We start from the raw sequence: 56,929 nt of genomic DNA on the forward strand, positions 1-56,929 counted from the left end.
CCACCACGAGCATTCCCGTCGCAATTCTCATCTTTGACCGATCGCGTGAGGCCGGCGGAGCCAACTCCGGACGAACCGATGTCCTCTTCCTCGATGCCAGCAGTGAGTTCACTGCGGTGAAATCGCAGAACCTGCTGGAAGAATCCCACATCGCCAAGATCCTTGGCGTCTACAACGGGCGTTCAGAGATCGAACGCTACTCGCATTTGGCGAGCCACGAAGAAATAGTTGGTAATGACTACAACCTGAACATCCCGAGGTACGTGGACACGTTCGAACCCGAGGAAGAAGTCGATGTCGCCGCTGTCCAGCGCGAGATCAACAAGCTTGAGACCGAACTTGTGACCGTGCGAGCACGCATGGCAGGTTATCTGAAGGAGCTGGGCCTCGATGACTGATTCGATCGGGGAAGTAATCCTCTATACGACTGATGACGGTCTGGCACATGTGCAGCTGCATGCCATAGGGGGCACTGCTTGGCTTGCCCAGCGAGAGATCGCGGAACTGTTCCAGGTTTCCCCGCAGGCCATCACCCAGCATATTGCGGCTGTCTACTCCGAGGGAGAACTCTTGGAAGCGGCAACTTGTAACGATTACTTACAAGTTCGATCTGAGGGCGGGCGCGATGTGCGCCGTTCTGTGAAGCGCTATAGCCTCGACGTGATCTTGGCTGTGGGCTTTCGTGTGCGTTCGCCACGCGGCACCCAGTTTCGCCGGTGGGCGACGACGGTACTTGCGGAGTACCTGGTCAAGGGCTTTGCTATGGATGATGCCAAGCTCAAGGGTGCCGAACAATGGAACTATTTTGATGAGTGGCTCGAGCGCATCCGGGACATTCGGGCCTCGGAGAAGCGCTTCTACCAAAAGGTACGCGATCTCTACATGACGGCGGTCGACTACGATCCCACAACGGACGAGGCCAAGTTGTTCTTCGCCAAGGTGCAGAACAAGATGCTCTGGGCCGTGACCGGAAAAACTGCCGCCGAACTTGTCAAGGATCGTAGCGACGCGGATGCACCCAACATGGGACTCACTAATTGGGAGGGATCCATTGTGCGCAAGGGCGATGTTGCGACGGGCAAGAACTACCTGTCGCAGGGCGAAGTGGATGAGCTCAACCGCGTTGTCACCATGTATCTTGACTACGCCGAGGACCAAGCCAAACGACGTCAGACCGTGACGATGGAGCAGTGGAGCGAAAAACTCGATGCGTTCTTGGAATTCAATGGACGTGAACTCCTCACGAACGCTGGAAGCGTCAGCGCTGCCGTCGCAAAGAAACTAGCTGCCGAGCGCTATGACGAGTTCGACGCCAAACGTAAGGCAACCGCTGCCATCGCGGCGGATGAAGCGGACATTGCGGAGCTCGAGCGACTGGTGTCGCCACGAAAGGACGATTGACATGAAGAGTTTTCCCGTGAATTGGTCAGTCCACGAGCTTGCCGAGCTCGTGACCATAAAATCTGGCAGCACGCCATCCAAAGCACGCCCTGACTTCTGGGGCGGAGACACACCCTGGATTACCGCCCGGGATATGAAGACGCCGCATATTTCCAGCACGACTGCATCCCTGACATCAATCGGAGCGGAGAAGGCTCGTGTCATGCCTGCGGGGACAGTGTTTGTACTTACGCGAGGGATGACTCTATTTAGAGATTTGCCTGTCGTTCGCAATACGAAACCAGCTGCCTTCAATCAAGACGTGAAAGCACTAATTAGCAACCCGAATTTAGATGCTAATTTCCTTGCTTGTACCCTTATAGCAAGGAAATCTGAGCTTTTGCAAACTGTGACCCAGGCTGGCCACGGTACGGGAAGACTTGATACAGAGAAGCTGGAAACATTTCCGCTTCCGTTGCCACCGCTCAATGAACAGCGAAAAATCGCAGCTGTCATTGCTACTTGGGACGAAGCAATTGAGCAGACAAATGCGTTAAAGGACGCCCTGTTGCGCCAGCGCGATTGGTTACGAAATACAGCGCTAACTGGAAGAAAACAGGAATCTGCATGGAAGCACGTTCCCCTGAGTGAAGTGATGACCGAACACAAGTTAAGAAGTAGCGGTACAGAGGAAGTTTTCTCAGTGTCGGTTCATAGGGGGCTTATCAATCAGGTTGAGCATCTAGGTAGATCCTTTGCCGCAGCAAAGACGTCTCATTACAACCTCGTCCAGCCAGGAGATGTTGTATATACCAAGAGTCCGACAGGCGGTTTTCCGTTCGGAATTATTAAGCAAAGCACAATTTCACATGACGTTATTGTTTCGCCGCTTTATGGCGTCTACGCCCCGGCTACCGAAGCGATTGGGGCGATTTTGAATGCTGTTTTCGAATCGCCAAGGCTGGCACGGAACTACTTGGCTCCGCTCGTTCAGAAGGGAGCAAAGAATACTATATCGATCACTAATGGCCGTTTTCTTGAAGGATTGGTGAAGCTGCCGACGGACCCGGAAATGCAAACGCGACTTGCAGAAACCTTCAAGGTATCATTCAAGGAAATCGGTATGCTCGATGTGCAGATTGAGCTCCTCCGGACTCAGAAAAGTGCGATCATGCAGAAGCTTCTTACTGGCGACATCCGAGTCGCCGTCGGCGAGGAGCCCAATGATGGCTGAGCAGGCATACGATCCGAGCGAAATCTTCCAATCCCAGATGCCTGCCCTTCAGGTATTCACGGGACTGGGGTATATTGCGCTCTCACCAACCGAAGCGCTTGCCTTGCGAGGTGGCCGCCGGCGCAATCCATTACTTGAAAGCGTGCTTGCCGAACAACTTGTTCGGCTCAACAAAATCACCTTCCGTGGCAGCGAATACCCACTTGACCCGGCAGATGCGCACGAAGCAATCCGCAAGCTCTTTCCCGAGCCCGAACAGCAGAAGGGCTTGAAAGCTAGCAACCAAGAGGTCTATGACAGTCTGGTGCTCGGCGCAACCATCGCAAAAACGATTGACGGTGACACCAAGAGCCACCAAGTGAAGTACATCGACTGGGAGATCCCGTCGAATAACGTCTTCCACGTCACCACCGAATACGTGGTTGAACGTACTGGCAGTATGAAAACCCGCCGACTGGACGTCGTTGCCTTTGTCAACGGCATCCCGTTTGTTGCCGTTGAATGCAAGCGGCCGTCCGAGGAAATCAAGAAGGCCGACCACCAGCTGATCAGGTACCAGAAGCGCGAGAACATTCCGGAGTTTTTCCATTTCGCCCAGCTCCTGATTGCCACCAACCGACGCGAGGCAACTTATGCGACGGTCGGAACTCCCTCCAAGTTCTGGAGCCCGTGGCGCGAGGAGGACGATCATGAAAAGATCGTTGCAGTAGTCGCCAACACCCCGCTGGGGCGCGGCACTGTCGAGACGCTTTTTCGTGGCACGGAAGAAGCCGAAGCGGCAACGGCCTATTTTGACGCCCAACAAGCGGGAGGCGCCCGGGCTGTCAGCGAGCAAGACAGCTTGCTCCATTCCCTGTGCCGACCCGAGCGTTTGCTCGAACTCATCCGGACCTTCACGGTGTATGACAACGGCACACGGAAAATCGCGCGGCACCAGCAGTACTTCGCGGTAAAGCGTGCCATTGAACGTGTCACATCAGGCGTCGAAGGCGAGCACCGGCCCGGGGGCGTTGTGTGGCACACCCAAGGCTCCGGCAAATCACTCACCATGGTGATGTTCGCCAAGGCCCTCGAATTCGAGCCCGGCATACGCAACCCACGGATCATCCTGGTGACCGATCGGGATGATCTTGATCTGCAGATCCGAGACACCTTTCGGGCCTGCCAGTTGGACCCGGTTCGCGCTCGAACCGGAAAGCACCTGGCAGAGCTCATCCACGCACGGGCCCCATTGGTCACCACCATTGTCAACAAGTTCGAAAACGCCTCTAAGCTGCTGTCGCAAAGCGGGGCGAGCAATGGCGCCTCCAACATCGACAAGGACCCCAACCTGTTCGTGTTGGTCGACGAGAGCCACCGAAGCCACTCAACCCATCTGGGCCAATTCGGTGCGCTGTCCAAACGGATGCACCAGGTGCTGCCGATGGCCAGCTACATCGGTTTCACCGGTACGCCGCTGCTGAAAAAGGAGAAGAACACTTTCCGGACCTTTGGTGGACCCATCCATACCTACACCATCGCGGATGCCGTGCGGGATGAAGCCGTGGTGCCGCTGCTCTATGAAGGTCGCATGGTCGAGCAGCAAATATCGGAAAACATCATTGACCGGTGGTTTGAGAAGATCTGCCAGGGGCTCACCGCTGAACAGCAAGCCGATCTGAAGCGCAAATTCTCGCGTGCCGACGTGCTCGCCGGTGCCGGGCAGGTCATCCGGGCCAAGGCCTTCGACATTTCCGAGCATTACCGCCAGTATTGGCAAGGCACAGGATTTAAGGCCCAGCTGGTTGCTTCCAACAAAGCTGCAGCCATTCGTTTCAAACAGGTACTGGACGAGATTGGCCATGTCACGAGCGAGGTCATGATTTCTGCGCCGGGCGAGAGCGAAGATGAGACCGCTGACTCCGTGGACCGTGAATCGCTCGACGTGGTTCAGAAGTTCTGGGACGCCGCCATGGAACGCTACGGCGGGGTCGCTGCCTACAACAGGGATGTCGTCAAGGCATTCAAGTCCAGTGGTGGTCCGGAAATCCTGATTGTTGTTTCCAAGCTGCTGACGGGATTCGATGCACCCCGGAACACCGTGCTGTATCTGTGCCGCTCCCTGCGTGAGCACACATTGCTGCAGGCGATAGCCCGGGTGAACCGACTTTTTGACGCCGAGGACGGCGAGGATGCAGTGGTTCGTTCCAAGGAATTCGGTTACATTATCGACTACGAGGGACTACTGGGTGAGCTCGACGCCGCACTGACCACGTATTCGTCCCTTGAAGGCTTTGAGCTTGAAGAGTTGCTGGATGCCGTCATCGACGTCCGTGAGCAGATCCGTTTGCTCCCGGAGCGCTGGAATGCGGTCTGGTCGCTGTTCCAAGGTATCCGCCATGATGACATGGAGGCACTCGAGCAGGTCCTGGCCGACAAGGCCCTCCGCGACGAATTCTATGACTGCCTGTTGGACTTCACGCGTACGTTGCACATTGCGCTCTCCAGCGACAAGGTTGAGGAAGTGATTCCAGCCGATCGCCTGGAACGCTACAAGGCCGATTGGAATCGGTTCGTGAACCTGCGTCGATCTGTCCAATGGCGCTATCTTGAAACCGTTGACCTGAGGGATTACGAACCCAAGATCAAAAGACTTCTGGACGACCATTTGCAGGCTATGCCCGCTGAGGTCTTGATACCCGAGCTGAATCTCAATGATCCTGCCTCACTACAGGCAGTCGTGGACGAGACGGGTGCGGGAGCTGCGGCGAAGGCGGATCGAATTGCCGCTGCGACCAGGAAACGCATTACCGAGCGCATGAGTGAGGATCCCGCGCTATATGCGCGTTTTGCCGCGCTGCTCCAAGAAGCTATCAATGAGTATCGCGCCCGGAGGCTCTCCGAGATTGAGTACCTCAATAGCATTCTGTCCCTGACCGAGCGCGTGGCCAGCGGCGACCGAGGCCGGGCGCTGCCCGACGCGGTAGCGCATGACGACGACGCGGCCTCGTTCTTCGAGGCAATTGCGGATCGTTTCATGGACGAGAAAGGCCAGGGCGCGGACTCGGGGGAGAACCAAGCGGCGGCCGTTGCCGTCGGCCTTGTGGATATCGTGCGTAGCCACATGATCGTTGGCTTTTGGCAAAACGAACCAGCACGGATGGGGCTGCTCAACGCCATCGATGACTACCTCTGGGATGTCGTTCCTACGATGAATGGTGCCAGTCTCTCTGCCGAGGACGAGGAAGCAATCCGTGAAAGTGTCGTCCGAATCGCCAAGGCACGGTTTCCATGAGCCATGTTGTTGAGTATGGGTCCAAAAGCATTGGCTTTGTCCTGGAGCGGCGGGAACGAACGACCCTGGAAATCACTGTCAGTCCTGACGGAACCGTCGGAGTGATCGCCCCTGTGGACTCAACCGACGCCGAAATCAATTCACGCGTGCTGAAACGGGCCAGGTGGATTCTCAAGCAACAGAGTTTCTTTGCCCAGTTTCTGCCGCGCACACCACCTCGGGTCTGGGCACCGGGGGAAACCCATCTTTATCTCGGGAGGCAGTATCGACTGCGCATCGGAGAAGCCGAAGGCCCTGCCAGGGTGCGACTGATTCGCGGGTTCATTCTTGTTGACGGAATCGACTTCTCCGATCGGACCTCCATCGAAGCATTGGTAACGACGTGGTACCGCGAGCATGCAGCGGCCCAGTTCAAAAACAGGATTGAAGTTTGCCGGGCGAAGTTTCAGGGACCCGAGTTTTTTGCCCCGGCATCAGTGCAAATCCGGCGCATGAATTCACGGTGGGGCTCGATGTCGCCAGCGGGGATGCTGAGTCTGAACCCGGAGCTGGTGAAGGCCCCCGTGGAGTGCATCGACTACGTCATCACGCATGAACTCTGCCACCTCCGCGTTCCGCACCATGGACCGGAATTCATCGAACTTCTCTGCACTGTCATGCCCGATTGGGAATCGCGGAAGCTGCGGATGGAACGCATGCTGTCGTGACTTCCAGTGAACGGGACAACTACATTCCTGGTTTTCCGATCGAAGGCACCCTTGCCGCCAGTGGGCCGCCTCACAGTTCGGTGCGGACTGCAAGGCCCTTGCGGGCCGTTCCCTGTTGGCGAACAAGGCTCACGGGAAATTCCAAGAACCGCGGAACCATACGGTTCTTTTGGTCGCAATGTTTCGTTTTGGCACTCCGAACCCCAAAGTTGAGCCATGCTCGCTCAACTTTGAATTGACATCGGTTTTGCGGTGGGTAAACTTGAGTCCAGAACGCTCAACCGATGTGAATCGCGCTGGCGTTGGAATATTTTCCCAAGGTAATGAAGGAGCATCCCCATGTCACGTGCCGTAGGTATCGACCTCGGAACCACCAACTCCGTTGTATCCGTCCTCGAAGGTGGCGAGCCCACCGTCATCGCCAACGCCGAAGGCAACCGCACCACCCCGTCGGTTGTGGCCTTCGCCAAGAGCGGCGAGGTCCTGGTTGGCGACATCGCCAAGCGCCAGGCCGTGAACAACATCGATCGCACCATCGCCTCGGTCAAGCGCCACATGGGCACCGACTGGTCGGTCGCCATCGACGACAAGAAGTACACCGCGCAGGAAATCTCCGCACGTACGCTGATGAAGCTCAAGACCGACGCCGAGTCGTACCTGGGCGAGAAGGTCACCGACGCGGTCATCACCGTTCCGGCCTACTTCAACGATGCCGAGCGCCAGGCCACCAAGGAGGCCGGCGAGATCGCGGGCCTCAACGTCCTGCGCATTGTCAACGAGCCGACCGCAGCCGCCCTGGCCTACGGCCTGGACAAGGGCAAGGAAGACGAGCTCATCCTGGTCTTCGACCTCGGCGGCGGAACCTTCGACGTCTCCCTGCTGGAAGTCGGCAAGGACGAAGACGACTTCTCCACCATCCAGGTGCGCTCCACCTCGGGCGACAACCGCCTCGGCGGCGACGACTGGGACCAGCGCGTCGTTGACTGGCTGCTGGCCCAGGCCAAGCAGAAGGGCGCAGACCTGTCCAAGGACAAGATCGCCCTGCAGCGCCTGAAGGAAGCAGCCGAGCAGGCCAAGAAGGAACTCTCCTCGGCCACCTCCACCAACATCTCCCTGCAGTACCTCTCGGTCACCGCCGACGGCCCGGTCCACCTCGACGAGCACCTCTCGCGCGCCAAGTTCCAGGAACTGACCAACGACCTGCTCGAGCGCACCCGCAAGCCGTTCAAGGACGTCATCGCCGAAGCCGGAGTGAAGGTCTCCGAGATCGCACACGTGATCCTCGTCGGCGGCTCCACCCGCATGCCCGCCGTTGTCGAACTGGTCAAGGAACTGGCCGGCAAGGACGCCAACAAGGGCGTCAACCCGGACGAGGTCGTCGCCGTTGGCGCCGCACTGCAGGCCGGCGTGCTGAAGGGCGAGCGCAAGGACGTTCTGCTCATCGACGTCACCCCGCTGTCCCTGGGCATCGAAACCAAGGGTGGTGTGATGACCAAGCTGATCGAGCGCAACACCGCGATCCCGACCAAGCGTTCGGAGACCTTCACCACCGCCGAGGACAACCAGCCGTCGGTTTCCATCCAGGTCTTCCAGGGCGAGCGCGAGTTCACCCGCGACAACAAGGCCCTGGGCACCTTCGAGCTGACCGGCATCGCGCCGGCCCCGCGCGGCATCCCGCAGGTCGAGGTCACCTTCGACATCGACGCCAACGGCATCGTGCACGTCTCGGCCAAGGACAAGGGAACCGGCGTCGAGCAGTCGATGACCATCACCGGCGGCACCGCGCTGTCCAAGGACGACATCGATCGCATGGTTCGCGAAGCCGAGGAGCACGCCTCCGAGGACAAGGCCCGCCGCGAGGCCGCCGAAGTCCGCAACGCCGCCGAGCAGGCAGCGTACTCGGTCGACAAGCTGATCAAGGACAACTCCGAAAAGCTGCCCGAAGAGGTCAAGACCGAGGTCCAGGCCGACGTCGACGCGCTGAAGGCCGCCCTTGAGAAGCAGGACAACGACGACGAGGTCAAGACCGCGTTCGAGAAGCTGCAGGCTTCGCAGACCAAACTGGGCGAGGCCATCTACTCGCAGGCACAGTCCGAGGGTGCAGCCGCCGACGCCGCCGAGGCCCCGAACGCCGAAGAGGACATCGTCGACGCCGAGGTCATCGACGAAGACGAAAAGAAGTAAGGGGCGCATCAACCATGTCAGAGGAAAACCACGACGAGGGCATCTCCAAGGACGAGGTGACTCCCGTTGACGAGGCCCACGACTCGGGCGACGCGTTGAGTCAGGCCGAGGCCATCCTCAACGAGGCCGCAGCCGACGCCGAGGCGCCGGAGGCAAGCGACAAGGAAGCCGAATTGCGCGACGACCTGTTGCGCCTGCAGGCCGAGTATGTCAACTACCGCAAGCGCGTCGAGCGCGACCGCGACGTGGCACGGGACGTCGCCGTGCAGTCGGTGTTCGTCAACCTGCTGCCGGTGCTTGACGACATCGACGCGGCCCGCGCCCACGGCGACCTGGCCGAAGGCCCCTTCGCCTCGATCGCCAACAAGCTCGACGCGGTGCTCGAGGGCCTCGGCCTGGAGCGCATCGCCGATGCCGGGGTGCTCTTCGACCCGAACATCCACGAGGCGCTGATCCAGCAGCCGCACGCGGAGATCCCGGCGGACCACGTGGCCCAGGTGCTGCGCACCGGGTTCAAGAAGGGCGAGCGCATCCTGCGCGCAGCCCAGGTGATTGTTTCCCTCGGGGAGTAAGCACCACCGGCAACGACTGCAGCAATGCACGAATTGCACCACCGTATGCGGCGGATCGCTTCGCTTCCCCTTCGGGGGAACCGGCGATCCGCCGCACACTTGGTGAAGCACCACCCACAGATTTCTGGTCCGCCGCGAATACCCGGCGGGCCGTCCACAGCGAATTTCACCACCAAAGGAGGCGCCTGATGGCAAGTCAGGACTGGGTCGAAAAGGATTTCTACGCCATTCTTGGCGTCTCCAAGGACGCCAGCGACGCGGACATCAAGAAGGCGTACCGGAAGCTTGCCCGCAAGCACCACCCGGACACCAACGCCGGGGACCCCGCGTCCGAGCGCAAGTTCAAGGACATCACCGAGGCGCACTCGGTGCTCTCGGATCCCGAGGACCGCCAGCAATACGACGCCATCCGGGCCATGGGCTCCGGGGCGCGCTTCAGCGCCGGGGGACAGGGCGGGGCACCGGGCAACGGCGGATTCGAGGACGTCTTTTCCAACCTCTTCGGCGGCGGTGGCGGCGGCGGAGGAAGCCGGCGCGGCGGCCAGGTGCCGCCGGAATTCGCCGACCTGTTTGGCAGCGGCGGCGGCTTCGGGGGCTTCGGCCAGCAGGCGCCGCGCAAGGGCGCGGACCGCACCGCAAGCACCACCATTTCCTTCGCCGGCTCCATAAAGGGAACCACCATCGGCCTGCGCGAGGCCAACGGCGAGGTCATCGACGTGCGGATTCCCGCGGGGATCAAGGACGGGCAGTCGGTTCGCGTGCGTGGCAAGGGCTCGCCCGGTTCCGCCGGCGCCGGAGACCTGATCGTCAAGGTCACCGTCGGCCCGCACCCGGTCTTCATCCGTGAAGAGAACAACATCCGCATCCACGTCCCGGTCACCTTCGACGAGGCGGCACTGGGTGGCCAGATCGAGGTGCCGACTCTGACCGGGGAAAGCGTCAAGATGAAGGTCCCCGCGGGATCGGCAACCGGCCGCACGCTGCGGCTCAAGGGCCGCGGCGTCAAGACCACCAAGGCCACCGGCGACCTGCTGGTCACCTTGGACGTGGTCGTCCCGCAAAACCTCTCCAAGGAAGCCAAGGCGGCCGTCGAGGCCTTCGCCGAGGCAACCAAGGGTGAGAACCCGCGCGAGTCCCTGGTCTCCCGCGCAAAACTCTAAACACCTCCGGGCCCCGCGCCGCTTGACCGGCGACACGGGGCCCTTGGCCCCACCGGGATATTGGCTACGGTGGATGAAACCGGATGAAAGGCAGGGATCATGGGCAATGACCGACTAAGGCCGATCTTCGTCATTTCAATTGCAGCCGAATTGGCCGACATGCACCCGCAGACGCTGCGCCAATACGACCGCCTCGGCCTGGTATCACCCTCCCGCCAGGGCGGCAAGCAACGCCGGTACTCCGAGCACGACGTTGAACTGCTCCGCGAGATCCAGCGCCTGTCCAAGGACGGGGTCTCGCTTGAAGGCATCAGGCGCATCATGGCCCTGGAAAACCAGGTCGCAGCCCTGCGCATGCGGATCGGCGAACTGAGCAACGAGGTCTTCGCCCTGCGCAGCGCCCGCCAAGCCGTGGGCCTGGGACGCGTCTTTGCCGCCGGGAGCACCGGGGACGTGGTCTCCCTGGCCCGCGGACAACGTCCGCGCGGCCGCAGCCAAGCCGTGGTGGTATGGAAACCGCGCGGCAGGTAGCCACGGGCGATGCCGGGCGAGAGCTGCGCCATGCCGGCGCGTGAGAGCTACGCCGGGCTCTCCGCCGCGGCCCGGCGTCGCTTCGAGGCGTTGTGCAAGATCCGCGGACGGCTGCGCACCACCCACCGCCAGGCCCTCGACGGGACCGCCCATGCGCTGCGCCCCGGAGCCATGGAACCGGCCATTCCCGAACGCCACCTGCTGTACCTGGATTTGTCCGGCCGCGAGCCGCTGGCCGCGGTCGCCGTGGGCGACCTGGACACCGCCACGCACGTGACCTTCCAGCTTTCCGGAACCGGGATCAGGGCGCGCAACGCGTTGTGGGGCAGCGTCCGGGAAGCCGGACAGCTCTACCTGGAACAACGAAAGGTCGGGATCGCCAAACCCGCGGTGGTCGCATGGCTGGGATACCCCGCCCCGAACCTGGCCAGCGCCCTGCTGGACAATGCCGCCCGGCGGGGCCTGGCGCGGCTCGGGCAGGACCTGGGCACCTTCGCCCGCTTGAGGCCCGACGCCCCGCACCTGGCACTCGAAGCCCACTCCTACGCCGCCACGCTTGCTGCCCAGGTTCTCGATCCGGCATCCGGGTACGCGGTGCACGCCCAGGCGCTGGCGACCATCGGCTCCGCCGGGATTCCCCGGCAGCTGTCCCGCGCCCCGGGTCGGCTGAACGTGCCGCCACACAACATCTACGAGGCCATCGCCCCTGGCGACCGATTGGCGTGGTTCGGCCGCGCGCTCTCGGGCCGCAAGCTGCTTTCGGGCCACGGGTTCAGCGTCGGTGCCATCCCGGAGCTGGGACTGCATGCGGCCACCGGGCACACCACCTCCCAGCATCTGCCGGGGAATCCGGACTCGCCCCGGGGCTACCGGGACCCCGACACGCTGTGCCTGCGCAACCTGGCGTTGATCACCACCGGGCAGCAGCCCCTGGCTTAAGCACGGCGGTCGGTGCCGGACCGAAGCCCGACACCGCCCGCCGCAACACGACCGGCTACGGCGCCTTGCGGTAGGCCAGATCGAAGATCATCCGGCCTGCCTTGAGCGCCTTGCCCTCGAAACTGGTCAGCGTGCGGCCCTCGAAGCGGGGAGCCCAGCCCCCGCGCTCGTCGATGAATTCGGGATCCTTCTCGTCCTTCTCCAGGCCCAGGCGGCGGACCTTGGTGAGGTTGCTGTCCTCGCCGGCCAGCTCGCCGGGGTGCAGGCTGGTGAAGGCGTCGGCCGCATCAAAGACCTCGCGCATTTGCTCGGCGTAGTTGGACCAGTCGGTGGCGAGGCGGACCACGCCGCCGGGGACCAGTACGCGCTCAAGCTTCTTCACGAACGAATCCTTGATCAGGCGGCGCTTGTGGTGGCGGATCTTGTGCCACGGGTCGGAGAAGAAGATCCAGACCTCGTCGGCCGAGGCCGCCGGGAGCATCGAGTCCAGGACCTCCGGTGCGTTGGCCTGGACCGCGCGCACATTGGACAGCTCGTTGTTTTCCACCCGCACCATGAGCGCTGCCAGCCCGGGGCGGTAGACCTCGACGGCCAGGAAGTCCTTGTCGCGGTGCTCGGAGGCGGCAACGGACATGGCTTCGCCCAGGCCCGAGCCGATCTCGACGATCAGCGGGGCCTTGCGGCCGTAGATGGCCTCCTGGTCGAACTGGTAGCCCTCGGCCACGGAGGTGTCGGTCTGCTCGCGCGGCGGCTCGATGATGTACTTTTGGGCGGTGCGTTCCCAGGCGTCGGCACGGCGGCCCTGCAGGCGGTTGCCACGGCGGACAAACGAGACTGGTTCGGTTCGGTAAAAGGCGAGGTCTTCGACGGCGCGGCCGCTGACCGGCATCTTGCGCTCTGGGGGAATGCTCATGGGCTTAAGGGTAGCGAACTTCACCGGGTGGCTTTGGCTCCCTTGGCACCGGAGGCTTTTGCCGGTTGCGGGGCGCGGGCGTAGCTCTCCCCGGCCTCGAGTCCCGAATCACCCATGAGCTCGGTGACGGTGACAAAGGTATAGCCCTTGGCGCGCAGGCCGGAAAGGATCTTGGGGACCGCCGCCACGGTGCTGGAATGGATATCATGCATCAACACGATAGACCCCGGTGTGGTCTGGGAAACCGCGGCGGCGACGACCTTTGCGGTGTTGCGGTGCCTCCAGTCCAGGGTGTCGACGTCCCACAGGATCACCGGGGTGCTCGCGAGCCGGTCGCTGATGGAGTTGTGTGCGCCGAAGGGAGGGCGCATCAAGGTGGCCGACTGGTCGACGGCCTTGGTGATCGCTGCATTGGTGCGGTCAATCTCACGTTGGATCTGGGCCGAGGACAGCGAAGTGAGCGAGCGGTGGTTCCACGTGTGGTTCCCGATTTCGTGGCCCTCGGCCACCATGCGGGCCAATATCTCGGGCCGCAGCTTGGCATTGGGGCCGGTGACGAAGAACGTGGAGGGCGCGTTGCCCTTGCGCAGGGTGTCGAGCAGTTTCCCGGTCTTCGGGCCCGGTCCGTCGTCGAAGGTCAAGGCCACGCACTTTGTCGCAGTGCAGTCGACGGCACGTTGCGGTGGCCGGTTGCGGCCGGCCCCTTCGGGTTCGGTGCCGGAATCGGGAGCGGATTCCGGAGTTGTCGCCGCGGCACTGCCGTCGGGTGCCTGGCTGGCCCGGTCCTGCAGCAGGCCCAGCTGGACCCGGGGGCTCGGAGACGTTGCGGCGGTGCGGGCCAGAGCCCCGAATTCTGAGAGCAACGAAGCAACATGCTCGGCATCGACCTTCACGACGATTGGGCCGGCCGAGTCGGGGCCGACGCTGTTGTCGTCGAATTCCACCAGGGCGTTTCCGTACGCGTCGAAATTCACGGAGTCCAGCCAGGCATCATCGAGGTCCATCAGGCTCCCAACGAAAACCCTGGGATCGGCGGTTGCGGCCTGGGCGATGAACTCCTTGAACTGTGCCCAGTCCTCATCGCTGCCAAACAAGTCCCTGGTTCCCAGCGCAGCGGGCGAGCCCTGGTCGAACCACTGTGTCAAGTACCGGGTCCCGGCACCAGCGCCGGTGGACTCGTAGGTGTTGACCCGGATGCCCAGGACCCGGGTGGAAACGGCCGTAAGATGGCTGCGCATGTTCAGCTCCGCCACGGGCAGTTCCCCCGTAGCCACGTCGGGAACATTCGTGGACTTGAACGCGTCGACCTGCTCCGTGACGAGTTCTGCCTGGGAGCGTGTCACCGCGGGAACGGAAGGAACCTCGAAATGCTTGGTGAAGATACGGCGGTGCTCATCGGTCGCAGTCACCGCATCCAGATCAGGGACCAAAAACAGGGGAAGGGAATCGGAGTTTCGGCCCTCTGAATTGGATGACGCGTTTGCGAACTCTTGGATCGAATCCTGCGGGGACCTGGGGGATCCTGGTGCCGGTGCGCAACCTGCCAGAAGTCCGATCGTGAGGAGTCCAGAAACAAGCAGGGAAGATTTTCGAGCAAACGCATACGGCATCCAATAATCTTGCCTGTTTGCCTCACACTTATCGAATCCTTGGGGCCGTCGGAGCGAATCGTTAGGAAGCGTTATCAAGCAATTGGGGGACGACTCAGGGTATTACCCCATGGCGCGGGACAGGATCATGGGCGAAGGTGGATGCATGCGAAACACTCTCTCCGTGGTCCTGAACGTCATTTGGCTTGTTTTCGGCGGTATCTGGCTGGCGGCGGGATACATGCTGGCCGGCATCATTTGCTGCCTGCTCATTGTCACCATCCCCTTCGGCATCGCTTCCTTCCGGATTGCCCTTTATGCGCTGTGGCCCTTTGGGCGCACGGTGGTGGACCGAGGCCGGGTAGGAACCTTTTCAACCATTGGAAATGTCATCTGGGTGCTGGTGGCCGGCATCTGGATCGCCATTGGCCATGTGCTGACCGCGATCCCGATGTTCGTGAGCATCGTGGGCATCCCGCTGGGCATCGCCAACCTCAAGATGATCCCGATTTCCCTCATGCCCCTGGGCAAGGAAATCGTTCCCAGCACCCAGTACATCCCCACGTACCGGTAGGACCGCCGACGGTGTGGATCCGGGGCAACATCAGTGGGCCGAATGAAGCCCATGAGTGAGTCGTGGAAAACTTCCGCACCCGTTTTTGTCGCTGCCCCCTTGAATCATGCCGAAGGCCTTTCTAGCCTTTGGGGGTGGGAACCAGTTCCACACAACAACCGGATGGGACAAGCACATGAAAGATCTGATCAACTGCCTGTGGTTTGACGGCCAGGGGCTGGACGCCGCCCGGTTCTACACCGGGATCTTTCCGAATTCCGGGATCGTCTCCCACCTCGACATGGACCCGCAGGGCAACCCGTCCAGCGAACCGTTGACGGTGGAATTCAACCTCAATGGCCGATCCTTCGTGGCCCTCAACGGAGGCCCGCTTTTCAAGTTCAACGAGTCGATTTCCTTCCAAATCATGTGCGAGGACCAGGCCGAGGTTGATTACTACTGGGACAAGCTCACCGCCGGCGGAGAGGAAAGCCGGTGCGGATGGCTCAAGGACCGTTTCGGGGTGTCCTGGCAGGTGGTCCCGGTGCGGATGGTGGAGCTGCTCGGCCATCCGGATCCGGAGGTTACGCGTCGGGTGACGGAGGCGTTCATGCCCATGCGGAAGTTGGACATCGCCGTGCTTGAGGCCGCCGCCCGGGGATGAAGCGGTCCACACATCCCTGATGAGAAGGTTCCCGGCGACGTCGGCGGTTCAAGGATCCGCCAGTTGTCGACCTCCGGTCGAAGGCCCGTGGCTTTTCGGAGTCCTGCCCGGCATCGTCTCGCCATGCGGCGCAGGGTTTTCGTCGTGTCGCTGGTCCTGCAGGACGTGCAGCGCCGGGGAGTGCCCCATACGTCCCGGTGGAAGCACCAGCGGTTGTTGCGGCGCGGACCTTGGTAAAAAGTCGTGGGCAACAGGAGACGGGTGGACGTTGCGTTGGTAGTGTAAGCACCAGCCGGGCGGACACGTCCACCCGCACAGCAACCACAAGGGGGACCAATGACCCAGCTCGATCCAGCCTACGCGGGGACGTGGCGATTCGATCCAGGGCACACTCGCATCGGCTTCAATGCGCGCCACGCGATGGTGACGAAGGTGCGGGGCGCCTTCAACGATGTGGAGGGAACCGTCCACATCGATGCCGAAGACATGGGCAAGTGCAGCGTGGAAATGACCGTGAAGGTCGCCAGCGTCGACACCCGCAATGCCGACCGCGACCAGCACCTGCGGACCAACGACTTCTTCGATGCACCCAAGTACCCGAACATCGTTTTCCGCTCCACGCGGATAGACCAGGTGGACGAGAACAGCTTCATCGTCAACGGCGAACTGACGATCAAGGAGACCACGCGCGAGATTGCGGTACCCCTCGAATTCACCGGCGTCGAGACCGATCCATTCGGCAACCTACGCGCCGGCTTCGAGGGCAGCCGACGTATCGACCGCCGCGAGTACGGCGTGAGTTGGAACAAGGCGCTTGATTCCGGGGGAGTCCTGGTATCAGAACGGATACTGCTTGAGTTCGAGATCTCCGCCATCAAGGATGCCAAGGGCGGGGCCGGAGCGGCCTAGAGAATTGCGAACCTCACGGCATTGGCTCGCAACCGTGCTTCACCTGTACGCCGAAGCACCGGTGACCCATGCCCGGGTCCCCGGTGTCTTGGATTTCACTGGGAATATTCCTCACCGGAACATAGTTGAGTGAAGTAGACTCAAGTTTGAGTGAATGCCCAACTACGGAAGGACGAGCGTGGACACGAAACTAACAACCAAGAGCCAGGAGGCGCTCGCCGCGTCGGGAATGAACGCCTCCACCGCGGGGAATCCCCAAGTGGAACCCGCCCACCTGCTCAAGGCGCTGGTCGACCAGCGTGAATCGGTCGCGGTCGCCCTGTTGAAGGCCGCCGGTGTCGATCCGGACCAGGTCTCGGTGCAGGCCAGCGCCGCCATCAAGGCCCTGCCAAGTTCCTCGGGAAGCAACGTGGCACAGGCGCAGTATTCCCGCGGCATCCTGCAGGTCATCACCGCCGCCCAGCAGGCCGCTGCGTCCATGGGGGACAGCTTTGTCTCCACCGAGCACCTGTTGCTTGGGCTCAGTGAGGACACCGGGGCCGCCGGCAAGGCGCTGCGTGAAAGCGGGGCCACCCGCCAAGCCCTGGACAGTGCGCTGCCCGGCATCAGGGGCGACCGCAAGGTCAACAACCCCGACCCGGAAAACACTTTCCAGGCCCTGGAAAAATTCGGCACCGACATGACGGCCATCGCCCGTTCGGGCAAGCTCGACCCGGTGATCGGGCGCGACGCCGAGATCCGCCGTGTCGTCCAGGTGCTCTCCCGGCGCACCAAGAACAACCCGGTGCTCATCGGGGAACCCGGTGTGGGCAAGACCGCAGTGGTCGAGGGCCTGGCCCAGCGCATGGTCGCCGGGGACGTTCCCGAGTCCCTGCGCGGCAAGACACTGATCGCCCTGGACCTGGGCTCGATGATCGCCGGGGCCAAGTACCGCGGCGAGTTCGAAGAGCGGCTCAAGGCCGTCTTGGAGGAAATCAAGTCCTCCAACGGGCAGATCGTCACCTTCATCGATGAGATCCACACCGTCGTGGGCGCAGGAGCCTCCGAGGGAGCAATGGATGCGGGCAACATGCTCAAGCCCATGCTGGCCCGCGGCGAGCTTCGCCTGATCGGTGCCACGACGCTCGATGAATACCGCCAGAACATCGAGAAGGACCCGGCTCTCGAACGCCGCTTCGCCCAGGTCTACGTGGGGGAGCCGAGCGTGGATGACACCATCGCGATCCTGCGCGGGCTCAAGCAGCGCTACGAGGCCCACCACAAGGTTACGATCGCCGACTCCGCGCTGGTCGCGGCAGCCACGCTGTCCAACCGCTACATCGCCGGACGCCAGCTCCCGGACAAGGCCATCGACCTGGTAGACGAGGCCGCCAGCCGGCTGCGCATGGAAATCGACTCCGCACCGGAGGAAATCGATGCGCTGCGCCGTTCGGTGGACCGGCTGACCATGGAGGAGCTTGCCCTCGCCGGGGAGACCGACCCGGCCTCCCGCGAACGCCTCGGGGCGCTGCGCGCCGACATGGCCGACAGGAAGGAGGAGCTCGATGCGCTGAACGCCCGTTGGGAGGCCGAGAAGGCCGGACTGAACCGGGTCGGAGACCTGAAGGTCAGGCTGGACGAGGCGCGCTCGAGTGCCGAGAAGCTGCAGCGCGAGGGCGATTTGGAAAGCGCCTCGCGGCTGCTCTACGGGGAGATCCCCGCGCTGGAAAAGGAGATGAAGGACGCCGCGGCGGCCGAAGCCACCGCCGGAGCGCAGGAATCGATGGTCGCCGAGGAAGTCACCGCCGATGACATCGCCGAGGTCATCTCGGCCTGGACCGGCATCCCGGCCGGGCGCATGCTGCAGGGCGAGAGCCAGAAACTGCTCGAGATGGAGGAGTTTCTGGGCCACCGGCTGATCGGCCAGCGGAAGGCCGTTGCCTCGGTCTCCGATGCGGTGCGCCGTGCCCGGGCCGGGATCTCGGATCCCGACCGCCCCACCGGCTCGTTCCTGTTCCTGGGCCCCACCGGCGTGGGCAAGACCGAGCTGGCCAAGGCGCTGGCCGACTTCCTCTTCGACGACGAGCGCGCGATGGTGCGCATCGACATGTCCGAGTACGGGGAGAAGCACTCCGTGGCCCGGCTGGTCGGTGCCCCTCCGGGCTACGTCGGCTACGAGGAGGGCGGACAGCTCACCGAGGCGGTGCGCCGCCGCCCCTACTCGGTGGTGCTGCTCGACGAGGTGGAAAAGGCCCACCCGGAGGTCTTCGACATCCTGCTGCAGGTGCTCGACGACGGGCGGCTGACCGACGGGCAGGGACGCACTGTCGACTTCCGCAACGTCATCCTGATCATGACCTCTAATCTGGGTTCACAGTTCATGGTCGACCAGACACTGGGAGACGAGACCAAGCGCGAGGCCGTGATGAACCTGGTCAACGCCTCGTTCAAGCCCGAGTTCCTGAACCGGCTGGACGATGTGATCATGTTCGACGCGCTCTCGCTGGACGAGCTCGGCTCGATCGTCGCCCTGCAGGTCGACGCGCTGGCCAAGCGCCTGGCGGGACGCCGACTGGTGCTGGAGGTCGACGACGATGCACGCAACTGGCTGGCCTTCACCGGCTTCGACCCGGCCTTCGGCGCCCGGCCGCTGCGCCGCCTGGTGCAGCGCGAGATCGGGGACCGGTTGGCCCGCCAATTGCTGCTCGGGACCATCCTGGACGGCGACACCGTCGTGGTGGGTGTCGGCGAGGGCGGCGACGGACTGTCCCTCACCTCCCGCCGCGACTAACCGCACCCGGGGAACGGCCGGCGCCCGAAGCGAGAAGACCGCTTCGGGCGCCGGCCGCGTCGTGCCCGGCCGACTTCGGCGAATGGGTTGGCAGGCGGTGTCAGGTGTTCAGTGCCGCGGAATCGGAGGGCAGCATCGAGACCCGAACACTGCCCTCGTTCAGGGCAAGGAAGCAGGCGACCAGCCTGTCGCCGTTCTTCCAGGTGGCTTCGGACGGGCGCGAGAAATGGTACGACCAACCCGTATCCAGGGGGCTGGAGGGATCCAGTGCAACGGACTTGCACAGTTCCTCGGACTGGGAGAGGATTCCTGCCGGTCCGGGGAACTGGTCTCCATCCATGGTGAAGGTGCCGATGAGCTGTGCGTTGTGTGCGGTCAGGCAGGTCACCACCGTGGAGGCTTCCAGCGGGCCGTTGAATCCCTGGAGGCAATCGCCAACCCGCAACTGGTCCGCCGGTACGTTGGCGGCAATGACCCCGTCGATGCCGGGGGATGCGTTTCGTGTCACTTCGGCGACCGGCGCCGCGGCGTCGTCCTGGCCAAAAAACCTGTTGGCTCCGTAGATGACAATCAGCATGATTCCCAGTGCCCCGAGCAAGGCCCAAAGTGCCGGGGCGCGCCACCACGAACGCGTCTGTGACATGGCACTTAGAGCTGGAAGCGCGGCTCTTGGCTCTGGCGGTGGCGGATCAGGCAAGCAAGCTCCCGGGCAGGTGGCAGTCGACTTGGTGGACAAAATAATACTCTACCGGCGGAACGGTGGTTCCGGGCAGGCACTCGCCGCGGAATCATGTTAACCTTGAAATACGAAAGAATTAGTCACATATTCTGGGGCCTCCGCCTGACACGGGTGGACCACCTCCAGATCTACTGAAAAAAGGGGGTCACGCCATGGGGCGCGGCCGTCAGAAGGCAAAAGCGACACGACAGGCCAGGGACATGAAATATTTCTCCCCGGCCACTGATTTGTCCGCCTTGGAACGCGAGCTTGGGAAGAGTCGTGGTCACAGCACCACGACACCAAGCCCTGTCGACGTACCCTTCGAATCCGATTATTCGGATTACGAAGACAAGTACGCAGACGATGACGACGAGGACGACCAACGGCGCATCAGCTGATGCGCCGACTCCCTGAAGTGACCCCAGAGCAATCTGTGGTTATCGGTTCTCCAATACGTGAACACGGCAGCCGTGGCCACTACGCCCCAGCGGCGCTAGTGACCGCGGCCTTTGCCATGCCCGGGAAACCGCGGTAGGTCCACATGCTGCACGAAGGCGAACTAGGCATCCGGATGGCGCATCGTGCCGCCATCCGTTCCATTGAACGCGTGGTGCGGGAGACCGCACCGCTGCAGGATCCGCAGCTCGCGGCCGCCGGCATCCGCAGGATGCTCGAGGCGGGCTCGGTGCTGGTGCTCACCGGCGCCGGGGTCTCGACCGACTCCGGAATCCCCGACTACCGGGGGCCCAAGGGGTCACTGCTTCGCCACCGGCCCATGACCTACCAGGAGTTCCAGCACGAGCCCAGCGCCCGCCACCGGTATTGGGCGCGCAGCTTCGTGGGATGGCGGCACATGGCCCAGGCCTCGCCCAACCCCATCCACCAACGCCTGGCCCAATGGGAGGCACAGGGCAAGATCAGCGGCATCGTGACGCAAAACGTCGACGGACTGCATGTTGCCGCCGGCTCGCTGAACGTCATTCCCCTGCACGGGGACCTGCAGCAGGTCAGCTGCCTGAACTGCGGGGCCCTGGAGGACCGCAGGCACCTCGATGCAAGGCTGCACGAGGCGAACCCGGGGTACCTTGAACACGTCGACCTGGATCCCTCGCTGGTGAACCCGGACGGCGACGTGTCGCTGGATGACGCGCATGTGGCCGAGTTCCACATGGTCGGCTGCCTGGTGTGCGGTTCGCAGGCCTTGAAGCCCAACGTGGTCTATTTCGGGGAAAACGTCCCGGCCGAACGCAAGGTCCGGCTCAAGGCGATGGAGGCACGCTCCGCCTCGCTGCTGGTGATCGGTTCCTCCCTGGCGGTCATGAGCGGCTACAAGCTGCTGCTGGACGCACGCAACGCCGGCAAGCCGGTCGGGCTGCTCAACGGCGGTCCCACGCGGGGAGATGCCAAGGCAGATTTCCGGTGGCGCAGCAACATCGCCGAGGCACTTGCGCTCCTGGAGGAACCGGTTGGCCGGGCCGTGCGCCGGCCCATGTAGGGCTTTCGCATCCGTGATCGGCCGTCGCCGCAGGCCTGGCGTCGTCGCCGAAGCCGGCAGGGGGGCTGGGCCGGCTCGATCCCTTCGGGCGTCGGGGTTTCCCCCTGCCGCAGGAGGCGGCACAACCACGGGAGCCCGTCTCCCGGCCACGAACCTTAACGAGCGAGGGACCGCACCCATCGGGTGCGGTCCCTCGGCCTTGGGGCCTTGTGGCAGTCAGCCGGCGAAGGTGCCGCGCATCAGCACAGCACCGCCGTCGACGCCCTTGGCGCCCTGGACATAATCCAGGCCTGCGGTCTTGGCCTCGTCGGTGATGGTTCCGACCTTGCCCATGACCCAGGAGGTCATGCCGCGGGCGTTGAGGCGGGCCAGTGCAGCGTCGGCCACCGAGGCGTCAACGATGGCAACCATGCCCACGCCGAGGTTCAACGTGCGTTCCAGGTCCGGCTGCGGCACGGAACCAAGCTCGGCCATCACCTTGAACACGGCCGGAAGTTCCCAGCTGTTGCGCTCCACCGTGGCCATCAGGCCCTGGGGCAGCACCCGGGCCAGGTTGGCTGCCAGGCCGCCGCCGGTGACGTGGCTGAAGCCGTGGATGTCGATGGCACCGTCCACGTTGAATGCACGGATCAAATCCAGGCAGTCCATGGTGTAGATGCGGGTCGGTTCGAGCAGCTCTTCGCCCAGGGTGCGGCCGAACTCCGGCACGTGGCGGTCAAGCGCCCAGCCGGCGTGGGCCACGACGCTGCGGACCAGCGAGTAGCCGTTGGAGTGGATGCCCGAGGCGGCCATCCCGATGACGACGTCGCCGTCCTTCACGCGCTCCGGTCCCAGCAGGCCGTCGGCCTCGACGATGCCGGTGGCGGCACCGGCGACATCGTATTCGTGCTCGCCCAGCAGGCCCGGATGCTCGGCGGTTTCCCCGCCGACCAATGCGGTGCCGGCAATGGTGCAGCCCTCGGCGATGCCGCGGACGATGTCCGCGATGCGTTCGGGGACGACCTTGCCGCAGGCAATGTAGTCGGTCATGAACAGCGGCTCGGCGCCGACCACGACGATGTCATCGACGACCATGCCGACCAGGTCCTGGCCGATGGTGTGGTGGATGTCCATGGCCTGGGCGATGGCGACCTTGGTGCCGACGCCGTCGGTGGAGGTTGCCAGCAGCGGCTTCTTGTAGGAAAGGAACTTCGAGGCGTCGTAGAGGCCCGCGAATCCGCCCACACCGCCCAGGACGTTGGCGTTGTGGGTGGCCTTGATGGCGCCCTTCATCAATTCAACGGCGCGGTCACCGGCCTCTACATCGACACCGGCCGAAGCGTAGGTGATTCCGGAATTCTCAGGGGTGGCGCTTGTCATCTCTGATGGTCCTTTACTTAGTTGCGCGGTGTTTTGTCTTCGGCGGTGAGAGCCGACTCGAACTCTGCATCCGGGCCCGGCTCACATCCCGCCTGGTTGCTACGTTCAAGCAAGTTCTTGCCGATGCGGTCGGAACCCGGCAAGGCGATCGGGTAGTCCCCGGTGAAGCAGGCGGTGCACAGGCGTTCGCGCTTCTGCTCGGTGGCATTGATCATGCCGTCCTCGGAAATGTAGGCCAAGGAGTCGGCGCCGATCGACTTGCTGATTTCCTCCACGGCGGCGCCGTTGGCAATCAGCTCGGCCCGGGTAGCGAAGTCGATGCCGTAGAAGCAGGGCCACTTCACCGGGGGAGAGGAGATCTTCACGTGGATCTCGGCAGCGCCGGCTTCGCGCAGCATGCGAACCACGGCGCGTTGGGTGTTGCCGCGCACGATCGAGTCATCGACCACAACCACGCGCTTGCCCTTGATCACCGGTTCCAGGGCATTGAGCTTGAGCTTGATGCCCAGCTGGCGCAGCGTCTGGGACGGCTGGATGAAGGTTCGTCCAACGTAGGCGTTCTTGACGAAGCCGTGGGCAAAGGGGATGCCGGACTGCTCGGCATAGCCGATGGCTGCCGGGGTGCCGGATTCGGGGACCGGAATGACGATGTCGGCCTCGGCGGCGTTTTCGCGGGCCAACTGGCGGCCCATCTCCACGCGGGATTCGTACACCGAGCGGCCGTTGATGGAGGCATCCGGGCGGGCCAGGTAGACGTACTCGAAGACGCAGGCCGCGGGGGTTGCAACACCGAAGCGCTGTGAGCGCACGCCCTCTTCGTCAATGGCAATGAATTCGCCCGGTTCGATCTCGCGGATGAAGCTGGCGCCCACGGTGGCCAGTGCGGCCTGCTCGGAAGCCACGACCCAGCCGCGTTCCAGGCGCCCAAGCACCAGCGGGCGAACGCCGTAGGTGTCGCGTGCCGCGTACAGGGTGTGTTCGTCCATGAAGACGAAGCAGAAGGCGCCGCGCAGCTTGGGCAGCAACGACAGGGCGGTCTCTTCGAGCGATTCACCTTCGGCGCCGTTGAGCAGCGCGGTCACCAATGCGGTGTCGGTGGTGTTGCCCTGGGCGATTTCGCCGCGGACCTTTTCCCCGGACCCTTCCTGCTCGTCCTTGACCATTTCCAGCAGCTCTGCCGAGTTGGTCAGGTTCCCGTTGTGGGCCAGGGCAACCGTGCCCGCGGAGGTGGGGCCGAGCGTCGGCTGGGCGTTGGCCCAGTGGCTGGCGCCCGTGGTCGAGTAACGGCAGTGGCCAATGGCCAGATGCCCCTGCATCGAATTGAGGGTGTTCTCGTCGAACACCTGGGAGACCAGACCCATGTCCTTGTAGACATTGATCCGGGCCCCGTCGCTAGTGGCCAATCCGGCCGATTCCTGCCCGCGATGCTGCAGCGCATAGAGACCGTAATAGGTCAGCTTCGCTACTTCCTCGCCGGGAGCCCACACGCCAAAGACGCCGCACTCATCCTGCGGGCCCTTCTCGTTGGGTAAAAGATCATGATTTAGGTTTCCGTCACCACGCGCCATAGCAATTATTCTCTCACGAGCCGGATGCCCGTTTGGGCGTGAAGTCTCCCACAAGCCGGCTTCTAGCGGTGTTCTGGGTCACCCATCGGCACGGCAAGCGCGCGACGTGCCTTTTTGCGTGTGATGCGATCCACAACCAGAAAGACGATGCCGGCGAGCAATACGCCGAAGAATGCGAAGCCGACCGACAAGAAGCCCGCCACCGCGGCGCGGGAGAACTCGGTGGACTCCACGCCGGTGAAGGCGGAAACAAACGCGATGATGACGCCCAACAGGGCGCCGATGCCCACGAACGGCCAGAACCTGGGTGCAGCGTAGACCTCGACCTCGATGTCGCCGGGGGCCTTGTCTGCGGGGGTGGGATTGCTGGGGTGCTGGCTGGATTCCATACCCTCTAGGGTACTAAACCAGCGGCAGCTCGGCCGACAGGTCCGCCCGCAGCCCGGAGGCGGTGACCTTGCCCGTGGCCAGCGCGGCTTCCCAGCCGATCTTGCCCGAGACCAGCGCGAGCCAAAGCGCCCCGGGCAACTCGATCACGTTCGGGGGAGTGCCGCGGGTGTGCCGGGGACCAGGAATGCACTGGGTCACCCCGAACGGCGGGACCCGCACCTCCACGGAGTTGCCCTCGGCCCGGCTGGCCAGTTCCTCCAGGGTGTAGCGCACCGCCATGGCAATGAGCGGGCGCGGCAGCGCGTCCGCCTGGGCTTCGTCGGTGTCGATCCAGCGGCGGAAGGCACGGTTGCCCTCGGCCGGATCGATGCGTCGCTTGATGGCCATGGTTTCTCAGGAATCCAGCAGGTCCATGACGGGGGAGGCCAGGCGCAGCGCGCCCACCGGGATTCCGCCGCCGAGCACCGGGCGGGTCAGCTTGGCCAGGGTGTCGGTGAGCTGGTCGGTGGAAATGGCGCCGGCGTTGGCCAGCAGCGTGAGTCCCAGCAGGTCGCTTCCGCGGCCCGAACCGTCGCTCATCTTCACCGCCACCGCGGTCCCGCACGGTGCCGCCAGCAGCAGCACGCCCTCGGCGCCGAGCTTGGCAATGACGCCCAGGTCCTCCATCACCACGGAGTTGGGCTTGCCGTGGCCCTGGACGGCCCACGGGTAGTCGAGCATCGCGGTGGCAATCGTCGCCGCCCGCGCATCGGCATGCTTGTTGCCGGGGGCCTGGGCCAGCTTCGAGGCGGCCCGGGCCAGCCCGGCCAGGGAGATCACCGGAACCGGTGCGCCGCACCCGTCCACGCCCAGATGCGAGATGGTTTCCCCGGCGTACTCCTCGATGACCTCGATGACCCTTTGCTGCAGCGGGTGGTCGGGAGAGAGGTAGGTCTTGGTGTCCCAGCCGTTTTCGGTGCAGGCCCAGAGGAACGCGGAGTGCTTTCCGGAGCAGTTGAAACTGATCGCGGACTTGCCAAGCCCCGCCCGGATCCGCTCGGTGCGGGTTTCCTCGTGCGACGGCCAGGCGGCCGGGCACAACAGGTCGGCTTCCGACAGGCCGGCCTTGGCCAGCATGGATTCGACCACGTCGGTGTGTTCGGTGCTGCCGTCGTGGCTGGCACAGGCCAATGCCACCTGCGCGCCGCGCAACGGGACCCCGGACTGCATGGAGGCCAGGGCCTGGAACGGCTTGAGCGCCGAGCGCGGATACACCAGGGCGTTGGGGTTTCCCAGGGCATCGAGCACCTCGCCCGCGGCATCGACGACCACCGCGGTTCCGCGGTGGCGGGATTCAATGAAGCCGTTGCGTTCGAGCACAACGAGGTCCACGGTGTCGGAAGCAAGCAAGGTTTCAGCCATGTGACCTAGTTTACGGTCTGCACCGGCTCAAGCAGCGCAACGACGAAGTCCGCGCCGGGCCGCATGGGACGCATGTCCCAGGTGGAAAAGAGCGTGTCGATCCGCAGCCCCGCCGCAGCCGCATCCTCGGTGAAGCTCTCCAGCGCGTAGCCCTTGAGCGGGGAGAATCCGACGACGAGCCGGCCTTCCGGTGCCAGGTGGGCAGCCAGTGCGCCCAGCACGCTTCCTGCGGTGCCCGGGGCGACGAAGGCCAGGACGTTTCCCGGGGAGATCACCAGGTCGAAGCTCTCGCGGGTTCCCGCCTCGTCGCGCACATCCAGCGTTGCGAGGTTTCCCTCCAGCCAGCGCGAGCCGGGAAAATCGGCGCGGGCCGCGGCGAGCAGCTCGGCATCCAGGTCCACCCCGGTGACCTGGTGGCCGCGTGCGGCCAGCTCGCCGCCGACCCGGCCGGTCCCGCAACCGGCATCCAGCACCCGCGAGCCGCGGGAAAGCATCGCATCGGCGAACCGCGCCTCGGCGTCAAGGTCTGCTCCCGACTCGCGCAACTCGGCGAACCTGCCGATGTAGTTCCGGGCCTGGGCGGGGTCCCGGCGCGCCTGCTGCTGCCACTTGGTTTCCTGATCCATGTACACGAGCATAGGCGGGGCCATGGGCCTCCGGAGGCAAAGCCGGCGGCAATGCGTCGGGATCGCGACCCGGTGCGGGACCGGCCGCGCCAGACCCGGTAGGCTTAAGCCTCGTGAAGGTACTGGTTATTGGCCCCGGCGGCCGCGAACATGCACTGATCCGCGCTTTGGCTGCGGATCCCTACGTCTCCGACCTGCATTGCGCACCCGGCAATGCCGGGATTTCGCGTGATGTCACCACCCACCAAATCGACGCCCAGGACCCCGCCGCGGTGGTGGCCCTGGCCCGCGAGCTGGGTTCGGAACTGGTAGTGGTCGGCCCCGAGGCACCGCTGGCGGCAGGTGTGGCGGACGCATTGCTGGCCGCAGGCATCCCCGTTTTCGGTCCCACCAAGGCGGCGGCGCAGCTGGAAGCCTCCAAGGCCTTCGCCAAGACCGTCATGGCCGCGGCCGGGGTACCCACCGCGATGGCCAAGGTCGCCACCAACGCCGATGAGGCAGCCGAGGCGCTCGATGCCTTCGGCGCCCCCTACGTCGTCAAGGACGACGGGCTGGCCGCGGGCAAGGGCGTGGTGGTCACCTCCGACCGCGACGAGGCCCTGGCCCACGCCGAAACCTGCTTCGAGGCCGGCGGCACCGTGGTCATCGAGGAATTCCTCGACGGACCCGAGGTCTCCCTCTTCGTGATCTGCGACGGCACCCACGCCGTCCCGCTGGCTCCGGCCCAGGACTTCAAGCGCATCTTTGATGGCGACCAAGGCCCGAACACCGGCGGCATGGGCGCCTACTCGCCGCTGCCGTGGCTGCCCGCCGGCTTCGTCGACGAGGTCATGGACCGCGTTGCCTACCCGACGCTGCGCGACATGGAATCCCGCGGCACACCCTTCACCGGGGTGCTCTACTGCGGCCTGGCCATCACCTCGCGCGGGATCCGCGTGATCGAATTCAACGCGCGCTTCGGCGACCCGGAAACCCAGGCCGTGCTCGCACGCCTGAAGACCCCGCTCGGTGCCCTGCTCATGGCCGCGGCCACGGGCGGGCTCGACGACGCCGAGCAACTGCACTGGCGCCCCGAAACCGCCGTCGGGGTGGTCATGGCCGCCGAAAACTACCCGGAGGACCCCATCAAGGGTGCCGCCATCCGCGGACTGGATGCGGCCGAGGCCATCGAGGACGTCTCGGTCCTGCATGCCGGAACCACGTCCAACGAGGCAGGTGAGGTCATTGTCGCCGGTGGCCGCGTGCTCGCGGTCGTGGGCCTGGGTGCCGACCTGCATGCGGCCCGCGACAAGGCCTACGCCGGGGTCGCGGCCATCTCCTGGGACGGTGCCCAGCACCGCACCGACATCGCGTTGAAGGCCGCCAACGGCCAGATCAGCGTCGCGGAAGGAAGCAACTAAATGTCAGGCCTGCAAACCGAAACCCTGGAACTTCCGGGCTGGACCCACTTCTACTCGGGCAAGGTCCGCGACCTCTACGTCCCTGCCGGCTCCTCCTTCGAGGAGACCGACCGCGTGCTGGTGGTCGCTTCCGACCGGATCAGCGCCTTCGACTACGTGCTGGAATCCGAGATCCCCGACAAGGGCAAGGTGCTCACGCAGCTGAGCCTGTGGTGGTTTGAACAGCTGAGCGAAATCCCGAACCACGTGATCTCCACCGACGTCCCCGAGGCCGTCGCCGGGCGGGCCATGGTCTGCAAGAAGCTGGAGATGTTCCCGATCGAATGCATCGCCCGCGGCTACCTGACCGGCTCCGGCCTGGCCGAGTACAAGGACCGCCGGACAGTGTGTGCGCTGCCGCTGAAGGCAGGCATGGTCGATGGCTCCAAGCTGGAGCCGGCGATCTTCACCCCCTCGGCCAAGGCCGCGGTCGGCGAGCACGACGAGAACATCACGTTCGAGGAAACCGCGGCACGCATCGGTGGCCAGCAGGCCGCGGACCTGCGCGACGCCACGCTGGCCCTGTACATGCGAGCCGAACAGATCGCCCGCACCCGCGGCATCATCCTGGCCGACACCAAGGTCGAGTTCGGCATCGATCCGTCCAACGGCGAGATCACCCTGGGAGACGAGGTGCTGACCCCGGATTCCTCGCGTTTCTGGGACGCCGAGACCTACGCACCGGGCCAGGCCCAGCCCTCGTTCGACAAGCAGTTCGTGCGCGACTGGCTCACCTCCGATGCCTCCGGCTGGGACAAGGCCTCGGGCGCCGAACCCCCGGCGTTGCCGGCGGATATCATCGAGCGCACCCGCGGACGGTACATCGAGGCCTACGAGCGCCTGACCGGGCTCACCTTCACGGCCTAGCCACGTCGGGCCGTTGATTGGCAGGGGGCCTGGAACCGCAACTTCGGATGCGGTTCCAGGCCCCCTGCTGCGTCACGCGCCGCAGCTTGGCCTAACCGGTGCCGGCCGCGGCGCCGCTGCGCACCAGGACGTTGGTGCGCAGCCGGGTGAACCCTTCGGCCTCGCGGTCCCGGGTATCCGCATCGTCCCTGACGAGCACCACCGTGCGCGCAGGGTTGGTGCTCGAGACCTCGACGATCTCGCCGGTGGCACCCGCGCCGCCGCACCCGGCGATCCAGTCGGGATCGTTTCCCGCGGGCTGGACCAGGATGCAGGCGGTGGTCTTGCCGGTGGTGGTACCGGCGAAATACCTGGCCTCCCCGTGGGCGGACAGCAGTCGGATGCTTGCCGCATCGAAGTCCTCCATCATCGTGTGATGCCCTGCGGCAACACATCGCCAGGGCCCGCAGCACGGTCAAGCGCCGCCACCCCGGCATATCCGGAACAGCCCGCGAACACCAGTGCCACGCCCAGCAATCCCGCCGCGGCCGGAACCCGGTTCCTTCGCATGCCAACCCCTGGACTCGTCGTTGCCGGCAACGCCACCGCGAAAGCCGCGCCGATGGCGCCGAGGGCGGGTCAGACCAGCGAGTCCTTCCAGGCCTTGTGCAGGGCGGCGAAGCGGCCCGCGGAGCCGATCAGCTCGGCCGGGGACCCGTCCTCGACGATCTTCCCGTCGTGGACCACCAGCACCCTGTCGGCGATCTGCACGGTGGACAGGCGGTGTGCAATGATCAGCGCGGTGCGGTTTCCCAGCAGCGTCTGCAGCCCGCGCTGCACTGCCCGCTCGGAGGGGATGTCCAACGAGCTGGTGGCCTCGTCGAGGATCAGCACCGCCGGGTCCGCCAGGAACGCCCGGGCGAAGGAAATCAGCTGGCGCTGCCCGGCCGAGACCCGCCCGCCGCGCTTGTTCACGTCGGTGTCGTAGGCTTCCGGCAGTGCGGTGATGAACTCGTGGGCCCCCACCGCGCGGGCGGCCAGGATGATCTCCTCGATGCTGGCCCCGGGCTTGCCCAGGGCGATGTTCTCGGCGACCGTGCCGGAGAACAGGAACGACTCCTGGGTCACCATGACCACGTGCCGGCGCAGGTCGTCGTTCGCGATCCGGTCGATGGGCACCGAATCCAGGGTCAGGGTGCCGGAGCGCAGGTCGTAGAACCGTGCAATCAGCTTGGCCAGCGTGGACTTCCCCGCGCCGGTCTGCCCGACCACTGCCACGGTTTGCCCCGCCGGGATGTCCAGGTCGAAGCTGTCCATGATGACCGGGCCGTCGCCGTAGCCGAAGACCGCGTCCTCGAACTTCAGTGCACCGGCAACCTCGCCCAGCGGCTGCGGCCTGGCCGGTTCCACGACGGTGGGCGACTCCTCGAGCAACCCGGAGACCTTTTCCAGGGCCGCCGTCGCGGCCTGCAGCGAGGAATAGAACATGGCGATGTTCTCCACCGGCTGGAACACCCGCTTGGTGGCCAGCAGCAGGGCCACCAGCACACCCACGGCCAGGGTGCCGTCCAGGATGCGGAAGCCGCCCCAGGCCAGCACGGCGGCCACCGACAGGTTCCCGACGAGCACCAGGCCCGGCTGCAGCACCCCGAAGAGGTTGATGGAGCGGATGGAGTTGTCGCGGTATTCCCCGGCGACGGAGGCGTAGTTCGCGTCGTTGGCCTTCTCCTTGCGGAAGGCCTTGACCGCGCGGATGCCAGTCATGGTTTCCACGAAGGTGCCGATCAGCCGCGCGGAGACCACGCGGGATTCGCGGTAGACGACCTCGGACCGGCGCTGGTACCAGCCAAAGAGCAGCGAGATGGGGATCGCGGCGATCATCACCACGATCCCGGAACGCCAGTCCAGCACGAAGATCGAGATCAGCGTGAAGGTCACGAAGACGCAGGCGGAGACCAGCTCGGAGATGCCCTGGTCCAGCAGTTCGCGCAGCGTCTCAAGGTCCGAGGTCTGCCGGGAAATGATGCGCCCGGAGGTGTACTTCTCGTGGAACTCCAGGCTCAGTCGCTGGGTGTGCCGAAAGACGCGCAGGCGCAAATCCAGCAGCATCGCCTGGGAGATCTTGGCGGTGCACAGCACGTACCAGCCCAACAGCGAGCCGGCCGTGATGGCGGAGAACACGTAGGCGCCGCCAGTGATGCCCAGGGCGGCGAGGTTGCCGCCGGTGACCTGCGGCAGGCCCCAGTCGATGGCCCAGGCGATGATGATGGGGAAGGACGCGCGGGCGGCATTGGAGATGACCACCAGCACCACGGTGAGCACCAGCATCGGCTTCTGCCTGGATGCCAGGGTGGCCAGCAGCCGCCAGGAGCGGGCGCGCACGCGCTGGCGTTCGGCCGCGCTCAGGGTGATGGCGTCCTCGTTGGACACTCCGGTGTTCGTGCTCATGCCCGTGGCCCGCCTTCCAGCACGTTGGTGTCTTCGTCTTCGAGGCTGGCGATCACAAAGCGGTAGTGCTCGTTGCGTGCCAGCAGTTCCGAGTGCGTGCCGACGTCGTCGATCGCCCCGTCCTTGAGCAGCGCCACCCGGTCGGCCAGGGCCACCGTGGAGGGCCGGTGGGCGACGATCAGCGTGGTGGTCCCGGCCAGCGTGATGCGCAGTTTCTGCGTGACGGCTTCCTCGGTGCGCACATCCAGTGCCGAGAGCGGGTCGTCGAGCACCAGCACGCGCGGGCGGGCGGCGATGGCCCGGGCCAGGGCGATGCGTTGGCGCTGGCCGCCGGACAGCGAGAGCCCTTCCTCGCCGATGACGGTGTCCAGCCCCTCGGGCAGGGTGCGGGCGAACCCGGCCTGCGCGGTGTCGATCGCCTCGTTGAGCAGCGCCGTCAGCTGGTCCTCGGGGAGTTCGGGGGCGCCGAGCAGCACGTTCTCGCGTATCGAGGAGGAGAACAGGATGGTGTCCTCGAAGGCGACGGCCACCGCGCGGCGCAGCTGGATCAGGTCCCAGTCGCGCACGTCGATCCCGTCGATCAGCACCCGCCCGCCGGTGACCTCGTGGAGCCGCGGGATCAGCGCCAGCAGCGTGGACTTGCCGGTGCCGGTCATGCCGACCAGGGCCATGGTCTCCCCGGGGGCGACAGCCAGGTTGATGCCGCGCAGTGTCGGGGCGCCGGTTCCGGCCGCGTCGGGGAAACTGAAGTGCACGTTGCGCAGCTCCAGCTCGCCGCGCCCGTTCGCCGGGCTGCGCGGGGCCAGCGGGGAAGTGATGGTGTTGGGCGTGTCCATGACCTCGAAGTGGCGGTCCAGGGCGGTCTTGGTGGTCAGCGTCATGCCCAGCAACATGCCCATGCCTTCGACCGGTCCGGCCAGCACGGTGGCGGTGGCGAAGTAGGCGACCAGGGCGCCGACGCTCAACTCTCCCTGGGCGGTCAGCCAGAGCCCGGCGACCAGGCCCAGGCCCAGGGTCGTCTCGGGGATCGCGACGACATAGAGCAGGAAGCTGGCCAGGGTCCTGGCCTTGACGACCTCGGTGTCGCGCAATTGCTTGGCCCGGGAATTGAAGCCGTCGTACATGTGACGGCCGCGGCCGAAGGCCTTGATGACGCGGATGCCGTGGACCGATTCCTCCACCGCGGTGGCCAGGTCGCCGGCCTGGTCCTGGCTCAGCCGGCTGGCCGCGCGGTAGGTGTTGCGGAAGTAGAAGGCCTTGATGCTGATGGGGACGGCCCCGGCGAGGTAGATGCTGCCCAGCACCCAGCTGGAAGTGAACATCAGGGTCAGCCCGGTGACCACGGTGACGGTGGAGACGACCAGCATCAGCGCGCCGAAGGCCAGCCAGCGGCGCAGCAGGCTCAAGTCCGACATGGAGCGCGAGAGCAGTTGCCCGGAGCCCCAGCGCTCGTGGAAGGCGACGGGAAGCTGCTGGAGGTGCTCGTAGAAGCGCACCCGCATCTGGGTTTCGAGGCGGGCAGCCGGGGTGATCACGAATTGCCGGCGCAGAAACACCAACAGCGCCTCGAGGGCGCCCAGTCCCGCGACAAGGCCCACGGCCAGCCAAACCTCGGAGTCCCTGCCCTCGGGGTGCAGCACGTTGTTCACCAGCCACGCCAGCACCTGGGGGATGGTCAGGGCGACGATGCCTGCGGCCAGCGCACAGAGGAAGCCGAAGAAGAGCCGCGGCAGGATGGGCTTGACGAAGGGAACGAGCCGGGCGAAGGTCCGGCCCAGCGTGGGTGTGCCCGCCGCGGGGGCGTGTCCTTGTTGTACTGCCACCGGTGTCCGACCTCAATCCCCGAGCGCCAATTCGCTACTGGGAATACCCTACAGTGTGGGGTTGGGATTGTTCAATCAGAGCCGGCGGGCTAGTTCCGGGCGGTCAAGGTCAGCAATATTGCTTCCGGAGGACAGGCGATCCGCACCGGCGCGAAGCGCGAGGTTCCGATGCCCGCCGACACATTCAGCGGCGCGCTCTTGCCCGCGTGCTCCCATTGGGTCAGCCCGCTGGCGCGCCAGGTCGGCAGGTCGCAATTGGTCACCAAGGCACCGTATCCCGGGATGCAGACCTGTCCGCCGTGGGTGTGCCCGGCCAGGATCAGGTCGGTGCCCGCGTCGGTGAACGTGTCCAGCACCCGTTGGTACGGGGCGTGGGTCAGGGCGATACGCAGGTGGGGGGCGGCGCCGGAGGACACCGAGCCGGCCGGCCAACCGGCGAAACGTTCCAGGTGCAGGTGCGGGTCGTCGACCCCGGTGAAATCCAGGCGCGTGCCGTTCACGGCCATGGAGTGGTTCCGGTTGGTCAGGTTGACCCAGCCGGCGGCACCGAAGGCGCTGTGCATCTGCTGCCACGGCAATTGGTACTTGGGGGAATTGCGCGGCGCATCCGTGCGCTTGCGCAGGTAGCGCAACGGGTTTTTCAGGCGCGGCCCGAAGTAGCAGTTCGATCCCGGAACGAAGGCCCCGGGGAACGCCATCAGCGGGCCCAGTGCCTCGAGCAGGGATCCCAGGCCGTCCATGTGGCCCAGGTTGTCACCGGTGTTGATGACCAGGTCGGGTTGCAGCTCCGCCAGCGAGTGCAGCCAGCGACGCTTGAGTTCCTGGTTGGGCACCATGTGGATGTCCGACAGGTGCAGCAGCCGGATCGGGGCCGACCCCGGTGGAAGCAGCGCGAGGGATTCTTCCCGGAGGACGAAACGCGTCGTCTGGCCCAGTCCGTAGCCAAAGAGAACACCGGCCGAAGCGGTTGCCGCAGCAGCCGCCAAAGCGGCCCCACGCACAGTGCGTGAGACCGCTTCGGCCAGCGAGGATGGGTTCGCCATGGAACTAGTCACCATTCGTCTTCTTGGGAGGAGTCGGCGTCTTGCCGCTGTTTCCCTTCGGCTTGGCACTCTCGGTTGCCTTCGGCGTTTCAGTGGCCTTGGGCTTTTCCGTGGTGTCCTTGGGAGCGGACGTCTCGGTCGTTGCCGACTTCGAATCGTCCTTTTCTTCCTTCTTCGGTTCAGGCTTGGGTGCTGCCTTGGCGCTGCCGAGCGACTTGGCAGGGTACAGGGTGCCTACCTGCTTCATGTAGGCCGTCCACAATGGCGCGGCCCAGGTGCCCGAGTCGGTCCAACGGCGGGCAACACCGTTGACAACCTTGCCCTGAGTCTGCATCTTCTTGTCTTTGTCATAGCGGCCAACCCAGGCCGCCGTGGACATGCCGGTGGTGTATCCAACGAACCAGGTGGAGTTGGCATCATTATTGGTACCGGTCTTGCCGGCAATCTGGTAGCCGATCTGGCCCTTGGTGGCCTTCTTGCCGATCTTCTTCATGGTGCCGTTCATGTCGGCAGCCACCTGCGGGTCCATCACTTGTTCACAGGACACGGGCTTGACCTTGTACTCATTGCCCTTCGCATCCGTGACGGAGGTCAGCGCGCGGTTCTCACAGAATTCGCCCTTGTTGGCCCAGGTGGCAAACGCGGTGGCCTGGGCCAGCGGGGTAACCTGCGCAGAACCAATGACGAAGGATGGGTTCGCCGGGTTTACCGGCTGGCCGTAGGTGCTTACCTCTCGGGTCTTGGGATCAACGTTCTCTCCGTAATCAATAATGCCCAAGCGGGTTGCGGCATTGGCGATGTCACACAGGTCGATCTTCGAGGCCTCGGTAATGGTCGCGGTATTCACCGAATTGAGGAGCCCGTAGTCAACGGTCATTGATGAGGGCCAGTTGACAGCGTTTCGTGGAGCCCAACCCTTGGCACCACCACCCGAAGTTGCATATCCGCTAGGAAGGCACGAAGCCTTCCACTTGAAACTACTCGAGTATTTCTTCACCGGTGTGCTGAGCTTTTCCCACATGTTGTGACCGGATTCGAGCCAGGCCATCGTGGTGTACGGCTTGAACGTGGAGCCGGCCTGGAAACCACCTGCACCACCCATTGCCGCTTCAACGGCAAAGTTGTACATGGTGATGGGCCCCTTGTCCTTGTCGGTCGGGGCATACGTCTTGTTCTGGCCCATGGCCAGGATATTGCCGGTGCCCGGTTCAACGGTCACGATCGCTGAGCCCATGTTCGACTTGTCGTCGGCCGGGATCATGCGCTCGGTCTGCTTGACGGCTTCCTTCTGCAACCGCATATCCAAGGTGGTCTTGATGTTCATGCCACCTCGGTACAACAGGTTCTCGCGGTCTTTCTTGGTCTTGCCGAATGCGGAATCGGAGGTGATCAATCGCGTCACGTAGTCACAGAAGTAGGCAGCCCCGTCCGCGGCAATGCAACCGGACTTCAGTTCCTTCGGCTTGATCGCCAGCTTTGTCTTGACGGCCTTGTCGTAGGCCTTCTTGTCAATGGCACCGGTGCGCAGCATGGCAGCCAGCACGGTGTTGCGACGCTTGAGGCTCCGCTCGGGGTACTTTTCGGGGTTGTAGGCGTTGGGGAGCTGAACCATGCCGGCAAGCATGGCGGACTGCTGCAGGTTCAGGTCCTTGGCATCCACCGAGTAGAAACGCTGTGCGGCGGCCTGGACCCCGTAGTTGCGTCCAGAGAACAACACGAGGTTCAGGTAACCCTCAAGGATTTCGTCCTTGGTCATTTCCTTCTCGATGGAGATGGCCAGCTTGGCTTCGCGGGCCTTGTCCGCGATGTCCTTCGTGCCGGAGATCGTCATCTCGGAGCGATCGACTCCGTTGACGACGTCGGCGTTCACCAGCAGGTTGTTGACGTATTGCTGCGTCAGCGTCGAAGCGCCCTGCTGGGAGGAGGAGGTGAAGTTGTTGACGGCGGCGCGGGCAATGCCTCGGACATCGACGCCGTTGTGCTCGTAGAAGCGCTCGTCCTCGATGGAGACGATGGCCTTCTGCATGACCTTGGAAATATCCTTGAGCTTCACCGGCTGCCGGTTTTCCGAGTAGAACGTGGCGATGGTCGAACCATCGGACGCCAAGACCTTGGAAGGCTGGGCAATCGGCTCTCCCTTGAAGCTGGCCGGCAAGGCGTCAAACACTTCCGCACCTGCGGTTGCGCCGCTGCCGGCAAGGGAAGCGACAGGAACCATGAGTCCTGCCGCGAGTACGCCACATAAAGCGCTCACCCCAAAGAAGGCAACGATCTTGCCGAGGGTGGTAGCCGTATCAAAAAAAGGGGACTTTTTAGCTGCCATGCCCACTAGTTTACAAGGACGCGCTAACGTATCGGTTATGACCAAATGGGAGTACGCCACTTTGCCGCTCATTATTCACGCCACAAAGCAGATCCTGGATCAGTGGGGAGACGACGGCTGGGAGCTTGTTGCCGTCGTTCCCGGACCCAATGGAAATGCACCGGTCGCTTACCTCAAGCGCCCCAAGGCCTAATCACAGAAACGAGAAATACCCATGCAACAAGAGACTTCTTCAGCAGTAGAGGCACGCCTGGCCGAGCTCGGCCATGCCCTCCCCGCCGTCGTCGCACCGGTGGCCGCATACGTGCCGGCAACCATCACCGGCAACCTGGTCTACACCTCGGGTCAGCTGCCGTTTATTAACGGGGAACTCACAGCCACAGGAAAGGTCGGAGCCGCGGTAACGGCCGAGGTCGCTGCGGGCCAGGCACAGGCCTGCGCGCTGAACGCACTGGCAGCCATCAAGGACGTCATCGGGGACCTGGATCGCATTGTCCGCGTGGTCAAGGTCGTTGGCTTCGTCGCTTCCGACCCGTCCTTCACCGGCCAGCCGGCCGTCATCAACGGTGCCTCCGAATTCCTCGGTGCCGTGCTCGGTGACAAGGGTGTGCACGCCCGTTCGGCGGTCGGCGTTGCCGCACTGCCGTTGGACGCCCCGGTCGAGGTTGAACTGATTGTCGAATTTGCCTAACCAGCACGACAACAGCGGCCCCGTGAACGAGATTCCCGCGGTGAAACCACGCAATCCGTCCACGGGGCTGCTGCGCCGGCTTTTTGACTTGCCGCCGACGCAATATGACGCTGCGGAAAATTGGGTTTCCTACGGAAGCCGCACGCCCCGGGCTGTGCGGCGGGCGTCGTCGGTGGTGCTGATCCGCGACTCCCCGAAAGGTGTCGAAACTTACCTCGGATATCGTCCCGGTGGTTCTCCGCTCGGGAGTGTCGCCTTTCCCGGTGGCAGCCTGGAAGCCGACGACGAACAGGACATTCCCTGGTACGGGCCGACCCTCACCGAGTGGTCAAAACGCCTGGGCATCCTTGACCAGCGAATGGTGCGGGCGCACATCGTGTGTGCCATTCGCGAGCTCTTCGAGGAAACCGGTGTGCTATTGGCGGGCACCGACGAGCTCTCCGTGGTCGAAAACTGCGACAGCGAGGATTGGATGGCCGTGCGCGAGGCGGTTGCGGGCCAGGACAAGTCGCTTTCGGACGTGCTGGCCAAGCGAGGGCTGGGCCTGCGGACCGATCTGTTGCGGCCGCTGTCGCACTGGATCTCCCCGAACTTCGCGCTGCGGCGCTTTGACACCCGCTACTTCGCCGCGGCACTGCCGGTGCGCCAGGAACCGTCGCTCTTGCGCGGCAAGGGGATCTGGGCCACCTGGCAGGTGGCCTCCGAGGTCATCGCCCAACGCAACACCACCGCGCTGGGCGACGAAGTGGGGGCACCGGACACCAAGGGCCTGCCCCTGAGCATGGTCACCACCCCGGCCGTGGAAGTATTCCTGGAAAAGATGGCCTCCACCCGAGGCACTGTCGCCTACCTGTCGGTGCGGCGGGAACTGAAAAGCTACCATCCCGAACTCGTCCAGGTGGGCGGGAAATTCTATCTGGATGTCACCACCACGACGGCGGCCGAGGGCGGCGGACTGGGACGCGGCCGCTGAGCCCCAACCCCTTCCGGCCGGTGGCCCCTGTTCCTGGATCGGCGGCCGAAGCTTAAACGGGTGTGGCGGGGTTCCCCTTCGAAGGGGACCCCCGCCACACCCGTTGGTGCACTGTTGCGTATTTAGCGTGAACGCTGGCGCAAACGCTGGATGTCCAGGATCACGACCGCGCGTGCTTCAAGACGCAACCAACCACGCTGCACGAACTCGGCCAGGGCCTTGTTCACGGTTTCGCGCGAGGCGCCCACCAGCTGGGCCAGTTCTTCCTGCGTCAGTTCGTGGGCAACCAGGATGCCGTCCGTTGCCGGACGACCGAAGCGGTCGGCCAGATCCAGAAGCGCCTTGGCGACACGTCCAGGAACATCGGAGAAGACCAGGTCGGCCAGCGACTCGTTGGTGCGGCGCAGGCGCGAAGCCAAAGCCTGCAACAACTGGACCGAAACCTCCGGGCTGGTCAGGATGACCTTGCGCAGGTTCTCGTGACGCAGGCCGGCAAGGCGGGTCTCGGAGACCGCCGTTGCCGTGGCGTTGCGTGGGCTCGGATCGAACAGTGCCATCTCGCCGAACAACTCGCCCGGGCCGAGGACCGCAATGAGGTTTTCACGTCCATCGGAAGAGGTGCGGCCCAGCTTGATCTTGCCCGAAACGATGAAGTAGAGCTGGTCGCCCTGGTCGCCCTCGCGGAATACCGAAGCACCACGGGACAGATCCACTTCAGTTAGTTCTTCAGTCAATGCAGAGAACACCTCGTCGCCCAATGAAGCGAAGAGGGGTGCTCGGCGCAGTACCTCGATGTCCATAAAATCTCCTGTCAACTGTCGTTAGCGCTCACCTAATTGTGCCGTACGGTTGGCCCATGTGACAGCTTCCACACGCCACATAAGGCCAAATGTGGTTAGAATCGCGGGGAACCGAGGCCGTCCCAGACTAGACTCGGGGCAGCGGATAGTGTTTGGGGCCTTGGTTTGGGCCGTGTGGCACGGTATGAAGAGTGGGAGTCCAAACTGAATGTGGGGATTGACATGGTTGGACCTGTTGCTCATCATTTCCTTGATCAGCTTTTTGGCCTCTGGCCTGCGTAAAGGCTTCTTTGTCACGCTCGGCGCAATCATTGGTTTCCTTGCCGGCGGCATTGCGGCGTTCTACGGAATCCCACTGGTTTCCACCTGGGTGACCAACCCCGGATGGCGAATCTTCTGGATCGTGGCCTCAGGGTTGATCTTCATCCTCATTGGCCAGGGAATCGGCATGGCCATCGGAGCGAGAATCCGCTTATGGCTGAACTTCCCGGTCCTAAAGTCCTTTGACAGGCTCCTTGGAGGCCTGGCCAACACCGTCATGGCTGCCCTGGTCATCTCCGCCATTGCCCTTTCGGCCGCCACCATGGGCGTGCCGTGGGTGTCCCAGCAGGTCGCCGACTCGCGGGTTTTGACGGGGATCCAGAACCTGACCCCGAAGCCAATCACCAACTTCGTCACCCAGGCCCGCGCGCAGGTCATGGGCCAGACCATCCCCGAACTCCTTGAGCCCTTCGCGCCGAAGGTCCCGATCGCCGTGCCCGAGGTTGAATCGCTGGGTGCCGGTGTCGACGCGGCCGCAGGTTCGGTGGTCAAGATCATTGGCACCGCCTACGCCTGCGGCGTGAACCAATCCGGTTCCGGCTTCGTATTCGCTTCGGACCGCGTACTGACCAACGCGCACGTGGTGGCCGGGATCAGTGAACCGTCGGTCACCACGCAGGACGGACGAGTGCTCTCGGGCAGCGTCGTGTACTTCGACTCCGTGGCCGACATCGCCGTGCTGGCGGTGCCGGACCTTGGGCTGGATCCGCTGGAGTTCGGCAAGGATCTGGGGCGCGGGGACACTGCGGCATTCCTGGGCTTCCCCGGCGGCGGTTCCTTCCGCGCCATGGGTGCGGTCGTCGAATCGCTGAGCACCATTTCGATCCAGAACATCTACGGAGCCGAACCCACGCCGCTGCGCATCTACCAGTTGGCAGGCGATGTCGAGCAGGGCAACTCCGGCGGGCCGCTGCTCGATTCCTCCGGCAGGGTCGTGGGCATGGTCTTCGCCAAGGCCAAGGGGAGCGCCGAGGTCGGGTACGCATTGGCGCTTGACGAGATCAACGCGGCACTGGCCAAGTCCGCTTCCTCCCGCGAACCGGTGCCCACCGGCGCCTGCTCCCCGCACTAGGGCCCTGCCCAGCGGGTGCGGGGCCTGGAAGCACCGGAGGCATCAGAGCCAGTGGAGTTCGGCCCCGTGCTGTCCGGTGCGGGCCAGCGGGACCCGGTCCAGGGCGAGGGTGAAGAAGTTGGCGTCGGAGCCCTGCTGCGAGCGGTTTGCCGCGTCCATGAAGAACGCCTCGTTGGAGATCCAGCGGCAGCCCAGCGTCGCGATGGTTTCGGCGAAGCGTGCCCGTTGGGCCTGGCCCAGGTAGGCGAGCACCGCCGAGTGCATGACCACCGGCACCGCGTGCTTCGGCGCCGCATCCACCAGTTCGGAGATTCGTTCGTTCAGGTCCCCTGACAGCAGCAGCGGGGCGCCGGCCGCGGCCTGCAAGGCACCGGATGCCAGCGCGGCCAGCGTGCCCAGGGCCGCATCCAGCCGCTCCAGGCGTTCGTCTTGCCCGGGCCAGACCAGGGCCCGCAGCCACGCCACGGTGTCCGGATCGGTGCCGTCGAGCGGATTCAGATCCACCCCGGCCCGCCAGGCGATCTCGGGGAGCCGACGCGGGATCGGGGGATTGCCGGTGGTCGAACAGCGCAGCAACGGGGACCCGTTACCCAGCGGCGCGGCCCCGTCGTAGGAATACGAGTAGAGGTCCGGCAGCAGGCACAGGCCCGCGGAGGGACCAACCTCGATCAGCGCCAGGGGCCGCCGTTCCTGCGCCGCCACCATTGCCAGGGCCGGCAGCAATGTGGCGCAGCGACCCGCCTCGTTGGTCTGGGTGGCATGGTCCAGGACGATCGCCCGGATTGCCGGCCAGTGCGCCCCGAGGTACTTTTGCAGCTGCGGAAACGTTTCGTCCGGGCATCCGTGGAAACGCGCCGCGGCGAAGACCAGATTCGGTTGCCGCCTGGGCTCGGGCAATTCGGAAACGAGGGCCAACAGCTCCGGGGTGTTTGCCACACCCGTCGCCCACTGGACGTAGAGCTCGCTGTGGCCGGGGAACCAGCGGCGTGCGTAGTCCCGGTAGAGGGAAGCAGTGGCTTCGGTTGCCTGGGTGCTCACGTTCCTGCCTCACGTCGCCGGGTCGAATGGGTGTCCGCGATGCCGCAGTTGCGTCCAGCGTGGGCGCTGGGCACCCCGCAGCCGGGGCGCATCAGCGGGTGCCGCCGGCCAGCCGGTGCGACTCGGCCAGAAGCTCGGCGAGTCCCACCGGATCGACGCGTTCGAGCCTGACCGGCACCGGCAACGGCGGGCGCCCATGGTGCGGCGTCCGGAAGTGGATGTCCGGTTCCATGGCCGCGTGCGCCTCGCGCTCGCCGGACTTCACGGTGAGCACGCCCTCCACCCGGATGCGGGCCAGAAGTGTCTTGCCGAACCAGGCGAACCAGGCAAACCAGGCGGGCCGCTGCCAGCCCGGTCTCTCGGTGACGCCGGGAAGGGCCAGGCATGGCCTGCGGACATCGTCCTCGGTGCTCATGGCCACACTCTACCGAGCCGGCCGGCTCCCGCACAGGCGTCCGTGGCCCCGGCTTACCGGGAGGCGAGGTGGATCAGTTGCTGCACACCCAGAACATACCCGTTGACTCCCGCCCCCACGATGATGGAAGCGGCAACGGGGGAGATGTAGGAATGGTGGCGGAAGGCCTCGCGCTTGTGGACGTTGGAGATGTGCACCTCGATGGCCGGCAGCTGCACCCCGGAAATGGCGTCGGCCAGCGCAATGGAGGTGTGGGTGAAGGCGCCGGGGTTGATCACGATGCCGCAGAAGGTCCCGCGCGCGGCGTGGATCGCGTCGATCAGCACGCCCTCGTGGTTCGACTGCAGGAACTCGACCTCGTAGCCGGCCTTGGCGGCGGCGGCGCGGCACAGCTCCTCGACGTCCGCCAGGGTCTCGTGCCCGTAGATCTCCGGTTCCCGGGTGCCCAGGAGATTCAGGTTCGGGCCGTTGAGGACCAGGATGCGCGCAGGGGTGTTTTCACTCATGCCTCCAGCTTAGGCAGTCGGGGCGGGGCGGGCCGTGGCGGCAAGCCGGGGTTTGCGTTAAAAGACGCGGCGGGCGGGGAAGGCCGTGTGCCTTTCCCGCCCGCCGGCGGCTTGCGCGGTGCTACTTCCGCATCGAATCGGCGATCTGCGTCATCACGGTGCTGTCGGCCAGCGTGGTGGAGTCCCCGACCTCGCGGCCCTCGGCGACGTCCTTGAGCAGGCGGCGCATGATCTTGCCCGAGCGGGTCTTGGGCAGCTCGGGGACCACCAGGATGTGGCGCGGCTTGGCGATCGGGCCGATGTCCTTGCCGACGTGGGCCCGCAGCGTCGCGACCACGTCCTCGCCCTCGGCCGGTTCGATCTGCAGGATCACGAAGGCGACCACTGCCTCGCCGGTGGTCTCGTCCTTCGCCCCGACGACCGCGGCCTCGGCCACGTACGGGTGGGCGACCAGCGAGGACTCGATCTCGGTGGTGGACAGCCGGTGCCCGGAGACGTTCATGACGTCGTCCACGCGGCCCAGCAGCCAGATGTCCCCGTCCTCGTCCTTCTTGGCGCCGTCGCCGGCGAAGTACATGCCCTCGAAGCGGGACCAGTAGGTTTCCTTGTACCGGTCCATGTCGCCCCAGATGCCACGCAGCATGGCCGGCCACGGGTCCCGGATGACCAGGAAACCGCCTTCGCCGTTGCCCACGGAAACACCCATCTCGTCGACCACGTCCACGGTGATGCCCGGGACCGGGGTCTGGGCGGAGCCCGGCTTGGTCGCGGTGACCCCGGGCAGCGGGGCGATCATGTGCGCGCCGGTCTCGGTCTGCCACCAGGTGTCCACGATCGGGGTCGGGTGCTCCTTCTTTTCCCCGTTCGGGCCGTTGTTGGATCCGATGACCTCGCGGTACCACATCCACGCCTCGGGGTTGATGGGTTCGCCCACCGAGCCGAGCAGGCGCAGCGAGGACAGGTCGTAGGAGTCGGGGATCTGCCGGCCCCACTTCATGAACGTGCGGATGGCGGTGGGTGCGGTGTACAGGATGGTCACCCCGTACTTTTCCACGATCTCCCACCAGCGGCCCTGGTGCGGGGAATCGGGGGTGCCCTCGTACATGACCTGGGTGGCGCCGTTGACCAGCGGTGCATAGGTGACGTAGGTGTGGCCGGTGACCCAGCCGATGTCGGCGGTGCACCAGAAGACGTCGGTTTCCGGGTGCAGGTCGAAGGTGTCGCGGTGCGTGGCGGCGGCCTGGACCAGGTAGCCGCCGGTGGTGTGGATGATGCCCTTGGGCTTGCCGGTGGTGCCGGAGGTGTAGAGCACGAAGAGCGGGTGCTCGGATTCATGTCCCACGGCGGTGTGCTCCGTGGAGGCGGAGTCCACGGTCTCGGACCACCACTTGTCCAGCTTCTCGTTCCAGGTGACGTCCTGGCCGTTGCGCTTGACCACCAGCACGTTTTGCACGGTGTGGCCGGGGGCGGCCAGGGCCTCGTCGACGGCGGGCTTCAGGGCCGAGGGCTTGCCGCGGCGCCAGGTGCCGTCGGCGGTGACCACGAGCTTGGCCTCGGCATCGTCGACGCGGGAGCGCAGCGCGTCGGCGGAGAAGCCGCCGAAGACCACGGAGTGGATCGCGCCGATGCGGGCACAGGCCAGCATCGTGATGACGGCCTCGGGAATCATCGGCAGGTAGACCGCGACGCGGTCGCCCTTGGCCACGCCAAGGGACTCGAAGGCGTTGGCGGCCTGCTTCACGGCCGTCGTGAGCTGGGAGTAGGTGTAGGAGCGGGTGTCGCCCGGTTCGCCCTCGAAGTGGATGGCGACGCGGTCGCCGAGCCCGTTTTCGACGTGGCGGTCCAGGGCGTTGTAGGCGGCGTTGACCTTGCCGTCGGCAAACCACTTGGCCACCGGAGCGCCCGACCAGTCAAGGACCTCGGTGAAGTCGGTGTCCCAGGTCAAGACCTTGCGGGCCGTCTCGGCCCAGTAGCCCAGGCGGTCGGCGTTGGCTGCCTCGTACTGTTCCGGCTTGCCGATGGCATTGGCCACGAACTCGGCGCTCGGGGCGAAGGCGCGGGTCTCATGCGAGAGGTTGTCCAGCGTGGGGGTGTGGGTGTCCGACACGGTTTTGGTCCTTCCAACAACTAAAGTGGGGTCTGGTGATTCAGATTACAGCCGCGGGGCTTCCCCGAGTGCGACCCGTCACAAGTATGACGGTGGAGGGGTGGTGATTGTGCGTTGAGCGGCAATTATCCACGCCCAGCGGTCGTAGGGTTCCGGGCTCCCGGGCCCCGGAACCCCGCCCGGGAACGACTCCGGTCCGCTGTCGTGCGGGACCGGGACGGGGCCTTGGCCAACGACGGCGAAACACGGGCGGTATTCGCGGTGCGCCCAATCGCGCGCGTTGGCCGGCGGCACGGATAGGGTTGTATCCAGCGCTGCCTTCAAGGCGCAAGCGGTCCAAGCACACACCCAACGGGTACGCGCCGACCGGGCGCCGAGGCAGGGCCAAGGAAGCAACACGAACAAGAAGCGGGGTCTTCACATGGACAAGGTGCATACCAAGGCAGAGGGTTCGACGCCCGGGCGCACGCCCAGGGCGGTTTTGGGGCCGCTGACGATGCGCGACGGGTTCGTCATCCTCGGCGGGCTGCTGGTGCTGGTGGGTTCGCTCATCCCGATCCCGTGGACCAAGACCGTCTCGGTGAACATGTGGATCTTCCCGGGCATGCCCTTCCACCTGCTGGTCTCCCTGCTGCTGCCGCTGCTGGTCGCCGCCGGGTTCACCTGGCGACGGCTCACCGGACGCACCCGGGTGCGCATCGGGTCGCTGAGCCTGGATCAGGCCGGATCGGTCGTGTCCCTGTTTGCCGCCGCCTACTTCTTCAACTCCTACGTGGCGTCCATGTCCCCGGCCTACCTGATCGGGCTCATCGGGGCGTTGGCAATGATCACCGGCACGACGCTGGCCAGCTATCTCGGGGCCTTCCGCCGCGACTTCGTTCCCGGCGGCGAAACCGTGCTGGGTTCCAACGTCCTGGCACCGGCACCCCCGGCCGCGAAACCGTCAGCCGCCGCTGCGTCGACCGAGCCGGAAAGCTTCGGCGCCAGCAGCTCCGGTTCCCCGGAAACCCCGGCAACCTCGACGGGCCACGCCGCGAACCGCCCGGGCATGCCGGTGACGGGCAAGGACGAGGCACGCCGCGAGGCCGGCCCCGTTGCGGTTCCGGCAAGAGCCGCCAGCGCCACCGCCGCTTCCACGGCCGCTGCTGCTGCAGCCAGCCCGGCCGCGGCCGCCTCGTCCGAAGCCTCCGCCCCGGCTTCGGCCGTGCCCACCGGCGCCACGGCCGGCCCAGCGAACAAGACCGACCACACGCCGCTCAAGCAGGACTCCGACCAGGCCCCGGCCTCCGGATCCAACGCGTCCGACAACGACGCACCGGAGCCGGGCAAGGACACAGCATTGGCATCGGCCAAGGAGGCCTCCACCGTCGACGGTTCCCGGGCCGAGGCGTCGGTGGCCGAACCGGAATCGGGCGCCGCCGAGCCCGCGAAAACGGGCGAGGCTGCCGATGCCGCACGGGCCACGGAAAACGACTCCAAGCCGTCGACCGGCAACAACGGGGACCCGGACGCCGCGGCGGAGCCCGGCACGGGTGCCGGCACCGCAGCCGCCATGAAGGACTCCAAGCCTGAAACCGGGGCCGGCGCAGCCACGCCTGTCACCGGCGCGGCCGAAGCGGCGTCGACCGAAGCGGCGTCGGCCCGAAAGCCGGAGCCGGCTGCCCCGGGCCCCATCGATGGCGGCAAGGACGGCGACGGGCCCGGCCGGAGCCTGGTCGAGGACGCCGGAACGGACACCGCCGACCACCCGGAGAAGGCGAACGAAGCCGCAGCGGACGCGAAACCCGCCGAGGTATCCGGTGTCCCGGCCGTCGGGAACCCGAACCCTGCAACCATGGCCGTCCCGCGGACCGGCGACATCAAGGCCACCGCCGCGCTCTCGCGTACCGAGATCGACGCGCACCGCGCCGCCGTCGAGCATGCCAAGGTCGAGGCGGAGTCCTCCTTCGGGGCCCGGGCCGAGGTTGCCGCCGCCGATCCGGAGCCCGCCAGTTTCTGGTTCGCCCTGAACCACTCGCGCCCGGTCTTCCACCCGGTCAACGGCACCATGCTCGCGACGCTGAACCCCGGGAAATGGATCCTGTGCCTGGAAGACCGCGGCACCGAATACCTGATCAACCTCGCCGAGGGCCGCCCCGCGGTGCTGCGCGACCTCGACGACCTGCAATTCCCGGACAAGTAGGCATGGCTCGCGAAGAGACGGCGCTGGGGCGCAAGCGCCGGGCGCGGAAGATCAACCGGATCCTGGCCGAAACCTACCCGTACGCTGTCGCGGAACTGGACTTCACCAACGCCTTCGAGCTGCTGGTGGCCACGGTGCTCTCGGCCCAGACCACCGACGTGCGGGTCAACGCGATCACGCCCGCGCTCTTTGCCGCCTACCCCGATCCGCTGGCCATGAGCCAGGCCGAGCCCGCCGCGCTGCAGGAGCTGATCCGTTCCACCGGGTTCTTCCGCGCCAAGGCGAACTCGTTGCTGGCCCTGTCCACCCGGATCGTCGACGAATACGACGGCGTGGTGCCCGGTCGGCTCGAGGACCTCATCACGCTGGCCGGGGTGGGGCGCAAGACCGCCAACGTGGTGCTCGGCAACGCGTTCGGGATCCCGGGGATCACCGTGGACACCCACTTCATCCGCCTCGCCCGGCGCTTTGGCTGGACCGAAGAATCGGACCCGGTGAAGATCGAGCACGAGGTCGGTGCGCTCTTCGAGCCGAAGGACTGGACCATGCTCAGCCACCGGGTGGTCTTCCACGGCCGGCGCATCTGCCTGGCCCGCAAGCCGGCCTGCGGCGCCTGCCCGCTGACCACGCTCTGCCCCGCCTACGGGGAGGGCGAGACCGACGAGGCCAAGGCAGCCAAGCTGCTCAAGTACGAACTGGCGCCGGGGCGCGAGGAACTGCTGGAAAAGATGCGCGCCGGGGCCACCCGCCGCGAGCTGCGCGCGCAAGGATACGGACTTCAAGCATGAGCGTTCGCACGGAATTGCTGGAGATGATCGCGGCCAAGGCGCACCTGGTGGGCAACGGCGCCCTGGATGCGACGAAGATGCCCGAGACCTGGGTGTTCAACCCGCTGGACCCCGAATCGGCCAGGCACGCGGCGGTGCTGATCCTCTTCGGGCGGCTCGACGACGTGCCGGCCACCAGCGCGGTGAAGTCGGTGCACGAGGATTTGGATGTGCTCTTCGTGACCCGGGCGGATACGCTGCGCAAGCACGCCGGGCAGGTCGCCTTCCCCGGCGGCAAGGTCGACCCGGAGGACGAGGACGCAATCGCCGCGGCCCTGCGCGAGGCCGGCGAGGAGACCGGGCTCGACCCGGACGGGGTGGAGATCCTGGGCGTGCTGCCCGACGCGGAGCTGCCCATCACCAACTTCATCGTCACCCCGGTCATCGGCTGGTGGCACGCACCCTCTGAGGTGTTCGTGGTGGACACCGCGGAGTCCTCCACGGTCTTCCGCGCGCCGGTGGCCGACCTGCTGGATCCGGCGCACCGGGTCTCCTCGGTCATCGAGCGCGACGGGCAGCGCTTTTCCGCGCCGGCCTTCGACGTGGACGGCGGCTTCATCTGGGGCTTCACGGGGATCCTGCTGGATAGGATCTTCAACGACCTGGGCTGGACAGTGCCCTGGGACGAGGGCCGCGAGGTGTCGATCCACGTCGGCGGGCGCCGGGTCCCCTGAGGCAAGCGGCGCTACTTGGCCTGGTCGTAGGAATCGACGATGACGGCGGTGACCGGGAAGTCCACCGGGATCTTCCCGAAGAGCAGCTCGGAGGCCGACCTGGCCGACTCGTGCACCAGCTCAACCACGGCCCGGGCCTGGGCCGCCGGGACGTGCAGCATGATCTCGTCGTGCAGGAAGAACACCAACTCGCCGGTGTCCACCCCGGCCGCCTGGCCCGCGTTCATCCGTCGGCGCAGCTCGCCCATCCAGCACAGCGCCCACTCCGCGGCGGTGCCCTGGACGATGAAGTTGCGGGTGAACCTGCCGCGTGAGCGGCCCTCGGCCTCCACCGCGCGCTGCTCGGCCTCCGTGGAGGCGCGCGACCTGGACTTCAGCCAGCCTTCGGGTGCCTCGGGGGTTCCGCGGCCCAGGAACGTCGCCACGCCGGCCCCGGCCTCGCCCTGCGCAGCGGCCCATTCGACCAGCCCCACGGCCTTGGGGTAGGTGGCCTTGAGCTGGGGCATCAGCCGGCCGGATTCGCCGCTGGTGGCCCCGTACATCGCCCCGAGCATCGCGACCTTGGCGTGCGCCCGGTCCCCGCCGAAACCTGCATCGGCAATCCCCTGGTACAGGTCCCGGGCCGTTGCGGCCGCCGCGAGCGCGGTGTCGCGCGAGAGCGCGGCCAGGATCCGCGGCTCCAGCTGCGCGGCATCTGCGACCACCAGCACCTTGCCGGGATCGGCGCGCACGGCCGAGCGGACCTGGTGCGGGATCTGCAGCGCCCCGCCGCCGTGGGACGCCCAGCGACCGGTGACCACCCCGCCGACGATGTATTCGGGGCGGAAGCGCCCCTCATGCACCCAGCGGTCCACCCAGGCGTAGCCGTTGGCGGTGGCCAGCCGGGCGATCTTCTTGTACGCCAGCAGCGGCTCGATGACCGGGTGCTTGATTTCCGTCAGCTCCCAGGCCCGCGTGTTGGTCACCGCGATGCCCGCCCGGTTCATGGCCTTGAGCAGCTCGGCCGGGGAGTCGGGGTTCAGCGTGGGGGCATCGAGCAGGGCGCGCAGTTGTGCGGCCAGCTCCTCCATGCGTTCCGGACGCACCCCGGCCGGAACGCGCTCACCCAGGGCCTGAAGCAGCAGCCGGTGGTGCTCGGCCACGTCCCAGGGCACCCCCGCATGGGTCATTTCCGCGGCGATCAGCGCCCCGGCGGACTCGGCCGCCAGCAGCAGGCCCAGCCGGGCCCCGCGCTCCGTGTCCGGCACCGCGGCACGCTGGGCCAGGAACTCGGCGAGCACGTTTTCCAGCGCGCCGGTGCGGTCCTTCGGCTCGGAGAACAGCTCGCCCTGGTTCTCCGGCACCCGCGCAGGCGGCAAGAGATGCGCCGGGGCGGCGTTGGCCGGATCCGTTTCGCGGCCGATGGCCGAGAGGTATTCCCCGGGCAGCGCATAGGGCGCGTTGCGCAGGATGGAGCGGACCAGCCGCACATCGTGGGCGCGTTCGATGCGCACCTGCGCGGCCAGCAGCCCCGGGTACCAGGCGTGCACCGAATCGAAGACCCAGCGCGGCCTGCGCGTGGCCTCCAGCTCCGCGACCACCGTTGGAAGCTGGTTGCCGTAGACCTGCACGGGAGGGATGAGCGCGGTGCCTTCCGCGTCGACCAATTGGACCACGGCGGTGGCGGAACCGGCTTCGGGTTCGGGCTGGGAGATGGAGTGGGTGGCCACTACCGCAAATTGCTGCACGGTTCATTCTCGCAGTTCCTTGCGTGCACGTACCGGTCCGCCCCTCCGCCGTCGCGCTTTCCCGCACATGACCGATCGGCGCCCGCGGGTGATTGTCCGTTCCCCGGCCACCGGGAGCTTCACCGGGGGAGAGCCGAGGGTCCACGCTGGATGGCATGAATGAACAGACACGATTTGTGGCCCGGCTGCCCGGGGTGGGCCCGCGAAACCTGCAGCTTCCGGCGCTGCGGGCGGCCCGTGCGCAGGCACGGCCCCCATCGCCGGCCCCATCGCCGATGCCCGGCCTTGCCCCGGCGGCGGAACGTGTGGGCCCCACGGGGCCGGAGCCTTGGTCCGCCGCGCCCGCCGAGGTTCCGGCACGCGTCCTGCCCGCCACGGCGCCCTCGACCCCCGAGGTGCCCGTGGACCCCGCCGCGGCGGTGAACCTCAACTTGCCGGTGCTCCCTGCCGGGAACCGGCCGGCGGAACTTGCCCGCTGCATCCTGTTCAGCCGGGACGTCGAGCTGGCCCAGGTGCTGGCAGCGGTCGCCGTGGGAGCCGGGGTGCAATTGCTGCCGTGCCGGGACGCCGCACGGGCGGCAGACCACCGCGACGAGGTGATCCTGGTGGGGCAGGACTGCGTCGCGGAAATCGATGCCCGGCTCTCCGCCGCCACGCTGGTGCTCACCGGCCGGGAGGAACACCAGGACGTGCTGTGGCGTGCGGCCGCCACCTGCCCCGGGGCCCGGGTGGCGGTGCTGCCGCAGGCTGCCGCATGGCTGGGCGAATACCTCGGCGAGCTGGGACTGCATTCTGGGCGGGCCCACACCACCATCGTTGCAGGGGCCGTCGGCGGGGCAGGGACCTCCACCTTTGCCGCCCTGCTGGCAGCGACTGCCACGCTGGACGGGCACCGGACGTTGCTGCTGGATGCCGACCCGCACTCGACCGGTCTCTGGCCGGTGCTGCGGGCCCGGGAACCGGACGGCCTGGGCTGGGAGGACCTGCAGCACGCCCGCGGCCAGCTTTCCCCGGGCCAGCTCGCCGAAATCCTCCCGCTGTCGGCGGGCACCGCGGTGCTCTCCTGGGCGCGGAACCCGGGCTGTTTCACGCCCTCCGAGGCCCTGCTCACCGAGGTGCTGGCCGCTTCCCGGCGCATCTACGAACGCATCGTGATCGACGCCGGACACCTCACCGGGGTTCCCGCGTCCATGGCCGCACTGGCCAACACCCGGCTGCTGCTGCTTTCCGCACGGCCCGGGAGCGGCGCGGCGGGAACCGCGGCGCGGCTGGGGGAGCACGCGGCGAACTGGCGGCTGGTCCTCACCGGGAAGCTGGCCTCCGGGACGGACACCCGCGCCCTGGCCCTGCGGACCGGCGTGGAGCTGGGCGGGTACTTCGCCCCGGCCCGCCGCATCGAACGATGTGCAGCGGACGGGGCGCTGATGAATGCACTGGCGCACCGCCCGCTGCGCCGCGCCGTCGCCAGGCTCGGCGGCCAACCCGATACTGCTCCGGGGCAGGCGGCATGAGCACCCCGGAACCGGCGGGAAATCCGGCAGCCACCGGCACACCGGCACGAACCCCTGCCCGTGGAAGGCGACGCTGGGCGGCCGCGGCACCCGCGCAGGCCCCGGGCGCCGACCCGAGGGTGCTCGAAGAGATCCGCAGCCGGGCCCTGGACACGGCCGGCGGGCTCACCGAGATCGACCTGGCCGCCGCGGTGCGCGCCTCGGGCAGCGTGATGGGAGCCGCATCCAGCACCGAGATGCTGCGCAGCCTGAGCGATGACATCCACGGGCTCGGGGTGCTCGAACGCCTCGCCCAGGTCCCGGGCACCACCGACATCCTCATCGACGCCACCGGCCGGGTATGGGTCGACGGCAGCGCCGGGCTGCACGCCTCCGAGCTGGAGTTCACCGACCCCTCGGCGATCCGCGCGCTGGCCGTGCGCCTGGCCGCCGCCGGGGGACGGCGGCTGGACGACGCCGCGCCCTTCGTCGATGTCTCGCTGGGCAACTACCGCATCCACGCGGTGCTGCCCCCGATTTCCACCGGCGGCCCGCTGCTGTCCATCCGCATCAAGTCCAACAGCAACCAGAAGCTGGACACCCTGGTCGCCGACCCGCACTGGCTCGCGGCCCTGGAGGCCATCGTCGCGGCGAAACTGAACTTCCTGGTCTCCGGCGGCACCGGGGCCGGCAAGACCACCCTGCTGGCCGCGATGCTGGCCCGGGTGCCGGGAAACCAGCGGATCATCGTGGTCGAGGACTCCGGAGAGCTCGCCCCTTCCCACCCGCACCTGATCGGGCTGCAGGCGCGCGGCGGCAATGTCGAGGGCGCAGGCGAAATCGGGTTGCAGGCCCTGGTGCGCCAGGCGCTGCGCATGCGCCCGGACCGGCTGGTGGTCGGGGAATGCCGGGGCGCGGAGGTGCGCGAGTTCCTCGGTGCCATGAACACCGGGCACGAGGGGGCCGCCGGCACGCTGCACGCCAACTCCGTGGCTGCGGTTCCCGCACGCCTCGCGGCGATGGGCGCACTGGCGGCGATGGACGCCGCGGCCACCGCGCTGCAGGCGGCCAGCGCCCTGGACGTGCTCATCCACGTGCGGCGCGACCCTGCCACCGGGGCCAGGGGGCCGGTCCAGCTGGGCCGGCTGGTCCTGGCCGACGCCGGGACGCTGGCGGTGCACCTGATCCACGAACCGGGCTCCGATTCCGCCGACCCCGGTGCCCTGGCGTGGTTCCGCTCCCGCCTTGAAGCCGCCGGGGAAACGAGCCCCTGGTGAGTGCGGCCCTCGCCGCCCTGGCCGTGTTGCTGGCGGGTGCCGCCCCTTGGCTGTGGCTCGGCGGCGGGAACGCCGGGGGCCGGCGGCTGCCGAGACCGCCCGGTCGCCCGGGGAACCAGGCACACGAGGCCCCCGCCAACCGGCCATCGCGTCGCACCCGCCGCGATCGCACCGACCATGCGTCCGACACCGAGGAATACGCGAAGTTCCTGCGCCAGCTCGCCGCGCTGCTGCGTGCCGGAACCGCCCCTGCCGCCGCCTTCGGGCTGCTGGCCGAGCTCTGGGCCCGGGGCTCCACCCGCACCGCCAACGACTTGTGCTCCGGGGCAAGCCGCGCCTTGGCCCAGGTGCACACCGGCGGAACGCTGCAGCAGGGCCTGGCGGCCCACGCCGCCACCCACCCGGGCAACCGGCGGCTGTGGACGCGGCTGGCCTGGTGCCTGGCGATCTGCGAGGAATCCGGTGCGGCGCTCGCCGAGTTGCTCGACACCCTTGCCGAGGACGCGGAATCCGCCGCCGACATGCACCGGGCCCTGCACTCCGCGCTCGCCGGACCGCGTGCCACCAGCAGGCTGCTGACCTTCCTGCCCGGAATCGGGCTGGGCCTGGGCCAGCTGCTGGGCATCAACCCGCTGTCGGTCCTCACCACGCATCCCGCCGGGCGCATCGCGCTGGTGGCCGGTGCCTGCCTGTGGCTGGGCAACCGCTTCTGGTGCGGCAGGATGCTGCGGGCCATCGGCAACAAGGTGCCCTCGTGACTCCCGCACTGGTCGCGGTGCTCCTGGCCGGTGCCGCGGTGTGGATCTTCAGCGGTGCCGGATCCTTGCCGCGGGGCCCGTCCAGGGACCGGTCCCCGTCCGCTCTCCCGCAGCGCAAGGGCATGCAGGCCGCGGCCGGTGCCGATGCCGGTCCCCATGCCGGATCCGGCGCAGAAGGCCCTGCGGAACCGCTGCCGCTGGTGCTGGAAATGTGCGCCACGCTGCTCGAATCCGGGCTGCCGATCCGCTCGGTGCTGCGAATCATCGGCACCAACGTCCCGGGGTATGCCTCGTTGCTGCTGGTCTCCCGCGCCCTGGACCTGAACGTCGGATGGGAGCGGGCCTGGGGACAGGGTGCCGGGCCGGCACGCGAACTGGAGCAGTCGCTGCGCCTGACCCGGCTCTCCGGCGCCCCGGCCGCTGCCCTGCTGCGTTCGGCCGCGGCCTCCGCCCGCAAGCGCGGTGTCCGGGAGGCCGAGGCCCGCGGCGCCGAGTTCGGCATCAAGCTGGTGATCCCGCTGGGGCTCTGCGCGCTGCCGGCCTTCATCTGCCTCGGCGTGGTGCCCGTGGTGATCTCCCTGCTCCCGCGCTTCTAGCCTCCCCGCACTTTCCGGCACCGGCCGGCGGCCCACGCACCTGCCACCCAAGCCGCCCCCCGCCGGTTATCCCCAGCCCGACCCAGCCCCAGCCGGGGGCCGGGGGCCGTCGCCCACACTCGAAGCGGGAGCCACACGCCACGCTCCGTGGCGGCACGCGGACCAACCCGCAGTTCCAGGAGCAACCAGACAACGACCGAACAAAGGACAAGACCATGGACAACCACATGACCGACGCTGCACCCGGACACATCGACCTGCATCGGGGCACCGAGCCGACCCCTGCGGCGCTGGCCGACGAGGATGGCAGCACCACCGCCGAATTCGCCATCGTCACCCTGGCCGCGGTGGCCTTCGCCGGGCTGCTGGTGAGCATCCTTTCCAGCGGGGACGTGCGCGGATTGCTGATGGGCCTGATCCGCCAGGCCCTGTCCTTCTAGCCGGAGGCAGGCGCGCCATGGCCAGGCATTCGCAAGCCGGTTCCGCCACCGCCGAGGTGGCGGTGCTGCTGCCCGCGGTGGCCATCTTGCTGGCCGTGGTCGCCGGGGCCGGCGCCGTGGGCGGGCAGCAGGTCCGCATCCAGCAGGCCGCCAGTGCCGCGGCCCGGGAACTGGCCCGCGGGACCTCGACGCCGGAGGCCGTCGGCACCGCCCACCGTATTGCCGGGGAGCGGATCAGCGTGAGCACCGGTGAATCCGGCGGATACGGGCACGTGGTCATCCGGGCCGCGGTGGACCTGCCGCTGCTCGGGGATATCGAATTGCGGGCCGAAGCCAGCGCGCGCACGGAGCAGCAGCCATGAGCCCGGCCCCAAGTGCCCACACGCACCCGGCCACGGACATGCCTCCAGCCACGGCCCCGTGCCCGGCCACGGCCCCGGGACCGGCCACGGCCCCGGGACCGGCCACGGCCCGTCGCCAACGCGGCAGTGGCACAGTGCTGATGCTCGCGGTGGTATGCGTGGCTGCGCTGGGGCTGGTGGCGGTGCTGATGTTCACCGCAGTCTCCAACGCCGGCGCCAAGGCAGGCTCGGCGGCGGACCTGGCGGCACTGGCTGCCGCGGATGCCGCCCGCCAGCTGTTGCCTGGGGACCCGTGCGCCGTCGCCGCTGCAACCGCCACCGCGAATGGTGCAACCCTGGCCGGTTGCACGCGGCAGGGCCCGGGCGGTCAGATCGTGACGGTGCGTGTCCAGGTGCCGGTGTCTACGTTGGGCTGGCTGCCGCCGCTGACCCGGGCACATTCGGTGGCCCGGGCCGGGCCACCGCCGCAACCCTGGCGCGGCGATTGATCGCCGCGGCGGGCACCGCGGGCGCCCGGGCCGGCTATCCCGGGGGGAGCGGACCGGCCGCCCGTTGCGCCTCGGACAGGATCGCCGAAAGCAGGCGCACGGCCCCGGCCTTGTCCAGCGGATTGTTCTTGTTCCCGCACTTGGGTGATTGCACGCAAGAGGGGCAGCCGGTGGCGCATTCGCAGGCGGCAATCGCATCCCGGGTGGCAGCCAGCCAGGTGCGCGCCGCCTCGAAGCCGCGCTCGGCGAAACCGGCACCGCCCGGGTGCCCGTCGTACACGAAAATCGTCGGCATCCCGGTGTCCATGTGCAGCGCCGTGGACACCCCGCCGATGTCCCACCTGTCGCTGGAGGCCACCAGCGGCAGCAGCCCGATGGCCGCGTGTTCGGCCGCATGCAGCGACCCGGGGAATTCCTCCGGGGTGATTCCGGCGGCCAGCAGCCGGGTCTCGGGGATGGTGAACCACACGGACTTGGTGTGCAGGTCCCGGGCCTCCAGCTCCAGCGGCTCCTCGGAGAGGATCTCGTTGCTCGTCAACGACTTGCGCTGGAAGGACACCACCTGGGTGGTCACCACCACGTCGCCGAAGTTCGCGGTGATCGGTCCCCACTCCACCGAGCGGTCGCAAGTGACGACCTCGACCGTGGTGATGTCCCGGGCCTGGGTGTAGAAATCCGGGTTGGCGCGGGTGACCATGACGCAGTGGTCGGTTTCGTTCAGCTCGTCGACGACGTAGGTGGCGCCCTGGTGCACGTAGATGGCCCCGTCGTGCGCCTGGTAGTGCGTCTGCGGGGAGTCCATGGTGCCCAGCAGCGCGCCGGTGTCGGATTCGATGATGCTCACCGGCCCGCCGCCGTCGCCGCGCAGCTTCACCATGGAGGCTGCGTGCTCGGGGTGCGTCCAGAACCAGCCGGCCGGGCGGCGGCGCAGGAACCCGCGCTCCACCAGCGAGTCCAGCAGCCCGTGGGCGCTGGGCCCGAAGGCCGCCAGGTCCTCGGTGCGCAGCGGCAGTTCCTCGGCTGCGGCGCACAGGTGCCCGGAGAGCACATAGGGGTTTTCCGGGTCAAAGACGGTGGCCTCGACCCCGGCCTCGAAGATCGCCTCGGGATGGTTGACCAGGTAGGTGTCCAGCGGGTCGTCGCTGGCCACCAACACCGCCAGCGAGTCCTGTCCGGCGCGCCCGGCCCGCCCGATCTGCTGGAAGAACGAGGCGCGTGTCCCGGGCCAGCCGGCCACCAGCACCGCGTCGAGCCCGGCCACGTCGATGCCCAGTTCCAGCGCCGAGGTGGACGCGACCCCCAGCAGGGTTCCGTCGCGCAGCGC

General features: G+C 66.3%; 53 protein-coding genes (2 of these 53 cut by a window edge). 32 read left to right on the forward strand and 21 right to left on the reverse strand.

All coding sequences use genetic code 11. The features are described 5' to 3' along the window. The 10 genes from DQ353_RS04955 to DQ353_RS05000 form a co-directional block, all read left to right on the forward strand. Positions 1-398: the 3' portion of a type I restriction-modification system subunit M gene (locus DQ353_RS04955; protein ID WP_113761684.1), read on the forward strand. The gene continues 1,120 nt to the left of window position 1, outside the view; the window shows 398 of its 1,518 coding nt (coding positions 1,121-1,518); the start codon falls outside the window, past its left edge; its stop codon occupies positions 396-398. Further along, positions 391-1,401: a virulence RhuM family protein gene (locus tag DQ353_RS04960; protein ID WP_113761685.1), complete on the forward strand. Its 1,011-nt coding sequence runs from the start codon at positions 391-393 to the stop codon at positions 1,399-1,401. Before DQ353_RS04955 ends, DQ353_RS04960 begins: the two co-directional genes overlap by 8 nt. Before the next feature lies 1 nt (position 1,402). Next, complete coding sequence (locus DQ353_RS04965) at positions 1,403-2,614, forward strand: restriction endonuclease subunit S (RefSeq protein ID WP_181578249.1); 1,212 nt, start codon at positions 1,403-1,405, stop codon at positions 2,612-2,614. Then, entirely contained in the window at positions 2,607-5,888 is a 3,282-nt protein-coding gene (locus tag DQ353_RS04970; RefSeq protein ID WP_113761687.1) for a type I restriction endonuclease subunit R, read from the forward strand. Before DQ353_RS04965 ends, DQ353_RS04970 begins: the two co-directional genes overlap by 8 nt. Further along, positions 5,885-6,595: a M48 family metallopeptidase gene (locus tag DQ353_RS04975; RefSeq protein ID WP_113761688.1), complete on the forward strand. Its 711-nt coding sequence runs from the start codon at positions 5,885-5,887 to the stop codon at positions 6,593-6,595. The genes DQ353_RS04970 and DQ353_RS04975 overlap by 4 nt, the downstream gene beginning before the upstream one ends. Positions 6,596-6,934: 339 nt before the next feature. Further along, positions 6,935-8,779, forward strand: a complete 1,845-nt coding sequence (gene dnaK / locus DQ353_RS04980; RefSeq protein ID WP_113761689.1) for a molecular chaperone DnaK — start codon at positions 6,935-6,937, stop codon at positions 8,777-8,779. Positions 8,780-8,793: 14 nt separating this feature from the next. Further along, complete coding sequence (locus DQ353_RS04985) at positions 8,794-9,351, forward strand: nucleotide exchange factor GrpE (RefSeq protein WP_113761690.1); 558 nt, start codon at positions 8,794-8,796, stop codon at positions 9,349-9,351. Between the two features lie 188 nt (positions 9,352-9,539). Then, positions 9,540-10,511, forward strand: coding sequence for a DnaJ C-terminal domain-containing protein (locus tag DQ353_RS04990; RefSeq protein ID WP_113761691.1), 972 nt, complete (start codon positions 9,540-9,542; stop codon positions 10,509-10,511). A gap of 99 nt (positions 10,512-10,610) precedes the next feature. Next, on the forward strand, positions 10,611-11,042 hold the full coding sequence (locus tag DQ353_RS04995; RefSeq protein ID WP_113761692.1) for a heat shock protein transcriptional repressor HspR: 432 nt from the start codon (positions 10,611-10,613) through the stop codon (positions 11,040-11,042). 30 nt (positions 11,043-11,072) lie between these two features. Continuing rightward, positions 11,073-11,981: an alpha/beta hydrolase gene (locus DQ353_RS05000; RefSeq protein ID WP_220093970.1), complete on the forward strand. Its 909-nt coding sequence runs from the start codon at positions 11,073-11,075 to the stop codon at positions 11,979-11,981. A gap of 55 nt (positions 11,982-12,036) precedes the next feature. On the opposite strand, the gene trmB is transcribed toward DQ353_RS05000, so the two are convergent. Together trmB and DQ353_RS05010 are read right to left on the reverse strand one after the other, a co-directional pair. Then, positions 12,037-12,894: a tRNA (guanosine(46)-N7)-methyltransferase TrmB gene (trmB, locus tag DQ353_RS05005; protein ID WP_113761694.1), complete on the reverse strand. Its 858-nt coding sequence runs from the start codon at positions 12,892-12,894 to the stop codon at positions 12,037-12,039. A 20-nt stretch (positions 12,895-12,914) separates the two neighbouring features. Then, positions 12,915-14,303 (reverse strand): polysaccharide deacetylase family protein, encoded by a 1,389-nt coding sequence (locus tag DQ353_RS05010; protein WP_181578250.1) that lies wholly within the window; start codon positions 14,301-14,303, stop codon positions 12,915-12,917. Positions 14,304-14,649: 346 nt separating this feature from the next. On the opposite strand from DQ353_RS05010, the gene DQ353_RS05015 reads away from it, so the two are divergent. The 4 genes from DQ353_RS05015 (at position 14,650) to clpB (ending at position 19,379) form a co-directional block, all read left to right on the forward strand. Continuing rightward, positions 14,650-15,057 carry a YccF domain-containing protein gene (locus DQ353_RS05015; RefSeq protein ID WP_113761696.1) on the forward strand — a complete coding sequence of 136 codons (408 nt, stop codon included), beginning with the start codon at positions 14,650-14,652 and terminating at the stop codon, positions 15,055-15,057. 175 nt (positions 15,058-15,232) lie between these two features. After that, entirely contained in the window at positions 15,233-15,700 is a 468-nt protein-coding gene (locus tag DQ353_RS05020) for a VOC family protein (protein WP_113761697.1), read from the forward strand. Positions 15,701-16,036: 336 nt separating this feature from the next. Then, positions 16,037-16,609, forward strand: a complete 573-nt coding sequence (locus tag DQ353_RS05025) for a YceI family protein (RefSeq protein WP_113761698.1) — start codon at positions 16,037-16,039, stop codon at positions 16,607-16,609. 178 nt (positions 16,610-16,787) lie between these two features. After that, entirely contained in the window at positions 16,788-19,379 is a 2,592-nt protein-coding gene (gene clpB, locus DQ353_RS05030; protein WP_113761699.1) for an ATP-dependent chaperone ClpB, read from the forward strand. Between the two features lie 100 nt (positions 19,380-19,479). On the opposite strand, the gene DQ353_RS05035 is transcribed toward clpB, so the two are convergent. Beyond that, complete coding sequence (locus DQ353_RS05035; protein ID WP_146755204.1) at positions 19,480-20,022, reverse strand: hypothetical protein; 543 nt, start codon at positions 20,020-20,022, stop codon at positions 19,480-19,482. A 248-nt stretch (positions 20,023-20,270) separates the two neighbouring features. On the opposite strand from DQ353_RS05035, the gene DQ353_RS05040 reads away from it, so the two are divergent. Continuing rightward, positions 20,271-20,498 (forward strand): DUF3073 domain-containing protein, encoded by a 228-nt coding sequence (locus tag DQ353_RS05040; protein WP_071212731.1) that lies wholly within the window; start codon positions 20,271-20,273, stop codon positions 20,496-20,498. Positions 20,499-20,671: 173 nt separating this feature from the next. Further along, positions 20,672-21,595, forward strand: a complete 924-nt coding sequence (locus DQ353_RS05045) for a Sir2 family NAD-dependent protein deacetylase (RefSeq protein ID WP_286166611.1) — start codon at positions 20,672-20,674, stop codon at positions 21,593-21,595. Positions 21,596-21,811: 216 nt separating this feature from the next. Here DQ353_RS05045 and purM read toward each other — a convergent pair whose 3' ends face one another. From purM to DQ353_RS05075, 6 genes are all read right to left on the reverse strand, one after another. Next, a complete protein-coding gene (purM, locus tag DQ353_RS05050; protein WP_113761702.1) occupies positions 21,812-22,954 on the reverse strand; it encodes a phosphoribosylformylglycinamidine cyclo-ligase in 1,143 nt (380 codons plus the stop codon). A 17-nt stretch (positions 22,955-22,971) separates the two neighbouring features. After that, entirely contained in the window at positions 22,972-24,522 is a 1,551-nt protein-coding gene (gene purF / locus DQ353_RS05055; RefSeq protein ID WP_113761703.1) for an amidophosphoribosyltransferase, read from the reverse strand. Between the two features lie 62 nt (positions 24,523-24,584). Continuing rightward, positions 24,585-24,911 (reverse strand): hypothetical protein, encoded by a 327-nt coding sequence (locus DQ353_RS05060; protein WP_113761704.1) that lies wholly within the window; start codon positions 24,909-24,911, stop codon positions 24,585-24,587. A 13-nt stretch (positions 24,912-24,924) separates the two neighbouring features. Further along, a complete protein-coding gene (locus DQ353_RS05065; RefSeq protein WP_113761705.1) occupies positions 24,925-25,299 on the reverse strand; it encodes a sterol carrier family protein in 375 nt (124 codons plus the stop codon). A gap of 6 nt (positions 25,300-25,305) precedes the next feature. Next, a complete protein-coding gene (locus DQ353_RS05070) occupies positions 25,306-26,313 on the reverse strand; it encodes an asparaginase (RefSeq protein WP_113761706.1) in 1,008 nt (335 codons plus the stop codon). Positions 26,314-26,318: 5 nt separating this feature from the next. Next, positions 26,319-26,939 carry a class I SAM-dependent methyltransferase gene (locus tag DQ353_RS05075; protein WP_181578251.1) on the reverse strand — a complete coding sequence of 207 codons (621 nt, stop codon included), beginning with the start codon at positions 26,937-26,939 and terminating at the stop codon, positions 26,319-26,321. A gap of 113 nt (positions 26,940-27,052) precedes the next feature. Here DQ353_RS05075 and purD point away from each other — a divergent pair, with 113 nt between their 5' ends. Both purD and DQ353_RS05085 read left to right on the forward strand, forming a co-directional pair. Continuing rightward, positions 27,053-28,339 (forward strand): phosphoribosylamine--glycine ligase, encoded by a 1,287-nt coding sequence (purD, locus tag DQ353_RS05080; RefSeq protein ID WP_113761708.1) that lies wholly within the window; start codon positions 27,053-27,055, stop codon positions 28,337-28,339. Beyond that, positions 28,340-29,245: a phosphoribosylaminoimidazolesuccinocarboxamide synthase gene (locus DQ353_RS05085; RefSeq protein WP_113761709.1), complete on the forward strand. Its 906-nt coding sequence runs from the start codon at positions 28,340-28,342 to the stop codon at positions 29,243-29,245. It begins immediately after the preceding gene. 91 nt (positions 29,246-29,336) lie between these two features. Here DQ353_RS05085 and DQ353_RS05090 read toward each other — a convergent pair whose 3' ends face one another. From DQ353_RS05090 to DQ353_RS05110, 5 genes are all read right to left on the reverse strand, one after another. Continuing rightward, positions 29,337-29,654 carry a hypothetical protein gene (locus DQ353_RS05090; protein WP_113761710.1) on the reverse strand — a complete coding sequence of 106 codons (318 nt, stop codon included), beginning with the start codon at positions 29,652-29,654 and terminating at the stop codon, positions 29,337-29,339. A 209-nt stretch (positions 29,655-29,863) separates the two neighbouring features. Then, positions 29,864-31,672, reverse strand: a complete 1,809-nt coding sequence (locus DQ353_RS05095; protein ID WP_113761711.1) for an ABC transporter ATP-binding protein — start codon at positions 31,670-31,672, stop codon at positions 29,864-29,866. Beyond that, a complete protein-coding gene (locus DQ353_RS05100) occupies positions 31,669-33,495 on the reverse strand; it encodes an ABC transporter ATP-binding protein (RefSeq protein WP_113761712.1) in 1,827 nt (608 codons plus the stop codon). The genes DQ353_RS05095 and DQ353_RS05100 overlap by 4 nt, the downstream gene beginning before the upstream one ends. An 89-nt stretch (positions 33,496-33,584) precedes the next feature. Next, on the reverse strand, positions 33,585-34,538 hold the full coding sequence (locus tag DQ353_RS05105; protein WP_113761713.1) for a metallophosphoesterase: 954 nt from the start codon (positions 34,536-34,538) through the stop codon (positions 33,585-33,587). A 4-nt stretch (positions 34,539-34,542) separates the two neighbouring features. Beyond that, positions 34,543-36,645, reverse strand: a complete 2,103-nt coding sequence (locus DQ353_RS05110) for a transglycosylase domain-containing protein (protein ID WP_286166612.1) — start codon at positions 36,643-36,645, stop codon at positions 34,543-34,545. Between the two features lie 253 nt (positions 36,646-36,898). Here DQ353_RS05110 and sp36 point away from each other — a divergent pair, with 253 nt between their 5' ends. The 3 genes from sp36 to DQ353_RS05120 are packed head-to-tail and all read left to right on the forward strand — an operon-like array spanning position 36,899 to position 38,525. Continuing rightward, positions 36,899-37,054: a Sp36 family protein gene (sp36, locus tag DQ353_RS22695; RefSeq protein WP_181578252.1), complete on the forward strand. Its 156-nt coding sequence runs from the start codon at positions 36,899-36,901 to the stop codon at positions 37,052-37,054. A 21-nt stretch (positions 37,055-37,075) separates the two neighbouring features. Next, complete coding sequence (locus DQ353_RS05115; protein WP_113761715.1) at positions 37,076-37,552, forward strand: RidA family protein; 477 nt, start codon at positions 37,076-37,078, stop codon at positions 37,550-37,552. Positions 37,553-37,574: 22 nt separating this feature from the next. After that, a complete protein-coding gene (locus DQ353_RS05120) occupies positions 37,575-38,525 on the forward strand; it encodes an NUDIX hydrolase (protein WP_286166613.1) in 951 nt (316 codons plus the stop codon). 122 nt (positions 38,526-38,647) lie between these two features. Here the strand turns inward: DQ353_RS05120 and DQ353_RS05125 are convergent, their stop codons facing one another. Continuing rightward, positions 38,648-39,325 (reverse strand): Crp/Fnr family transcriptional regulator, encoded by a 678-nt coding sequence (locus tag DQ353_RS05125; protein WP_113761716.1) that lies wholly within the window; start codon positions 39,323-39,325, stop codon positions 38,648-38,650. 208 nt (positions 39,326-39,533) lie between these two features. On the opposite strand from DQ353_RS05125, the gene DQ353_RS05130 reads away from it, so the two are divergent. Beyond that, positions 39,534-40,718 (forward strand): MarP family serine protease, encoded by a 1,185-nt coding sequence (locus tag DQ353_RS05130; RefSeq protein WP_113761717.1) that lies wholly within the window; start codon positions 39,534-39,536, stop codon positions 40,716-40,718. A 42-nt stretch (positions 40,719-40,760) separates the two neighbouring features. Here the strand turns inward: DQ353_RS05130 and DQ353_RS05135 are convergent, their stop codons facing one another. From DQ353_RS05135 to acs, 4 genes are all read right to left on the reverse strand, one after another. After that, on the reverse strand, positions 40,761-41,756 hold the full coding sequence (locus tag DQ353_RS05135) for a DUF2332 domain-containing protein (protein ID WP_113761718.1): 996 nt from the start codon (positions 41,754-41,756) through the stop codon (positions 40,761-40,763). Positions 41,757-41,847: 91 nt separating this feature from the next. Continuing rightward, positions 41,848-42,171 (reverse strand): MmcQ/YjbR family DNA-binding protein, encoded by a 324-nt coding sequence (locus DQ353_RS05140; protein WP_113761719.1) that lies wholly within the window; start codon positions 42,169-42,171, stop codon positions 41,848-41,850. A gap of 53 nt (positions 42,172-42,224) precedes the next feature. Then, positions 42,225-42,677 carry a type II 3-dehydroquinate dehydratase gene (aroQ, locus tag DQ353_RS05145; RefSeq protein ID WP_113761720.1) on the reverse strand — a complete coding sequence of 151 codons (453 nt, stop codon included), beginning with the start codon at positions 42,675-42,677 and terminating at the stop codon, positions 42,225-42,227. Between the two features lie 121 nt (positions 42,678-42,798). After that, on the reverse strand, positions 42,799-44,784 hold the full coding sequence (gene acs / locus DQ353_RS05150; RefSeq protein ID WP_113761721.1) for an acetate--CoA ligase: 1,986 nt from the start codon (positions 44,782-44,784) through the stop codon (positions 42,799-42,801). 421 nt (positions 44,785-45,205) lie between these two features. On the opposite strand from acs, the gene DQ353_RS05155 reads away from it, so the two are divergent. From DQ353_RS05155 to DQ353_RS05165, 3 genes are read left to right on the forward strand one after another with little or no spacing between them, the layout of a single operon-like run. After that, a complete protein-coding gene (locus DQ353_RS05155) occupies positions 45,206-46,966 on the forward strand; it encodes a hypothetical protein (protein ID WP_113761722.1) in 1,761 nt (586 codons plus the stop codon). A gap of 2 nt (positions 46,967-46,968) precedes the next feature. Next, positions 46,969-47,754 carry an endonuclease III gene (gene nth / locus DQ353_RS05160; RefSeq protein WP_113761723.1) on the forward strand — a complete coding sequence of 262 codons (786 nt, stop codon included), beginning with the start codon at positions 46,969-46,971 and terminating at the stop codon, positions 47,752-47,754. Continuing rightward, positions 47,751-48,467 carry an NUDIX hydrolase gene (locus DQ353_RS05165; RefSeq protein ID WP_113761724.1) on the forward strand — a complete coding sequence of 239 codons (717 nt, stop codon included), beginning with the start codon at positions 47,751-47,753 and terminating at the stop codon, positions 48,465-48,467. The genes nth and DQ353_RS05165 overlap by 4 nt, the downstream gene beginning before the upstream one ends. A gap of 11 nt (positions 48,468-48,478) precedes the next feature. Here DQ353_RS05165 and DQ353_RS05170 read toward each other — a convergent pair whose 3' ends face one another. Then, positions 48,479-50,176, reverse strand: a complete 1,698-nt coding sequence (locus tag DQ353_RS05170; protein ID WP_286166614.1) for a bifunctional 3'-5' exonuclease/DNA polymerase — start codon at positions 50,174-50,176, stop codon at positions 48,479-48,481. A gap of 173 nt (positions 50,177-50,349) precedes the next feature. Here DQ353_RS05170 and ssd point away from each other — a divergent pair, with 173 nt between their 5' ends. The 7 genes from ssd (at position 50,350) to DQ353_RS05205 (ending at position 55,605) form a co-directional block, all read left to right on the forward strand. After that, the gene (gene ssd, locus DQ353_RS05175; RefSeq protein ID WP_113761725.1) at positions 50,350-51,705 is read left to right on the forward strand and encodes a septum site-determining protein Ssd; all 1,356 of its coding nucleotides are present in this window, start codon (positions 50,350-50,352) and stop codon (positions 51,703-51,705) included. Then, positions 51,702-52,961, forward strand: a complete 1,260-nt coding sequence (locus DQ353_RS05180) for a TadA family conjugal transfer-associated ATPase (RefSeq protein ID WP_113761726.1) — start codon at positions 51,702-51,704, stop codon at positions 52,959-52,961. Before ssd ends, DQ353_RS05180 begins: the two co-directional genes overlap by 4 nt. Next, the gene (locus DQ353_RS05185) at positions 52,958-53,719 is read left to right on the forward strand and encodes a type II secretion system F family protein (protein ID WP_181578253.1); all 762 of its coding nucleotides are present in this window, start codon (positions 52,958-52,960) and stop codon (positions 53,717-53,719) included. The genes DQ353_RS05180 and DQ353_RS05185 overlap by 4 nt, the downstream gene beginning before the upstream one ends. Next, positions 53,716-54,315, forward strand: a complete 600-nt coding sequence (locus DQ353_RS05190; protein WP_113761728.1) for a type II secretion system F family protein — start codon at positions 53,716-53,718, stop codon at positions 54,313-54,315. The genes DQ353_RS05185 and DQ353_RS05190 overlap by 4 nt, the downstream gene beginning before the upstream one ends. A 215-nt stretch (positions 54,316-54,530) precedes the next feature. Continuing rightward, entirely contained in the window at positions 54,531-54,755 is a 225-nt protein-coding gene (locus DQ353_RS05195; protein ID WP_286166615.1) for a DUF4244 domain-containing protein, read from the forward strand. A 17-nt stretch (positions 54,756-54,772) separates the two neighbouring features. Then, positions 54,773-55,117 (forward strand): TadE family type IV pilus minor pilin, encoded by a 345-nt coding sequence (locus DQ353_RS05200; protein WP_113761729.1) that lies wholly within the window; start codon positions 54,773-54,775, stop codon positions 55,115-55,117. Continuing rightward, the gene (locus tag DQ353_RS05205) at positions 55,114-55,605 is read left to right on the forward strand and encodes an Rv3654c family TadE-like protein (protein ID WP_286166616.1); all 492 of its coding nucleotides are present in this window, start codon (positions 55,114-55,116) and stop codon (positions 55,603-55,605) included. Before DQ353_RS05200 ends, DQ353_RS05205 begins: the two co-directional genes overlap by 4 nt. Positions 55,606-55,639: 34 nt before the next feature. Here DQ353_RS05205 and DQ353_RS05210 read toward each other — a convergent pair whose 3' ends face one another. Then, positions 55,640-56,929: the 3' portion of a DEAD/DEAH box helicase gene (locus DQ353_RS05210; RefSeq protein WP_113761730.1), read on the reverse strand. 1,056 nt of this gene lie beyond the right edge of the window; 1,290 of the gene's 2,346 nt are visible here — the last part of the coding sequence; its start codon lies beyond the right edge, outside the window; its stop codon occupies positions 55,640-55,642.

It is taken from the genome of Arthrobacter sp. AQ5-05, from assembly GCF_003287975.1.
Lineage (GTDB): Bacteria > Actinomycetota > Actinomycetes > Actinomycetales > Micrococcaceae > Paeniglutamicibacter.

Bases quoted from the DNA above. Each gene is read 5' to 3' on its own strand.
- DQ353_RS04960 (WP_113761685.1), top strand. From the start codon at position 391: ATGACTGATTCGATCGGGGAAGTAATCCTCTATACGACTGATGACGGT.
- DQ353_RS04965 (WP_181578249.1), top strand. From the start codon at position 1,403: ATGAAGAGTTTTCCCGTGAATTGGTCAGTCCACGAGCTTGCCGAGCTC.
- DQ353_RS04970 (WP_113761687.1), top strand. From the start codon at position 2,607: ATGGCTGAGCAGGCATACGATCCGAGCGAAATCTTCCAATCCCAGATG.
- DQ353_RS04975 (WP_113761688.1), top strand. From the start codon at position 5,885: ATGAGCCATGTTGTTGAGTATGGGTCCAAAAGCATTGGCTTTGTCCTG.
- dnaK (WP_113761689.1), top strand. From the start codon at position 6,935: ATGTCACGTGCCGTAGGTATCGACCTCGGAACCACCAACTCCGTTGTA.
- DQ353_RS04985 (WP_113761690.1), top strand. From the start codon at position 8,794: ATGTCAGAGGAAAACCACGACGAGGGCATCTCCAAGGACGAGGTGACT.
- DQ353_RS04990 (WP_113761691.1), top strand. From the start codon at position 9,540: ATGGCAAGTCAGGACTGGGTCGAAAAGGATTTCTACGCCATTCTTGGC.
- DQ353_RS04995 (WP_113761692.1), top strand. From the start codon at position 10,611: ATGGGCAATGACCGACTAAGGCCGATCTTCGTCATTTCAATTGCAGCC.
- DQ353_RS05000 (WP_220093970.1), top strand. From the start codon at position 11,073: ATGCCGGCGCGTGAGAGCTACGCCGGGCTCTCCGCCGCGGCCCGGCGT.
- trmB (WP_113761694.1), bottom strand. From the start codon at position 12,894: ATGAGCATTCCCCCAGAGCGCAAGATGCCGGTCAGCGGCCGCGCCGTC.
- DQ353_RS05015 (WP_113761696.1), top strand. From the start codon at position 14,650: ATGCGAAACACTCTCTCCGTGGTCCTGAACGTCATTTGGCTTGTTTTC.
- DQ353_RS05020 (WP_113761697.1), top strand. From the start codon at position 15,233: ATGAAAGATCTGATCAACTGCCTGTGGTTTGACGGCCAGGGGCTGGAC.
- DQ353_RS05025 (WP_113761698.1), top strand. From the start codon at position 16,037: ATGACCCAGCTCGATCCAGCCTACGCGGGGACGTGGCGATTCGATCCA.
- DQ353_RS05035 (WP_146755204.1), bottom strand. From the start codon at position 20,022: ATGTCACAGACGCGTTCGTGGTGGCGCGCCCCGGCACTTTGGGCCTTG.
- DQ353_RS05040 (WP_071212731.1), top strand. From the start codon at position 20,271: ATGGGGCGCGGCCGTCAGAAGGCAAAAGCGACACGACAGGCCAGGGAC.
- DQ353_RS05045 (WP_286166611.1), top strand. From the start codon at position 20,672: ATGGCGCATCGTGCCGCCATCCGTTCCATTGAACGCGTGGTGCGGGAG.
- purM (WP_113761702.1), bottom strand. From the start codon at position 22,954: ATGACAAGCGCCACCCCTGAGAATTCCGGAATCACCTACGCTTCGGCC.
- purF (WP_113761703.1), bottom strand. From the start codon at position 24,522: ATGGCGCGTGGTGACGGAAACCTAAATCATGATCTTTTACCCAACGAG.
- DQ353_RS05060 (WP_113761704.1), bottom strand. From the start codon at position 24,911: ATGGAATCCAGCCAGCACCCCAGCAATCCCACCCCCGCAGACAAGGCC.
- DQ353_RS05065 (WP_113761705.1), bottom strand. From the start codon at position 25,299: ATGGCCATCAAGCGACGCATCGATCCGGCCGAGGGCAACCGTGCCTTC.
- DQ353_RS05070 (WP_113761706.1), bottom strand. From the start codon at position 26,313: ATGGCTGAAACCTTGCTTGCTTCCGACACCGTGGACCTCGTTGTGCTC.
- DQ353_RS05075 (WP_181578251.1), bottom strand. From the start codon at position 26,939: ATGGATCAGGAAACCAAGTGGCAGCAGCAGGCGCGCCGGGACCCCGCC.
- DQ353_RS05085 (WP_113761709.1), top strand. From the start codon at position 28,340: ATGTCAGGCCTGCAAACCGAAACCCTGGAACTTCCGGGCTGGACCCAC.
- DQ353_RS05090 (WP_113761710.1), bottom strand. From the start codon at position 29,654: ATGATGGAGGACTTCGATGCGGCAAGCATCCGACTGCTGTCCGCCCAC.
- DQ353_RS05095 (WP_113761711.1), bottom strand. From the start codon at position 31,672: ATGAGCACGAACACCGGAGTGTCCAACGAGGACGCCATCACCCTGAGC.
- DQ353_RS05105 (WP_113761713.1), bottom strand. From the start codon at position 34,538: ATGGCGAACCCATCCTCGCTGGCCGAAGCGGTCTCACGCACTGTGCGT.
- sp36 (WP_181578252.1), top strand. From the start codon at position 36,899: ATGACCAAATGGGAGTACGCCACTTTGCCGCTCATTATTCACGCCACA.
- DQ353_RS05115 (WP_113761715.1), top strand. From the start codon at position 37,076: ATGCAACAAGAGACTTCTTCAGCAGTAGAGGCACGCCTGGCCGAGCTC.
- DQ353_RS05125 (WP_113761716.1), bottom strand. From the start codon at position 39,325: ATGGACATCGAGGTACTGCGCCGAGCACCCCTCTTCGCTTCATTGGGC.
- DQ353_RS05130 (WP_113761717.1), top strand. From the start codon at position 39,534: ATGTGGGGATTGACATGGTTGGACCTGTTGCTCATCATTTCCTTGATC.
- DQ353_RS05140 (WP_113761719.1), bottom strand. From the start codon at position 42,171: ATGAGCACCGAGGACGATGTCCGCAGGCCATGCCTGGCCCTTCCCGGC.
- aroQ (WP_113761720.1), bottom strand. From the start codon at position 42,677: ATGAGTGAAAACACCCCTGCGCGCATCCTGGTCCTCAACGGCCCGAAC.
- DQ353_RS05155 (WP_113761722.1), top strand. From the start codon at position 45,206: ATGGACAAGGTGCATACCAAGGCAGAGGGTTCGACGCCCGGGCGCACG.
- nth (WP_113761723.1), top strand. From the start codon at position 46,969: ATGGCTCGCGAAGAGACGGCGCTGGGGCGCAAGCGCCGGGCGCGGAAG.
- DQ353_RS05165 (WP_113761724.1), top strand. From the start codon at position 47,751: ATGAGCGTTCGCACGGAATTGCTGGAGATGATCGCGGCCAAGGCGCAC.
- ssd (WP_113761725.1), top strand. From the start codon at position 50,350: ATGAATGAACAGACACGATTTGTGGCCCGGCTGCCCGGGGTGGGCCCG.
- DQ353_RS05180 (WP_113761726.1), top strand. From the start codon at position 51,702: ATGAGCACCCCGGAACCGGCGGGAAATCCGGCAGCCACCGGCACACCG.
- DQ353_RS05195 (WP_286166615.1), top strand. From the start codon at position 54,531: ATGGACAACCACATGACCGACGCTGCACCCGGACACATCGACCTGCAT.
- DQ353_RS05200 (WP_113761729.1), top strand. From the start codon at position 54,773: ATGGCCAGGCATTCGCAAGCCGGTTCCGCCACCGCCGAGGTGGCGGTG.
- DQ353_RS05205 (WP_286166616.1), top strand. From the start codon at position 55,114: ATGAGCCCGGCCCCAAGTGCCCACACGCACCCGGCCACGGACATGCCT.